This window comes from Pseudomonas taiwanensis DSM 21245 (assembly GCF_000425785.1).
Classification (GTDB): domain Bacteria; phylum Pseudomonadota; class Gammaproteobacteria; order Pseudomonadales; family Pseudomonadaceae; genus Aquipseudomonas; species Aquipseudomonas taiwanensis.
Genome location: NZ_KE384451.1, coordinates 1 through 55277 on the forward strand (window position 1 = coordinate 1; position 55277 = coordinate 55277).

At 62.5% G+C, this 55277-nt stretch carries 55 protein-coding genes (1 of these 55 running past the window's edge); 25 read left to right on the forward strand and 30 right to left on the reverse strand.

Annotation, left to right across the window (positions count from 1 at the left end; all coding sequences use genetic code 11):
• Positions 1-289: 289 nt before the first annotated feature.
• The 8 genes from H620_RS0121800 to H620_RS26080 form a co-directional block, all read right to left on the reverse strand.
• Entirely contained in the window at positions 290-634 is a 345-nt protein-coding gene (locus H620_RS0121800; RefSeq protein WP_003258412.1) for a cupin domain-containing protein, read from the reverse strand.
• A gap of 126 nt (positions 635-760) precedes the next feature.
• Positions 761-1693 carry a phosphatidate cytidylyltransferase gene (locus tag H620_RS0121805; RefSeq protein ID WP_023378676.1) on the reverse strand — a complete coding sequence of 311 codons (933 nt, stop codon included), beginning with the start codon at positions 1691-1693 and terminating at the stop codon, positions 761-763.
• 1 nt (position 1694) lies between these two features.
• Entirely contained in the window at positions 1695-2318 is a 624-nt protein-coding gene (locus tag H620_RS0121810; RefSeq protein WP_027908032.1) for a lysophospholipid acyltransferase family protein, read from the reverse strand.
• 10 nt (positions 2319-2328) lie between these two features.
• Positions 2329-2760: a hypothetical protein gene (locus H620_RS0121815; RefSeq protein ID WP_023378679.1), complete on the reverse strand. Its 432-nt coding sequence runs from the start codon at positions 2758-2760 to the stop codon at positions 2329-2331.
• Positions 2757-4070 carry a phosphatase PAP2/dual specificity phosphatase family protein gene (locus H620_RS0121820; protein WP_027908033.1) on the reverse strand — a complete coding sequence of 438 codons (1314 nt, stop codon included), beginning with the start codon at positions 4068-4070 and terminating at the stop codon, positions 2757-2759. The genes H620_RS0121815 and H620_RS0121820 overlap by 4 nt, the downstream gene beginning before the upstream one ends.
• Positions 4067-5824, reverse strand: a complete 1758-nt coding sequence (locus H620_RS0121825) for a bifunctional alpha/beta hydrolase/class I SAM-dependent methyltransferase (RefSeq protein ID WP_027908034.1) — start codon at positions 5822-5824, stop codon at positions 4067-4069. Before H620_RS0121825 ends, H620_RS0121820 begins: the two co-directional genes overlap by 4 nt.
• A 30-nt stretch (positions 5825-5854) precedes the next feature.
• Entirely contained in the window at positions 5855-6460 is a 606-nt protein-coding gene (locus tag H620_RS0121830) for a CDP-alcohol phosphatidyltransferase family protein (RefSeq protein ID WP_027908035.1), read from the reverse strand.
• A 195-nt stretch (positions 6461-6655) separates the two neighbouring features.
• Positions 6656-7573 (reverse strand): LysR family transcriptional regulator, encoded by a 918-nt coding sequence (locus H620_RS26080; protein ID WP_049818843.1) that lies wholly within the window; start codon positions 7571-7573, stop codon positions 6656-6658.
• A 77-nt stretch (positions 7574-7650) separates the two neighbouring features.
• Here H620_RS26080 and H620_RS0121840 point away from each other — a divergent pair, with 77 nt between their 5' ends.
• Entirely contained in the window at positions 7651-8415 is a 765-nt protein-coding gene (locus H620_RS0121840) for a sulfite exporter TauE/SafE family protein (protein ID WP_027908036.1), read from the forward strand.
• On the opposite strand, the gene H620_RS0121845 is transcribed toward H620_RS0121840, so the two are convergent.
• Positions 8405-8719 carry a putative quinol monooxygenase gene (locus tag H620_RS0121845; RefSeq protein WP_023378686.1) on the reverse strand — a complete coding sequence of 105 codons (315 nt, stop codon included), beginning with the start codon at positions 8717-8719 and terminating at the stop codon, positions 8405-8407. The genes H620_RS0121840 and H620_RS0121845 overlap by 11 nt on opposite strands.
• Positions 8673-8918, reverse strand: a complete 246-nt coding sequence (locus H620_RS27130) for a hypothetical protein (RefSeq protein WP_158491094.1) — start codon at positions 8916-8918, stop codon at positions 8673-8675. The genes H620_RS0121845 and H620_RS27130 overlap by 47 nt, the downstream gene beginning before the upstream one ends.
• Between H620_RS27130 and mdaB the strand changes: the two genes are divergently transcribed.
• The 3 genes from mdaB to ggt all read left to right on the forward strand — a co-directional run bounded on the left by mdaB (position 8917) and on the right by ggt (position 12400).
• Positions 8917-9507, forward strand: a complete 591-nt coding sequence (mdaB, locus tag H620_RS0121850) for an NADPH:quinone oxidoreductase MdaB (protein ID WP_023378687.1) — start codon at positions 8917-8919, stop codon at positions 9505-9507. The genes H620_RS27130 and mdaB overlap by 2 nt on opposite strands.
• 125 nt (positions 9508-9632) lie before the next feature.
• Positions 9633-10529 (forward strand): LysR family transcriptional regulator, encoded by an 897-nt coding sequence (locus tag H620_RS0121855; protein WP_023378688.1) that lies wholly within the window; start codon positions 9633-9635, stop codon positions 10527-10529.
• 203 nt (positions 10530-10732) lie between these two features.
• On the forward strand, positions 10733-12400 hold the full coding sequence (ggt, locus tag H620_RS0121860) for a gamma-glutamyltransferase (RefSeq protein WP_023378689.1): 1668 nt from the start codon (positions 10733-10735) through the stop codon (positions 12398-12400).
• A 108-nt stretch (positions 12401-12508) separates the two neighbouring features.
• Here ggt and H620_RS0121865 read toward each other — a convergent pair whose 3' ends face one another.
• Together H620_RS0121865 and ypfJ are read right to left on the reverse strand one after the other, a co-directional pair.
• Positions 12509-14428 carry a methyl-accepting chemotaxis protein gene (locus H620_RS0121865; protein ID WP_023378690.1) on the reverse strand — a complete coding sequence of 640 codons (1920 nt, stop codon included), beginning with the start codon at positions 14426-14428 and terminating at the stop codon, positions 12509-12511.
• Between the two features lie 192 nt (positions 14429-14620).
• Complete coding sequence (ypfJ, locus tag H620_RS0121870; protein ID WP_023378691.1) at positions 14621-15505, reverse strand: KPN_02809 family neutral zinc metallopeptidase; 885 nt, start codon at positions 15503-15505, stop codon at positions 14621-14623.
• Between the two features lie 201 nt (positions 15506-15706).
• On the opposite strand from ypfJ, the gene pcaH reads away from it, so the two are divergent.
• Positions 15707-16426, forward strand: coding sequence for a protocatechuate 3,4-dioxygenase subunit beta (pcaH, locus tag H620_RS0121875; protein ID WP_023378692.1), 720 nt, complete (start codon positions 15707-15709; stop codon positions 16424-16426).
• A 10-nt stretch (positions 16427-16436) separates the two neighbouring features.
• A complete protein-coding gene (gene pcaG, locus H620_RS0121880) occupies positions 16437-17042 on the forward strand; it encodes a protocatechuate 3,4-dioxygenase subunit alpha (RefSeq protein ID WP_023378693.1) in 606 nt (201 codons plus the stop codon).
• 102 nt (positions 17043-17144) lie between these two features.
• Here the strand turns inward: pcaG and trmA are convergent, their stop codons facing one another.
• The 3 genes from trmA to H620_RS0121895 all read right to left on the reverse strand — a co-directional run bounded on the left by trmA (position 17145) and on the right by H620_RS0121895 (position 20956).
• Positions 17145-18230, reverse strand: coding sequence for a tRNA (uridine(54)-C5)-methyltransferase TrmA (gene trmA / locus H620_RS0121885; protein ID WP_023378694.1), 1086 nt, complete (start codon positions 18228-18230; stop codon positions 17145-17147).
• Entirely contained in the window at positions 18227-19522 is a 1296-nt protein-coding gene (locus H620_RS0121890; RefSeq protein WP_023378695.1) for an NCS2 family permease, read from the reverse strand. Before H620_RS0121890 ends, trmA begins: the two co-directional genes overlap by 4 nt.
• Positions 19523-19735: 213 nt before the next feature.
• Positions 19736-20956, reverse strand: coding sequence for an MFS transporter (locus H620_RS0121895; protein ID WP_023378696.1), 1221 nt, complete (start codon positions 20954-20956; stop codon positions 19736-19738).
• A 358-nt stretch (positions 20957-21314) separates the two neighbouring features.
• Between H620_RS0121895 and H620_RS0121900 the strand changes: the two genes are divergently transcribed.
• Genes H620_RS0121900 through H620_RS26085 form a run of 3 tightly spaced genes read left to right on the forward strand, consistent with a single transcriptional unit; the run spans position 21315 to position 23927 of the window.
• The gene (locus H620_RS0121900; RefSeq protein WP_023378697.1) at positions 21315-22751 is read left to right on the forward strand and encodes a cytochrome ubiquinol oxidase subunit I; all 1437 of its coding nucleotides are present in this window, start codon (positions 21315-21317) and stop codon (positions 22749-22751) included.
• A 3-nt stretch (positions 22752-22754) separates the two neighbouring features.
• On the forward strand, positions 22755-23762 hold the full coding sequence (gene cydB / locus H620_RS0121905; protein ID WP_023378698.1) for a cytochrome d ubiquinol oxidase subunit II: 1008 nt from the start codon (positions 22755-22757) through the stop codon (positions 23760-23762).
• A gap of 12 nt (positions 23763-23774) precedes the next feature.
• Entirely contained in the window at positions 23775-23927 is a 153-nt protein-coding gene (locus tag H620_RS26085) for a DUF2474 domain-containing protein (RefSeq protein ID WP_023378699.1), read from the forward strand.
• A gap of 62 nt (positions 23928-23989) precedes the next feature.
• On the opposite strand, the gene H620_RS0121915 is transcribed toward H620_RS26085, so the two are convergent.
• Positions 23990-25114 (reverse strand): methyltransferase, encoded by a 1125-nt coding sequence (locus tag H620_RS0121915; RefSeq protein WP_023378700.1) that lies wholly within the window; start codon positions 25112-25114, stop codon positions 23990-23992.
• A 95-nt stretch (positions 25115-25209) separates the two neighbouring features.
• Positions 25210-25917, reverse strand: a complete 708-nt coding sequence (locus H620_RS0121920; protein ID WP_027908037.1) for an autoinducer binding domain-containing protein — start codon at positions 25915-25917, stop codon at positions 25210-25212.
• A 220-nt stretch (positions 25918-26137) separates the two neighbouring features.
• Between H620_RS0121920 and H620_RS0121925 the strand changes: the two genes are divergently transcribed.
• Complete coding sequence (locus H620_RS0121925) at positions 26138-26914, forward strand: ferredoxin--NADP reductase (RefSeq protein ID WP_023378702.1); 777 nt, start codon at positions 26138-26140, stop codon at positions 26912-26914.
• Between the two features lie 73 nt (positions 26915-26987).
• Here the strand turns inward: H620_RS0121925 and mscL are convergent, their stop codons facing one another.
• The gene (gene mscL / locus H620_RS0121930) at positions 26988-27407 is read right to left on the reverse strand and encodes a large-conductance mechanosensitive channel protein MscL (RefSeq protein WP_023378703.1); all 420 of its coding nucleotides are present in this window, start codon (positions 27405-27407) and stop codon (positions 26988-26990) included.
• A gap of 176 nt (positions 27408-27583) precedes the next feature.
• On the opposite strand from mscL, the gene radA reads away from it, so the two are divergent.
• Positions 27584-28951, forward strand: a complete 1368-nt coding sequence (gene radA / locus H620_RS0121935; protein WP_027908038.1) for a DNA repair protein RadA — start codon at positions 27584-27586, stop codon at positions 28949-28951.
• Positions 28952-29082: 131 nt separating this feature from the next.
• Here the strand turns inward: radA and H620_RS0121940 are convergent, their stop codons facing one another.
• Entirely contained in the window at positions 29083-30603 is a 1521-nt protein-coding gene (locus H620_RS0121940; protein ID WP_023378707.1) for a nucleobase:cation symporter-2 family protein, read from the reverse strand.
• Between the two features lie 260 nt (positions 30604-30863).
• Complete coding sequence (locus H620_RS0121945) at positions 30864-31229, reverse strand: PilZ domain-containing protein (protein ID WP_023378708.1); 366 nt, start codon at positions 31227-31229, stop codon at positions 30864-30866.
• 166 nt (positions 31230-31395) lie between these two features.
• Here H620_RS0121945 and H620_RS0121950 point away from each other — a divergent pair, with 166 nt between their 5' ends.
• From H620_RS0121950 to yjiA, 3 genes are all read left to right on the forward strand, one after another.
• Positions 31396-33462, forward strand: coding sequence for a carbon starvation CstA family protein (locus H620_RS0121950; protein WP_023378709.1), 2067 nt, complete (start codon positions 31396-31398; stop codon positions 33460-33462).
• An 18-nt stretch (positions 33463-33480) separates the two neighbouring features.
• Positions 33481-33678 carry a YbdD/YjiX family protein gene (locus tag H620_RS0121955; protein WP_013974210.1) on the forward strand — a complete coding sequence of 66 codons (198 nt, stop codon included), beginning with the start codon at positions 33481-33483 and terminating at the stop codon, positions 33676-33678.
• Between the two features lie 149 nt (positions 33679-33827).
• Positions 33828-34805 (forward strand): GTPase, encoded by a 978-nt coding sequence (gene yjiA, locus H620_RS0121960; RefSeq protein ID WP_027908039.1) that lies wholly within the window; start codon positions 33828-33830, stop codon positions 34803-34805.
• Here the strand turns inward: yjiA and H620_RS0121965 are convergent.
• Positions 34765-36252, reverse strand: coding sequence for a methylenetetrahydrofolate reductase C-terminal domain-containing protein (locus tag H620_RS0121965; RefSeq protein WP_027908040.1), 1488 nt, complete (start codon positions 36250-36252; stop codon positions 34765-34767). The genes yjiA and H620_RS0121965 overlap by 41 nt on opposite strands.
• 255 nt (positions 36253-36507) lie before the next feature.
• On the opposite strand from H620_RS0121965, the gene metE reads away from it, so the two are divergent.
• The gene (gene metE / locus H620_RS0121970; protein WP_027908041.1) at positions 36508-38796 is read left to right on the forward strand and encodes a 5-methyltetrahydropteroyltriglutamate--homocysteine S-methyltransferase; all 2289 of its coding nucleotides are present in this window, start codon (positions 36508-36510) and stop codon (positions 38794-38796) included.
• A gap of 73 nt (positions 38797-38869) precedes the next feature.
• Here metE and H620_RS0121975 read toward each other — a convergent pair whose 3' ends face one another.
• A complete protein-coding gene (locus H620_RS0121975; protein WP_023378713.1) occupies positions 38870-40048 on the reverse strand; it encodes an acetyl-CoA C-acetyltransferase in 1179 nt (392 codons plus the stop codon).
• Between the two features lie 314 nt (positions 40049-40362).
• Between H620_RS0121975 and fabV the strand changes: the two genes are divergently transcribed.
• Both fabV and H620_RS0121985 read left to right on the forward strand, forming a co-directional pair.
• Positions 40363-41574 (forward strand): enoyl-ACP reductase FabV, encoded by a 1212-nt coding sequence (fabV, locus tag H620_RS0121980; protein ID WP_023378714.1) that lies wholly within the window; start codon positions 40363-40365, stop codon positions 41572-41574.
• A 139-nt stretch (positions 41575-41713) separates the two neighbouring features.
• Positions 41714-42625, forward strand: coding sequence for an alpha/beta hydrolase family protein (locus H620_RS0121985; RefSeq protein WP_023378715.1), 912 nt, complete (start codon positions 41714-41716; stop codon positions 42623-42625).
• Positions 42626-42693: 68 nt separating this feature from the next.
• Here the strand turns inward: H620_RS0121985 and H620_RS0121990 are convergent, their stop codons facing one another.
• From H620_RS0121990 to H620_RS0122005, 4 genes are all read right to left on the reverse strand, one after another.
• Complete coding sequence (locus tag H620_RS0121990) at positions 42694-43035, reverse strand: HopJ type III effector protein (protein ID WP_027908042.1); 342 nt, start codon at positions 43033-43035, stop codon at positions 42694-42696.
• On the reverse strand, positions 43028-43324 hold the full coding sequence (locus H620_RS0121995) for a DUF1244 domain-containing protein (RefSeq protein ID WP_023378717.1): 297 nt from the start codon (positions 43322-43324) through the stop codon (positions 43028-43030). Before H620_RS0121995 ends, H620_RS0121990 begins: the two co-directional genes overlap by 8 nt.
• Positions 43325-43333: 9 nt before the next feature.
• A complete protein-coding gene (gene folM, locus H620_RS0122000; RefSeq protein WP_027908043.1) occupies positions 43334-44026 on the reverse strand; it encodes a dihydromonapterin reductase in 693 nt (230 codons plus the stop codon).
• Positions 44027-44103: 77 nt separating this feature from the next.
• Entirely contained in the window at positions 44104-44664 is a 561-nt protein-coding gene (locus tag H620_RS0122005) for a putative antibiotic biosynthesis monooxygenase (protein WP_023378719.1), read from the reverse strand.
• 218 nt (positions 44665-44882) lie between these two features.
• On the opposite strand from H620_RS0122005, the gene H620_RS0122010 reads away from it, so the two are divergent.
• The gene (locus tag H620_RS0122010) at positions 44883-45809 is read left to right on the forward strand and encodes a MerR family transcriptional regulator (RefSeq protein ID WP_027908044.1); all 927 of its coding nucleotides are present in this window, start codon (positions 44883-44885) and stop codon (positions 45807-45809) included.
• Here H620_RS0122010 and H620_RS0122015 read toward each other — a convergent pair.
• Both H620_RS0122015 and H620_RS0122020 read right to left on the reverse strand, forming a co-directional pair.
• Positions 45794-46411 (reverse strand): hypothetical protein, encoded by a 618-nt coding sequence (locus H620_RS0122015; protein ID WP_023378721.1) that lies wholly within the window; start codon positions 46409-46411, stop codon positions 45794-45796. The genes H620_RS0122010 and H620_RS0122015 overlap by 16 nt on opposite strands.
• A gap of 56 nt (positions 46412-46467) precedes the next feature.
• Complete coding sequence (locus tag H620_RS0122020; RefSeq protein WP_023378722.1) at positions 46468-46896, reverse strand: PAS domain S-box protein; 429 nt, start codon at positions 46894-46896, stop codon at positions 46468-46470.
• Positions 46897-47001: 105 nt separating this feature from the next.
• Here H620_RS0122020 and H620_RS0122025 point away from each other — a divergent pair, with 105 nt between their 5' ends.
• The gene (locus tag H620_RS0122025; RefSeq protein ID WP_027908045.1) at positions 47002-47457 is read left to right on the forward strand and encodes a flavodoxin; all 456 of its coding nucleotides are present in this window, start codon (positions 47002-47004) and stop codon (positions 47455-47457) included.
• Between the two features lie 75 nt (positions 47458-47532).
• Here H620_RS0122025 and H620_RS0122030 read toward each other — a convergent pair whose 3' ends face one another.
• Entirely contained in the window at positions 47533-48411 is an 879-nt protein-coding gene (locus tag H620_RS0122030) for a LysR family transcriptional regulator (protein WP_027908046.1), read from the reverse strand.
• Between the two features lie 96 nt (positions 48412-48507).
• Here H620_RS0122030 and H620_RS0122035 point away from each other — a divergent pair, with 96 nt between their 5' ends.
• The 4 genes from H620_RS0122035 to H620_RS0122050 all read left to right on the forward strand — a co-directional run bounded on the left by H620_RS0122035 (position 48508) and on the right by H620_RS0122050 (position 51682).
• Positions 48508-48894, forward strand: coding sequence for a CidA/LrgA family protein (locus H620_RS0122035; RefSeq protein WP_023378725.1), 387 nt, complete (start codon positions 48508-48510; stop codon positions 48892-48894).
• The gene (locus H620_RS0122040; protein ID WP_027908047.1) at positions 48884-49570 is read left to right on the forward strand and encodes an LrgB family protein; all 687 of its coding nucleotides are present in this window, start codon (positions 48884-48886) and stop codon (positions 49568-49570) included. The genes H620_RS0122035 and H620_RS0122040 overlap by 11 nt, the downstream gene beginning before the upstream one ends.
• A 176-nt stretch (positions 49571-49746) precedes the next feature.
• Positions 49747-50652, forward strand: coding sequence for an alpha/beta fold hydrolase (locus H620_RS0122045; protein WP_027908048.1), 906 nt, complete (start codon positions 49747-49749; stop codon positions 50650-50652).
• A 115-nt stretch (positions 50653-50767) separates the two neighbouring features.
• Complete coding sequence (locus tag H620_RS0122050) at positions 50768-51682, forward strand: SDR family oxidoreductase (protein ID WP_027908049.1); 915 nt, start codon at positions 50768-50770, stop codon at positions 51680-51682.
• A gap of 266 nt (positions 51683-51948) precedes the next feature.
• On the opposite strand, the gene H620_RS0122055 is transcribed toward H620_RS0122050, so the two are convergent.
• The gene (locus H620_RS0122055) at positions 51949-52734 is read right to left on the reverse strand and encodes an IclR family transcriptional regulator (protein ID WP_027908050.1); all 786 of its coding nucleotides are present in this window, start codon (positions 52732-52734) and stop codon (positions 51949-51951) included.
• A gap of 165 nt (positions 52735-52899) precedes the next feature.
• Here H620_RS0122055 and hmgA point away from each other — a divergent pair, with 165 nt between their 5' ends.
• Together hmgA and fahA are read left to right on the forward strand one after the other, a co-directional pair.
• Positions 52900-54201, forward strand: coding sequence for a homogentisate 1,2-dioxygenase (hmgA, locus tag H620_RS0122060; RefSeq protein WP_027908051.1), 1302 nt, complete (start codon positions 52900-52902; stop codon positions 54199-54201).
• 3 nt (positions 54202-54204) lie between these two features.
• A protein-coding gene (gene fahA, locus H620_RS0122065) for a fumarylacetoacetase (RefSeq protein ID WP_023378732.1) crosses the window boundary here: on the forward strand, positions 54205-55277 show its 5' portion. 220 nt of this gene lie beyond the right edge of the window; 1073 of the gene's 1293 nt are visible here — the first part of the coding sequence; it begins with the start codon at positions 54205-54207; its stop codon lies beyond the right edge, outside the window.

Below are 55277 nucleotides of genomic sequence, written 5' to 3' on the forward strand. Positions count from 1 at the left end.
GCGTTTGCAAGATCGAGCGCCGCCCGCGCGGCGCATCGCGAGCAAGGCTCGCTCCTACGTTTGTTTACGGCCAATAACGCCTGTGACAGACGCGCGCGACCGCCTTGTTTGTACGGCGCGATATCGAGCCATGCGCCAACGCGTTCGCGCACGAATCTCGCAGGAATAATTGGCCCGAAACAAACGTGGGAGCGAGCCTTGCTCGCGATGCGCCGCGCGGGCGGCGCTCGATATACGCATCACCGCTAAACCATGACAGCCACCTAGCATCCCCAACCCATATCAAGAATCAGGCGAAGACGAAATACTTGCGCACGGTCTCGACCACTTCCCAGGTGCCCTTCATTCCCGGTTCGATCACGAACACATCACCGGCTTTGAGGTGCTTGGGCTCTTCACCTTCCGGGGTGATGATGCAATAGCCATCGAGGAAGTGGCAGAACTCCCACTTTTCGTAATTCACCTCGAACTTGCCTGGCGTGCAGATCCAGGTACCCATGATCTTGCTGCCGTCGGCAGACAAGTAGGCGTTGAGGTTGACGGTGTGCGGATCGCCGCCGATGCGCTTCCACTTGGTGGCGTCCACGACCGGCGTCGGGCAGGTCTCGCGCAGGACGGTGATGAAATCGGACATGGCACAACTCCTGGTGACTGGCTGAATGACGTATCACCATAGGGCCATTGGCCGAGCGCCAGTTGCCTGGGCTCGACGTCCAGCTGCCTGACCGCGCTATGCCGTCGACCCGTGCAGCGCCACGGCTCACGCCCACCAGTAGCGCACAAAGTGAAAGAACACCGGCGCAGCGAAGCACACTGAATCCATCCGATCGAGCATGCCTCCGTGGCCCTCGATCATGTGCCCCCAGTCCTTGACCCCACGGTCGCGTTTGATCGCCGACATCACCAGCCCACCGAAAAAGCCCATGGCATTGACCGTCAAGGCCATCAATGCAGCCTGCCAGAAGCTGAACGGGGTGATCCAGCACAGTAGGGCGCCGACCAAGGTCGCCAGTGCCACACCGCCGGCCAGGCCTTCGATGGTCTTCGACGGTGACAGGTTGGGCGCCACCTTGTGCTTGCCGAACAACTTGCCGCACACGTACTGCAGCACGTCGCTGATCTGCACCACCAGAATCAGCCAGGCGATCAACAACAGGTTGCGGCCTTCGTAACCGGGTATATCGAGGGTCAGCAGGGCGGGTACCGAAGACAGGCAGTAAACCGCGATCATCAGGCCCCACTGTACCTTCGAGGCCCGTTCCAGAAAGCGCGTGGTGTCACCGCCGAAGCTGGCCAGAATCGGCAGCAGCAGGAACAGGTACACCGGGATGAAGATGCTGAACAACCCGTACCAGTCCATGGCAATCAGCAAATATTGCACCGGCAGCGCCACGTAGAATGCGGCCACGAGCGCCGGGTAGTCGCTGCGTCGGGTCGGGGTGAGGGTCATGAACTCGCGCAAGGCGTAGAACGAAACGCCGTAGAACAACACGATCACACCGTACTTGCCGAACAGGAAGGCGATGCCGATCACCAGTACCATCACCCACCAGGCATTGATGCGGGCGTTGAGGTTGTCGATTACCGCATGAGGGGCAGGGCCTGCACGCCATTTGAGCAAGCGACCGATCACACTGGCGAGCAATAGGAGCGCGCCAATACCGGCGAACAGCAGAAGGGTGTTGTCGTCCATGTCAGGCATCCTTTGGTGCCAGATTCAGCAGGGCCTGACTGGCCCGCTCTAGAAAGTCCTGCTTGCCCTCGTCGGCCTGCAGGTGAATGGGCTCACCAAAACTCAAGGTGCACAACAGCGGCAACGGTAGGGCCCGGCCCTTGGGCATCACACGGTTGAGGTTGGCGATCCAGACGGGCACCAATTGCATGCCGGGATTGGCGGCGGCCAAATGGAACAACCCACTTTTGAAGGGCATCAGCGGCTCATCGCCCAGGTTGCGGGTGCCCTCCGGGAAGAAGATCAGGGAGTCGCCCTGGGCCAGGGCGTCGAAGATCGGTTGCAGTGGGTTGCCCTGGCCTTCGACCCGGTGCCGGTCGATCAGCACCCCGTTGAACACTTTGCGGATCAGAAAGTCGCGCAGCCCAGGCTTGGCCCAGTAATCGGCGCCTGCCACGGGCCGGGTATGCCTGCGCAGCGGCGCAGGCAGTGAGGCCCAGATCAGCACGAAATCGCCGTGGCTGCTGTGGTTGGCGAAATACAGGCGTTGCACCGGTTGCGGTGCGCAGCCTAGCCACAGGGCGCGGGCGCCGGTGATCAGGCGCGCTGCGCTGGTGATGATGAAGGCAGTCAGGGCGGCAAGCATGGCTCGGTGATCATCCAATGAAAGGCACTGTCAGCAGGGTAGCCAACGTCAGCAGCGCCTGCAGGCCAAGGCACAGGGTCTGACGGCGCAACAGCGCCAGTGCCGCCTGGCTTCGGGCAGACCAGTCGCGGGCGTCTTCGGGCTGGGTTTTCAAATGCAGGTCGAACAGGGCATGGTCCAGAGCCTGGGTATCGGCCGCCAAATCGGTGCTGGCGCCAAGTCGGGCGAACAGGTCGGCGTCCAGCGCGACACGTACCGCCCAGTATTTGTGCAACACACCGAGGGCGAGCAGGGCAGCGCACAGCAGGCTGGCCGATGGCGTCAGCGCTGCACCCAGCAGCGGCGCCAGGCCATAGGCCAAGGCCAGCAGGCTGATGCCATCGGACAGACGCTCCAGCTGCGCGCCACGACCGAGCAGGCTGGCCACCACCATCAGCTTCATGGCGGGCTGCCCAGCCGTTGCAGCGCCAGGCGATGGGCGGGCGACAGCACCACGCCCTCGCGAGCCTTGCGGATCAGTACCTGTGCATGGGCGATGTCGCTGCATCGACCAGTCAATAGCAGCCAGGCGGCGACCGCGCTGGCACTGCGCGAGTAGCCCAACGCGCAGCAGACCAGCAAAGGGCCTTGGTGGCGCGACCGCTCGATCGCCGCGGCGGCTTGCTGCAGCAACTGGCTGTTCGGCGCGATCAGGTCGAGCGTGGCCAGCACGTGGTAATCGACCCCCTGGGTCATCGGGCAAGGCAGTTCCGCACAGAGGTCGACGATTGCGGCATAGCTCGAAGCTTCAACTTGGCCTGGAATACGCCCCAGGAAAACCCCGTCGCAGACTGCGTCGGCATTGGGGTGACGCCATGTCCACAGTCGCGAATTGATCCATGCCGCCAGCGTGTAGGGGGCAAGCAGCGCGCTGGCGGCAATCGACAAGCGTCCGTCATCACCTTTCTGAAAACCCTGTGCGCCCAGCGCCGCGTAGTTCAGCGCTACCAGCAGCAGCGCCACGGCCGGCCAAAGCAGCCATAACCCGGCACCACCCACCAGCAGCGCAATTACCACGCTGCCCATCGCCCCGGCCCCATAGCGCAGCGCCAGGCGCCAGCGATACGGTTCGCGAGCCAGGTGGGCATGCTGCCAGGGCAACTGGCCCTTAGGCGGCCAGAGCCAGAGGCAGGCGAATCCGGACAATGCTCCGGTGGGCAGGTCGATGAAGTGATGCTGCCAAGTGGTGAGCACGGACACCCCGATCAGCGCCATCCACCCATGCATGACCCAACGCCAGAGCGGGCGATGCAGATGCCGGGCGAACATCGACCAGATGATGACCAAGAGTGCGATGTGCAGCGAGGGGGCCTGGTTGAATGGCTTGTCGAACCCCATCAGCACCTCGAACAGCCAGCCGAACAGACCATCCATTGCCGGCCGTTCGAAGGTGAAACGCAGGGGCCAGAGCAGAAAGCAGCTGACACTGATCACCTGCGCGGTGAGCAGGGCCAGGGCATGGCGGTCCATTTCGCGGCGTGTACGCGGCAGCAGGAAGGACAGGCCATAAAGGAGGTCGATCGACCAGTACGGCAGGATGGTCCAGGGCCAGAGCGGTATGTGCCGTTCCCAGGCGAACACCAGGCTGCCGACATCGTCGCGGCCCTCGGTGTGACTGTTGGCCAGGCCATAGCTGAGGAAGAAGACTGGCCCGAGCAGCAACAGCCACAGCACGCCTCGCCGGATAAGCCCAGGCTCACGCATCGGCTTCACTCACGAACTCGCTGCGCCAGGCTCACGCTGAAGATGCCCCATTCATCGATGCGCTGGGCCAGCTTGCGAAAACCCGCGGCTTCCACCAGTTGGTCCATCTCTGCCTGGCTGCGTCGCCGCATCACCCAGGCCTCGCCACCACGATGGCTGGTAAGGGCGCGGGCGATCATCTCAAGCTGCGGGTGCCAGGGTTGGCCGGTGTAGACCAGGTAACCGCCATTCTCCACGGCCTCGGCAAGGCCAGCCAGCGAGTTGCCAACCAGGGTGTTGCTGGCGAACAGTTCATACAGGCCGGACACCACGGCCAGGGTCGGGCGTGGCTCCAGCGCAGCCAGGCCCTGTCGGTCGAATGCATCGGCCTGTACGAAGCGAGCGATGTTGGCCAAACCCTTTTCTTCGATCAGGGCACTGCCCTGTTGCACGTTCAGTTCGCTGTAGTCGCGCAGCAAAATCGAGTCCGGCTGCCGATCATGTGCCTGCAAAGCTTCGAGAATGTAGCGGCCATGGCCTGCCGCGATATCGACGATATGCACGGGTCGCTGTTGCTCGCGCAGGCGATCGATGGCCAGTCGCAGCAATTCCTCGACGTGCAGCTTGCGTTGGCGGATGCCTCGCCAGCCTATGGCGTTCAGGTAGTTCTGGTCGATCAGACGGCCCAGTGACCCCTTGCCCGAGGGCTGGTTGCGGTAGACGTAGTCGAGTGTGCTGCCAGAGTCGAAGCCGGTGTCGAAGCCCAGCCTCACGCCTTCGGAGAAGCCCCTGCCCAGGCGCAGCCCTGCGCGGGTGGCGCGCCAGTAAAGCTCGCGGGGCGAGTTGCGGGGTAGCGGCGCGGCGAGGCTTTCGGCTTCGGCGCAGCTGGCGCCGGTCTTGTCCGCATCGAGCAAGCTGGGCGCTGCCACGGGGTTGTCGAAGCTGTGCTCGACGAAGCGCTCGATGCGCCTGAGTACATGGCCGCGGTCGCGTTCGCCCAGGGTGTCGTGGAAGAAGCCGGGAAGCACATGCATTTCCTTGCGCAGGCACCCAAGGCGCTCGAAGAAGCGCTCCTGCGGTGCGCGCTCGACCACCAGGTCGGCCCCCGACACCAGCAGTTGGGTCGGCACCTGGATCGCCTGGGCATCGGCGACCACGCGGTCGGCTGCCTCGTACAAGCCCAGCAGCATGGTTACCGAAATGGGCCGGCTGATCAGCGGGTCGGCGATGTACGACATGACCCGCTCCGGGTCGTGGGTCAGCAGGCGCGGCTTGACATAGCTGTTGACGAAGAAGTTGCCGCGCAGGGCCTTGAGCAACTTCAGGCCTGGGCGGGCGAAGGGCACGTACAGCTTCACCTTGAAGGCCGGCGAGGCAAGCACCAGGCAGCGCACCTTGGGGGCGTAGTCATGGGCCCAGGTGGCGATCAGAACCGCGCCGACGCTCTGGGCAAGCACCACGATGTCTGGCTCGGCAATACCGTGGCGCGCCTGGATGTGCTCGATGAAGGTCTGCACATCACGCACGCTGGTGGCAAACCCTGGGCTATCGCCGCGAGCACCGGGCGACTGGCCATGGCCACGCGCATCCCAGGCGAAGAAGTCGTAGCCAGGCATGTCCAGCTCGTCGGCCAGATGAGCCATGCGCCCGCCGTGTTCATGGCCTCGGTGGAACATCACCACCGCCCGTCTTGGCTGATGTTCGTTTCGGGTGGCGGGCCAATGACGGTAATGCAGTTCGACACCATCATGGGTAGGGAAATACAGCGATTGCGCTTGGCGCATGGCGAAGGTCCTTGTCCGGCGACACTAGGCTCAGCGGGTTTCTACCAGACCCTGGCGAACCCGGTTGTAGAGGGTATAGAGCGAGAGGGCGAGGATGACCAGCAGCAGGCCGTCGATCCACGCCGGGCTCAGGAGGTGGAACGCCACGCCCGCGCCCAGCAGGCCGAAGGCGAAGGCCCGGTCGCTTTTGCCCATGGGGCCGTCATAGCGCCGCGAAGCACCCACCAGCGGCCCCATGACCCCGGCGTATTCGCTGATCAGCGCACTGATCACCACCAGTACCACCAGCAGTGGCGTCACCCCAGGCAAGCATGCGAATGGCAGGTAGAGCGCGGTGTCCGCGATCACGTCGCACAGCTCGTTCAGGTAAGCCCCCAGTTTCGATTGCTGGCCGAATTCACGGGCCAGCATGCCATCGACCGCATTGAGCGCCATGCGCAGCAACATCCATATGGGGATCAGGATGAACAGCCATGTGACAGGGCTCAACCACGCCAACAGCAAACCCAGCAATACCGACACCAGTGCCGCTGCGACCGTGACCTGGTTGGCCGTGACGCCACGGCCGTGGAGACGGTCTACCGCAGGGCGCAACAGGGCCTGGAAGTGTGGTTTCAATTGGTAGATCGATAGCACATCAGGCTCCCATTGCAGTTCGGTATTGCAGGACGACTGGAGCAAGTGGCCTCGAGCCTGAGGGCTACGGCTCGATGAGCTGCCTCAGGTATCCTCTTGCCAGAGCAATGGTAGTCAATGGTTGGAGGATCGCGGGTGGGTTCGTTGTGAAACGGCGCACTATGTGATCTTTCTGACGTATGAAGCAGACGAGTCCTACATCGGCTGCGTGAGGGGCCGCTTGTCACCTTTGGCGTGTAGCAAGCTGCTGACCAAGCCAGCCGTATAACCTGGCAGCGCGGCGAAGTCCCGCGCACAGAGCAGCAGTTGCCGCTTGGCCCAATCCTCCTGCAGTCTTCGCCAATGCAACGCGAGTGTCGCTTCCCAACGGCGTACCGAGGCCAGCGGCACGATGCCGATACCGGCGCCCCCGGCCACCATACGGATCAACCCATCGAAACCCTCCGCCCGTACCCGCACCTGCATGCGTCGCCCCTGTCGCAGCGCTTGTTCTTCAAGGTGCAGCGCCAATGCACTGCTCGCATCCAGGCCCACATGGCCATGGGCGAGGCTGGCGTTGAAACTGACATCTTCAAGGCTTGCCAGCGGGTGGTCAGGGGACATCACCAGCACCAATGGATCTTCGCGAAACGGGAGAGTCTGCAAATGATCACTGGGCACGGCGGTGGAGATGATGCCAAGGTCGGCCATGCCCTGGGTGATCGACTGGACGATGCGCAGGCTCGGCAGCTCTTGTACATCGATGCTGACGCCCGGTTGCTCGGCCAGGTAACCGGCCAGCAGCTCCGGCAGGTATTCGGTCAGTGCCGCCGTGTTGCACAGCAGGCGTACCTGGCCTTGCTGCCCCTGGGCATATTGCGCCAGGTCGAACTGCAACCGCTCGACCTGCTGCCCGATCATCCGGGCATGCTGCAACAGCGCCTGGCCAGCAGGCGTCGGCTGCACGCCCCGGCGATTACGGGCCAGCAGCGCAATCCCGAGCGAGCTCTCCATCGCACGGATACGCGCACTGGCCGCGGGCAGGGACAGGTGGCTGCGCTGGGCACCTGCCGTGATACTGCTGCACTCCAGCACATGCTGGAACAGGTTCAGGTCGATCAAGTCGAAGTGCATGTGCCTCTGTCCTGGCAAGAGTCAGGCTGAGTATATGGCAGATGTTCAAACCAGCGGATACTGCCCATCATGGGCGCATGAACACACTGATCGCTTTCTACCAAGACATAGGACCGGCGCTGTCGTTGCTGGTGGTGATGACCTTCCTGCTGGCCGGTACGGTCAAGGGTGTCATCGGCCTGGGCCTGCCGACCATCGCCATGGGGCTGTTGGGTCTGGCTATGACGCCGGCACAGGCTGCGGCGTTGTTGATCGTTCCGTCGACGTTGACCAACCTGTGGCAATTGGGTGCTGGCGGGCACCTGCTGGCGTTGTTGCGCCGTCTGGGCCCCCTGTTGCTGATGATCGTCGTTGGCACCCTGCTTGGCAGCGCCTGGTTGGGTATCGACAGCGGACCTTGGGCCGTTCATGCGCTGGGCGCGGCGTTGCTCGCCTACGCGCTGTACGGCCTGGTCGGCCGTGGTTTTCAGCTATCGCCAGCGCAGGAAAGATGGCTAGGCCCCCTGTGCGGACTGGTGACCGGCGTGGTGACGGCGGCAACCGGCGTGTTCGTGATGCCGGCGGTACCTTTTCTGCAGGGCCTTGGGCTGAACCGTGACGAAATGATCCAGGCCTTGGGCCTATCGTTCACGGTGTCTACGCTGGCCCTGGCCATTGGCCTGGCCAGGCAGGATGCCCTTGGCGGTCAAGCCTTGGGCGCATCGCTGCTGATGCTGGCGCCAGCATTGCTGGGCATGCTGGCCGGCCAGTGGTTGCGCCAACGCATCAGCGCGGTAGGGTTCAAGCGTTGCTTCTTCGTGGGCCTGGCCGCGTTGGGCGGCCACCTGCTGGTCAACGGCTAGCGGATGAAGGGCTGAGCATCTCGATGAGCTGGATATCGAAATCGCGCTCCAGGTAGTCCATGCGCTTTTCAAAGAATTCGCGCATGTGCGGCAAGGCCGAGTGCTCATCCAGGGCGGCCTTGCTGGCCCAGACTTCGTAGAACACGAACAGGGTCGGGTCTTGCTTGTCGCGCAGCATGTGGTATTCGACGCAGCCCGGTTCCTGGCGGCTCGGTTCTACGTACGCCCGGAACAGGGTTTCAAAGGCTTCGGACTTTTCAGGACGGGTTTTGGCCTTGAGGATGAAGGCGTGCTGCTCGCTCATGGGGGGTGCCTCTAAGGTTGAATGACTGAAACGATTCTAAGGCAACAATGGCCGAACCATTGATGATTTCAAGGCAAAAGTATTTTGCCCCAAGGCCGCTTTTTCTCAGCTTGCCCGCTCCGTAACCTGCCGCCATCCCATTCGGCTCGATCGGCAGGCGCAGCGCCTCGGATCGACACCCACGTTCGAGGTTACCCATGAAAAAGATCCTGTTGCTCAACGGCGGCAAGCAGTTCGCCCATTCCGACGGTCGTCTGAACCAGACCCTGCACGATGCGGCGGTTGCCTACCTGGACCGCGCCGGTTTCGATGTGCGGGAAACGTTCATCGATGGCGGCTACGACGTCGCTGAAGAAGTGCAGAAGTACCTGTGGGCCGATGTGGTCATCTACCAGATGCCAGGTTGGTGGATGGGCGCGCCGTGGACCGTGAAGAAGTACATCGACGAAGTCTTTACCGCAGGCCATGGCAGCCTCTACGCCAACGATGGTCGCACCCGGTCGGATGCCTCGCAGAAGTACGGCAGCGGCGGACTCGTGCAGGGCAAGCAGTACATGATTTCGGCGACCTGGAATGCTCCTGAGCAAGCCTTCGACGACCCGACCGACTTCTTCGAAGGTAAAGGTGTGGATGCGGTGTACTTCCCGTTCCACAAGGCCAATCAGTTCCTCGGCATGACTGGTTTGCCGACGTTCCTGGCGGTGGATGTGATGAAGCGGCCTGACGTACCGGCGGCGCTGGCAGCGTATGAGGCGCACCTGGGAGAGGTGTTCGGCAAGCAAGGGTAACGGTTTCGCGGTGCCTGTGCCGGCCTCATCGTCGGCGAGCCGGCGCCTGCAGGCACTGTGCTTGACTTGCGCAGTGCCCGGCGACCCGCTATCAATCACAGCACTTTTCGATACAGGCCTGCCACGTGAAAACCCGATCCGAAGAACTCCAGGTTTTCGTCGCCGTCATCGACAGCGGCTCCATTTCCGCCGCTGCCGAGCAACTGGGCCAGACGCCGTCTGCTGTCAGCCGCACCCTGTCGCGTCTGGAGGCCAAACTCGATACCACGCTGGTCAACCGTACCACCCGACGCATGGACCTGACCGAAGAAGGCCGCTTCTTCCTTGAGCGCTCGCGGCTCGTCCTCGAACAGATGGATGAAATGGAAGAGCGTCTGTCGATGAACCGCCAGACCCCCTCCGGCCGCCTGCGTATCAACGCCGCTGCCCCGTTCATGCTCCATGCCATCCTGCCGTGGATTGGCGAGTTCCGGCGCCTGTACCCCGGCATCGAGCTGGAGCTGAACACCGACGACCTGATCATCGACCTTCTGGAGCAAAGCACCGACGTGGCCATTCGCATCGGTGAACTGGCCGATTCGAGCCTGCATGCGCGTTCGCTGGGGTGCAGCCCCGTGCAGGTGCTGGCCAGCCCGGCCTACCTGGAGCGGCACGGCGCGCCGCAGCGAGTGGAAGACCTCGACGACCACTGCTTGCTCGGCTTCAGCCAACCCGAGGTGCTCAATCAATGGCCGCTGCGCCATGCGCACGGCGATCGCTGGACGATTCGTCCGGCACTCATCGCTTCGAGCGGCGAAACCCTGCGCCAGTTGGCCTTGGCGGGAGAGGGCATCGTCAGCCTCTCGCACTTCATGACCCACGAGGACATTCGTACCGGTCGTCTTCAGGTCGTGCTGGGCGATGCCAACAATGGCTACCGGCAGCCGATCAACGCGGTGTACTACCGCAACACGCAATTGGCCCTGCGTATCCAGTGCTTCCTGGATTTCATCCAGAACAAATTGGCGATGTACGCCTGCTGAGTTGCCTGGGGGCGACAATTGCTGTCCAAGGGCGGCGAAAGCTCCTAGGCTCTGTACGAAAAGCGTTGATACTCGGTGATGCTGCGTTGAAAACAGCCTGACCTTCGTCTCAAGACTTTTCACACAGAGCCGAAGGTTGTTTGCACGGTCGGTAAGTTCCGGTATTACTGACCGATCAACAAAAACAACACCAAGGAAGTGTTATGCGTAACGTCCTGTTCACGTCCATGGCTCTCGGAGCCGCGATTCTGAGCTGTTCTTCGGCTTACGCCGTAACCCTTGAGGGCGCAGCGGTGGCTGCACCTGATCAATATGGTGCGCAGGTGGCCGCCGATATCCTGAAGAAAGGCGGCAACGCAGTGGACGCCGCAGTGGCCACTGCCTTCACCCTGGCGGTGACCTACCCTGAGGCAGGCAACATCGGCGGTGGTGGTTTCATGACCCTGTTCGTCGACGGCAAGCCCTATTTCCTCGACTACCGCGAAGTGGCGCCCAAAGCTGCAACGCGCAACATGTACCTGGACGAAAAAGGCGAGGTGATCGAGAACCTCAGCCTGGTCGGCGCCCGCGCAGCAGGCGTGCCTGGCACTGTCATGGGCTTGTGGGAAGCGCACCAGAAGTTCGGCAAGTTGCCCTGGAGCGAACTGCTGACCCCCGCCATCGGCTATGCCAAGAATGGCTTCAAGGTCGCGCAGAAACAGTACCAGTACCGTGACGACGCCCAGGGCCTGTTCAAGGCGGGCACCAACTTCAACGACTACTTTTCCAGCATGAAGGTCGGCGAGCTGTTCAAGCAGCCGGAAATGGCGCAAACCCTCGAGCGCATCGCCGACAAAGGTGCCAGCGAGTTCTACCAGGGCAAGACCGCCGATTTGCTGGTGGCGCAGATGCAAGCCGACAAAGGCCTGATCACCAAGGAAGACCTCAAGGACTACAAGGCCATCTGGCGCCAACCGATGGCAATCGACTGGCGTGGCAATGTGGTCTACACCGCTCCGCCGCCCAGCTCGGGAGGCGTTGCCCTGGCGCAATTGCTGGGCATCAAGGCCAACCGCGAAGCTGACTTCAAGGGCGTGGAGCACAACTCGGCGCGCTACATCCACTTGTTGGCCGAAATCGAAAAGCGGGTGTTCGCCGACCGTGCCGACTACCTGGGCGACCCGGCCTTCACCCAGGTGCCGGTGGACAAGCTGATTGCCAAGGACTATCTGGCCAAGCGCGCAGCCCAGGTCAACCCGAATGCCATCTCCGATACCGATGGCGTCAAGCCGGGGCTGGAGTCGCACCAGACCACGCACTTCTCCATCGTCGACAAGCAGGGCAACGCCGTCAGTAACACCTACACCCTGAACCTCGACTACGGCAGCGGCGTAGTGGTCAAGGGGGCGGGCTTCCTGCTCAACGATGAGATGGACGACTTCAGTGCCAAGCCTGGCGCAGCCAATGCCTTCGGTGTGGTGGGAGGCGCGGCCAATGCCATCGAACCTGGCAAACGCATGCTCTCGTCCATGAGCCCGAGCCTGATGACGCGCGATGGCAAGGTGGTGCTGGTGATCGGTACGCCAGGCGGCTCGCGGATCTTCACCTCGATCTTCCAGGTGATGAACAACTTGTACGACTATGGCATGCCGCTTGAGAAGGCAGTCGCGGCCCAGCGCGTGCACCATCAGTTGTTGCCCAAGGACACCCTCTACTATGACAGTTATGCACCGCTCACCGGGCCAGTGGCGGATGAGCTGAGGAAGATGGGTTATGTGCTGGAGGACCAGGGCTGGGAGATGGGTGATATCCAGGCGATCCGGGTGACGGGAGAAAAGCTTGAGACGGCCTCTGACCCGCGTGGACGTGGGGTAGGGATGATCGTCAAGTGATACTGGACTGACCGTGCTGACGCATTCGCGGGTGAACCCGCCCCCACCGGTACGGCGCCTTGCGCCGATTCCGTGGGAGCGGTTCTACCCGCCAAGGCCATCTCTCGGTCAAACGCGGAACTGACTGACCAGCATCTGCAGGTGCCCACCCAGGCGAGCCAGCTCCACGCTGGAGGCCGCCGTCTCGTCACTGGCCGCCGCGGTCTGCTCCGACACATCCCGGACATTGAGGATGCTACGGCTGATTTCCTCGGCCACGGCGCTCTGCTGCTCGGCCGCTGCCGCGATCTGCTGGTTCATCGACTGGATGTTCGACACCGTACTGGTGATGCTTTCCAGCGATGCACCGGCCTTGCGCGCCAGCTCGACGCTGCTGTCGGTCAGGGTGCGGCTACCTTGCATGGCGTTGGCCACCTGCTGGGTGCCACTTTGTAGGCTGGCCACCAGCTCTTCGATCTCTTCGGTGGATTTCTGCGTACGCTGGGCCAAACCGCGCACCTCGTCGGCGACCACCGCGAAACCACGGCCGGCCTCGCCAGCACGGGCCGCTTCGATGGCGGCGTTCAGGGCCAGCAGGTTGGTCTGCTCGGCGACCGACTTGATCACGTCCATGACGCTGCCTATCTTCTGGCTCTCCTGCTGCAGCAGGTTCATGGCCTCGGTAGAACGGTGTACTTCCTCGGCCAGGCGCTCGATCTGGCTGATCGCTTCACCGACCACGCGATCACCGGCCCGGGCTTCGCCGTCGGCACCGGTGGCGGCATGGGAAGCGTGTTCGGCATTGCGCGCCACTTCCTGAACCGTGGCGGCCATTTCATGCATGGCCGTGGCGACCTGGTCGGTTTCGACTTTCTGGCTGTTGGCGCCGGCGCTGGTCTGCTCGGTGACGGCCGAAAGCTCCTCGGCGGCGCTGGCGATTTGGGTAACCCCGTCGCGAATGCCGGAGATCAGTTCGCGCAGGGTGGTGCCCATGCGGGCGATGCCCTGCTGCAGCACACCGATTTCGTCGCGGCGGGTCACCCGCAGATCGTGGGTGAGGTCGCCGCCAGCGATCCGTTCCACCGCGTGCAAGGTTTCGCGCAGCGGGCGGGTGATCTGGCGGGTGATGATGACCGCCGCCAGCACACCTACCAGCAGTGCCAGCAGGGTGGCGATGGTCTGCAGGCTGCGGGCCTGGGTGCTTTCCGCGTCACGACGCTCAAGTTGGATCTTGTACAGCGCATCGCTGCGCTTGACGATGTCCGCGCCCTGTACGGTCATTTCCGCGCGTGCAGTGGTGATACCGGCGACGGCATCGCGGAACTGACGCACGGCATCCCGGTAGGCCTGCACCGACTGCTCGAACTGCTGCAGGCGGTTGGCGTCGCCAGGCAGTTGGCGCTTGAGGGTTTCGACTTCAGCCAGCGCCGCGTCGAGCTGGCGCAATGCGGCTTGTTCGTTGGCAGCAGTGTTGTCGGCAATGTAGCCGCGTACATCGATGCGCACCTGCAACAATTGCTGGCGGGTCTTGCTGATCAGTTGGTACTGGGCCAGACGCACGCTGTCGGTCTCTGGGCGGGCCATGACCTCCTCGCTGAGGGTGTCCATGGCTTGGTCAGCCTTGATGGCCGAGCTGTTCATGGCTTCGCGGGCCGCCAGGGAGTTCTTGTAACCGGCGCGCATCTTGTTCAGCGACACCTTGTACTCGCTGATGGTCTGGCCCAGTTCATTGAGCAGCTTGACGTTCTCTGGGCTCTTGAAGGTATTGGCCAGGTATTGCTGCTGCTTGCTGAAGGCATCGAGCTTGGCCTGGGTATTGGCTGCCGCTGCGTCATCGCCGTTGGCGATCATGTATTGCAGGCGCGCGACCCGAAGGTCGGTCAGGTCTTTGTTGAGCTGACCGATGTCGCCCATCCAATTGCTACGGTCGATCAGGCTGCCCAGACTGGTCCAGCCAGTCAGGGCCAGCAGGCCGGTCAGGACAAGGACCAGGCCAAAGCCCAGGCCCAGCTTGAGGTTTACGCTGATGTTGGCGAACCAGCTGTTCATGCACGCTCTCCAGAAAAATGATTTCGCTCGCTTGATCTTCGATCGCTAGGCGTTGTTCTTCTGGGTGCCTGCTGATTCGTGCAGCAGTTATCGGCAAGAAAAACGGAAGCTGAAACGCTTTTTCAGCTGATTTGTAACCTTATGAAAACGTTTGCGTTTTCATAAGGCCGTGGGTGGACTTACCCGTGAATCTCAAAGATTCCGCGCACTGAAGGTATCGCAGCTGTTCACATCCCCCTGGGCGAAACCGGTCTTGAACCAACGCACCCGTTGTTGCGAAGTGCCATGGGTGAACGAATCGGGCACCACGCGCCCTTGGCCCTGCTGTTGCAGGCGGTCGTCACCGATGGCATTGGCGGCATTGAGCGCTTCTTCGACATCACCCGGCTCAAGCCAGTTGAGCCGCTGCTGCGCCTGATAAGCCCAGACGCCGGCCAGGCAGTCGGCCTGCAGTTCCTGGCGTACCAGCAGGCCATTGTCGCCCTCCATGCGCTGGCCGTTGCGCCGCGCGGCATCGACCTTGGCCGACACGCCGAGCAGGGTCTGCACGTGGTGACCGATCTCATGGGCGATGACATAGGCTTGGGCGAAGTCGCCTGCGGCAGCGAAACGGGTTTCCATTTCACGGAAGAAGGTCATGTCCAGGTACACCCGTTGGTCCGCCGGGCAGTAGAACGGGCCCACCGCCGCCGAGGCAAAGCCGCAGGCCGAGTTGACCTGGCCGCTGAACAGCACGAGCTTGGGGTCGCGGTATTGCTTGCCGGCCTGGGAGAACAGAGCCTTCCAGGTATCTTCGGTGTCGCCGAGGATCGAGGCGACGAACTCGGCCTGCTCGTCGTTGGCCGGCGGCGCCTTGCCGCCAGCCCCACTGGGGACTTGTTGCTGCTGTTCCATCTGCCCGGCGAGCTGGCCAAGGATCTGCAGAGGGTCCTGTCCGGTGAGCCAGCCAATGCCGACGATCAGTAGGATTGCACCCAGCCCCAGCCCCTTGCCGCCGCCAAAGCGCATGCCGCCGCCACCACCTTCGCCTCGGGCATCGACCACATTGTCGCTGCGTCGGCCTTTTCGCCATTCCATGAAGTGCGCTCCAGAGCGTGAAACATGAAGACATAGGTTAGTTCAGTGCAGCGCAACCTGTTAGCCCTGGGTAGAGATGCATAACCATTTGGTTATGTAATTGGCGCGTGTTTTCAATATTCATCCCGCGCGACTTATCTGAAACTGCAAGTCCGCCTGTCATCCACAGGCGTTCTGATAATTCCAAGAGAGGAAATCGGCATGCCCGCTCAGGACAACAGCCGCTTCGTGATCCGTGATCGCAACTGGCACCCCAAGGCCCTCACGCCCGACTACAAGACGTCCGTTGCCCGCTCTCCGCGCCAGGCTCTGGTCAGTATTCCGCAGTCGATCAGCGAAACCACCGGTCCGGACTTTTCCCACCTGGGCTTTGGCCCGCACGACCATGACCTGCTGCTGAACTTCAACAATGGTGGCCTGCCGATCGGCGAGCGCATCATCGTGTCCGGCCGCGTCGTCGACCAGTACGGCAAGCCTGTGCCGAACACCCTGGTCGAGATGTGGCAAGCCAACGCCGGTGGTCGCTACCGGCACAAGAACGACCGTTACCTGGCGCCGCTGGACCCGAACTTCGGTGGTGTCGGCCGCTGCCTGACCGACCGTGACGGCTACTACAGCTTCCGCACCATCAAGCCCGGTCCGTACCCATGGCGCAACGGCCCGAACGACTGGCGTCCGGCGCACATCCACTTCTCCATCAGCGGCCCGTCGATTGCCACCAAACTGATCACCCAGCTGTACTTCGAAGGTGATCCGTTGATTCCGATGTGCCCGATCGTCAAGTCGATCGCCAACCCCGAAGCCGTGCAGCAGTTGATCGCCAAGCTCGACATGAGCAACGCCAACCCCATGGACTGCCTGGCGTACCGCTTCGACATCGTGCTGCGTGGCCAGCGCAAGACCCACTTCGAGAACTGCTGAGGACCCCGACATGCCCATCGAACTGCTGCCGGAAACCCCTTCGCAAACCGCCGGCCCATACGTACACATCGGCCTGGCCCTGGAAGCGGCCGGCAACCCGACCCGTGCTCAGGAAATCTGGAACTGCCTGGCCAAGCCAGACGCCCCAGGCGAACACATCCTGTTGATCGGCCATGTATATGACGGCAACGGCCACCTGGTGCGGGATTCGTTCCTGGAAGTGTGGCAGGCGGATGCCAACGGCCAGTACCAGGATGCCTTCAACCTGGAAAATGCCTTCAACAGCTTCGGTCGCACCGCCACCACCTTCGATGCGGGTGAGTGGACCTTGCAGACGGTCAAGCCGGGTGTCGTGAAGAACGCTGCGGGCGTGCCCATGGCGCCGCACATCAACATCAGCCTGTTTGCCCGAGGCATCAACATTCATCTGCACACGCGGGTGTATTTCGATGACGAGGCAGATGCCAACGCCAAGTGCCCGGTGCTCAACCTGATCGAGCAGCCGCAGCGCCGCGAGACGCTGATTGCCAAGCGTTGCGAGGTGGATGGGAAGACGGCGTACCGTTTCGATATCCGTATTCAGGGGGAAGGGGAGACAGTCTTCTTCGACTTCTGATTCAAGCCTGGGGCTGCCTTGCAGCCCCTTCGCGACCCAAGGCCGCTGCCACGGATATTGCGATAGCGCGATATTCGTGGCAGCGGCTTCGTCGTTGAGCCGTCAGCGCCGGACCAGCAACACCCCACTCTCCATGTGGTGGGTATAGGGGAACTGGTCGAACAACGCACAGCGCTCGATCTGGTGCGTGTCCTGCAACTGGGCAATGTTGGCCGCCAATGTTTCCGGATTGCACGAGATGTACAGGATCCGCTCGAAACGCCGGGTCAGCTCGCAGGTGTCCGGGTCCATGCCGGCCCGTGGCGGGTCGACGAACACCGTGCCGAACTCATAGCGCTTGAGGTCGATGCCTTCCAGGCGGCGGAACGGGCGAACGTCGTTCAAGGCCTGGGTCAGTTCCTCGGCCGACAGGCGCACCAAGCGCACGTTATCCACCGCGTTCTCGTCGAGGTTGCTCAGTGCGGCATTGACCGAGGTCTTGCTGATTTCGGTGGCCAGCACCTTGCGCACGCGGGTGGCCAGCGGCAGGGTGAAGTTGCCGTTGCCGCAATACAGCTCCAGCAGGTCGTCGTCGCGCTCGCCAATGGCGTCGTAGGCCCAGTTCAGCATCTTCTGGTTCACCGCGCCATTGGGCTGGGTGAACGCACCTTCCGGCTGGCGGTAGCTGAACACGCGGCCCGCCACGTCGAGCTTTTCCACTGCATAGTCACGCCCGACCACCAGCCGCTTGCCCTTGGAACGACCGATGACGCTCACCCCAAGGTCGCTGGCCAGTTGGCGCGCAGCCACTTCCCACGCCTCGTCCAGCGGGCGGTGGTAGCACATCGTGACCATCGCATCGCCGGCCAGGGTGGTGAGGAACTCCACCTGGAACAGGCGGTTTCCCAGTGCCTCGCTGGCCTGCCAGGCCGCTTTCAGGCGCGGCATCAGCGCGTTGATGCGCTCGCTGGCGATGGGGAAATCGTCGATCAGGATCGCCTTGTGTTTCTCCCCGGGGGCGAACATCGCATAGTGACGCTGGCCGTCCTCGCGCCACAGGCGGAACTCGGCCCGCAGGCGGTAGTGTTCGCGGGGCGACTCGAAAACAACCGGCTCCGGCGCGCCGAAGGGCGCCAGCAGCTCTCGCAGCCGGGCTACCTTGGCGTCCAGCTGCGTGGCGTAGGAGGAGGGGTCGAAGACAGCACTCATGCGTTGAACCAGCCCAACTTGATGACGAACAGGATGGAGAGGATCACCAGTGCCGGGTTCAGGTCGCGGTGGCGGCCGGAGATCAGCTTGACGGCGGTCCAGGCGATGAAGCCGAAGGCAATGCCGTTGGCGATCGAGTAGGTCAGCGGCATGGCCAGGGCAGTGACCACCACGGGGGCCGCTTCGGTGACATCGTCCCAGTTTATTTCCGCCAGGCCCGAGGCCATCAGCACCGCGACGAACAGCAGCGCCGGGGCAGTGGCGAAGGCCGGTACGCTACCGGCCAGCGGGGCGAAGAACAGCGCCAGCAGGAACAGCACGGCAACCACGATGGCGGTCAGGCCTGTGCGGCCACCGGCACTCACGCCCGCAGCCGATTCGATGTAGCTGGTGGTGGTCGAGGTGCCCAACAGCGAGCCGGCCATGGCCGCGGTGCTGTCGGCGATCAGGGCGCGGCCCATCTTCGGCATGTGGCCGTCCTTGCCCATCAGGCCGGCGCGCTTGGCCACACCGATCAGGGTACCGGAGTTGTCGAACAGGTCGACGAACAGGAAGGCGAAGATCACGCTGACCAGGCCAATGTCCAGGGCGCCTTTGATGTCCAGCTGCAGGAAGGTCGGTGCCAGCGATGGCGGCATCGAGACCACACCACCGAACGGGGTCACACCCATCAGGATGGAGGCAAGCGTGACCGCCAGGATACCGATCAGGACCGCACCGCGGACCTTGAGCGACTCAAGGCCAACGATCAGGAAGAAGCCCAGGGTGGCGAGAATCGGAGCGGGTTGCTTGAGGTCCCCCAAACCCACCAGGGTGGCAGGGTTATCGACGACGATGCCGGCATTGTGCAAGGCGATCAGCGCCAGGAACAGGCCGATGCCGGCGGCGATCGCCGAGCGCAGCGGCAGCGGGATGCTGTTCACGATCCATTCGCGGATGCGGAAGATCGACAGCAGGAAGAAGCACACCGCCGAGATGAACACTGCACCCAGCGCCACCTGCCAGGTGTGCCCCATATGCAGGACCACGGTGTAGGTGAAGAACGCGTTCAGGCCCATGCCCGGTGCCAGGGCGATCGGGTAGTTGGCGATCAGGCCCATGGTCGTCGAGCCGATGGCCGCGGCCAGGCAGGTGGCGACGAAGATCGCCCCTTTGTCCATGCCGGTCTCGCCGAGGATACTCGGGTTGACGAACAGGATGTAGGCCATGGCCAGGAAGGTGGTGACGCCCGCGAGAATCTCGGTGCGCACATTGGTGTTGTGTGCTCTTAGTTGAAACAGCCTTTCCAGCATGCCCGCTCCCCAAGGCGCCCCCGGCGCCGTGAATGTATCGACCCCATCAGCAAAGCACACGTCGTGGCGAACGGTGGTTTATGTGGGGCGGAAAAAAGCCGCGCATCATACCAGCATGGGGGGCCGGGGAGTATGGCCGTCGGGAGGGCTGTTCGGCCCTATCGCCGGCCAAAGGTACCTCGGCGACGTGCAGGCACCGGTGCAGGCCACGCTTCAGCTGTTGTGAAGCCGATCCCGCTTGGCCAACGTCGGGAACAGTTTTATCCACACCCCAGTCACCACCAGCGTCCCCACGCCACCCAGCACGACCGCCGGCACCGTGCCGAACCAGTGCGCCGTGACTCCGGATTCGAACTCTCCGAGTTGGTTCGAGGCACCGATGAACAACCCGTTCACCGCGCTCACCCGCCCGCGCATTTCGTCCGGTGTCTCCAGCTGTACGAAGGCGCCACGGATCACCATGCTGATCATGTCGGCCGCGCCCAGCACCACCAGTACCGCCAGCGAGAACCAGAAAGAGGTGGACAAGCCAAAGGCGATGGTCGCCACGCCGAACACGCCGACAGCGGTGAACATGGTCCGGCCCACTTTGCGCTCCACCGGGAAGCGTGCAAGCCATAGCGACATGAGCAGCGCTCCCACTGCAGGCGCCGAGCGCAGCAGACCAAGGCCCCAGGGGCCGGTGAGCAGGATGTCCTTGGCGAACACTGGCAGCAGCGCGGTGGCTCCGCCCAGCAGCACCGCGAACAAGTCGAGCGATATCGCCCCGAGAATATCGGGGCGGCTGCGGATGAAGCGGATCCCAGCCATCAGCGATTCCAGGCTGGCGCGGCCACGCTGAGTCACCTGCTGGCGGGATTCGAGGCTGAGCATTAGCAGGCAGGCGGTGGCATACAGGGCCACGGTTGGGCCGTATACCCAGATGCTGCCGAAGGCGTACAGGAACCCCCCCACGGCTGGAGCGATGATGGTCGCCGCCTGAGTCGCCGAGGCCGAGGCCGCCACCGCCCGCGGGAACAGTCCAGGCGGCACGACATTGGGCAGCAGGGCCTGGGTGGCCGGCATCTCGAACGAGCGGGTCGCCCCCAGGAGGAAGGCCAGCGCGAAGATTAGCTCGCGGGTGACGTTGTCGGTCAGGCTGCCCACGGCCAAGGCCAGTGCGATCAGCCCCTGGAGGCTTTGGCAGAGCGCGGCGACCTTGCGCCGGTCATAGCGGTCGGCGACATGCCCGGTGTGCAGCATGAACAGCACGCGGGGAGCGAACTCCACCAGACCGACCAGGCCCAGGTCGAGGACATTTCCGGTGAGCTGGTAGAGGTGCCAGCCGATGGCCACGGTGAGCATCTGGAAGCCGCTGGCGGTGAACACCCGGGCGAGCCAGAAGGCCAGGAACGGACGGTGGTGACGCAACAACTGCGGTGCGGAATCGGACATCGGAAACCTGTGGGCCTCGGCGCAGTAGAGGGGGCGGCAGGTTATCATCTGTTTGTAACAAGCGGTTACTGTTTGCCCAAATCGGCACTTTTTCACACCCTGGTAAAGTGGGTGGGGCAACCGGTCACGCGGCAATCCACCACACCGCCCAACGGTCCAATCGGGACTATGCTTCCAGAAAATTGTTGACTTGGATCAATCGTTGCGGTTGCAACGATACCGTCAGCGATTTTGGCCTTTTGGCCGGATTCCCTGCAGTCGAACAGAACAATTCCAACGCGCCGCACTCGACTACCGTGGGGGCAGTGGGTGATTGGGCCACACGCCCGGTCGCCGGATTATCTGAAGAGGAAGCACCATGTTCGGCTTAGAAGCCCTTGAGCTCGCCCGAATCCAGTTTGCCTTTACCGTGTCCTTTCACATTTTGTTCCCAGCCATCACCATCGGGCTGGCGAGCTACCTCGCGGTCCTCGAAGGCCTTTGGCTCAAGACCCACAACGATGTCTACCGCGACCTCTACCACTTCTGGTCGAAGATCTTCGCCGTCAACTTCGGCATGGGTGTGGTGTCCGGCCTGGTCATGGCCTATCAGTTCGGCACCAACTGGAGTCGATTCTCCGATTTTGCCGGTGCCGTTACCGGGCCATTGCTGACCTACGAGGTGCTCACGGCGTTCTTCCTCGAAGCCGGTTTCCTGGGTGTCATGCTGTTTGGCTGGAACCGTGTCGGTCGCGGCCTGCACTTCTTCGCCACGGTCATGGTGGCGCTCGGGACCCTGGTCTCGACCTTCTGGATCCTGGCGTCCAACAGCTGGATGCAAACACCCCAGGGCCACGAAATCATCGATGGCCGGGTGGTACCGGTGGACTGGCTGGCGGTGGTGTTCAACCCATCGTTCCCCTACCGCCTGATGCACATGGCCACCGCCGCCTTCGTCGCCACCGCCTTCTTCGTTGGCGCCTCGGCGGCCTGGCACCTGCTGCGCGGCCGGGATAACCCGGCGGTGCGCAAGATGCTGTCGATGGCCATGTGGATGGCCTTGATCGTGGCACCGGTGCAGGCAGTGATCGGTGACTTCCACGGCCTGAACACCCTCAAGCACCAGCCAGTGAAGATCGCCGCCATCGAAGGGCATTGGGAGAACGTGCCCGGCGAGCCGACCCCGCTGATTCTGTTCGGCATCCCTGACATGAAAGCCGAGACCACCCGCTTCAAGATCGAGATTCCCGCACTCGGCAGCCTGATCCTGACCCATAGCCTGGACAAGCAGGTTCCGGCGATGAAAGAGTTCCCGCCTGAGGACCGCCCCAACTCGACCATCGTGTTCTGGTCGTTCCGGGTCATGGTGGGCCTGGGCTTGCTGATGATCTTCGTCGGCCTGTGGAGCCTGTGGCTGCGCAAGCGCGGCACGCTGTACAGCAACCGCCCCTTCCTTTACCTCACCTTGTGGATGGGGCCATCCGGGCTGATCGCCATCCTTGCCGGTTGGTTCACCACTGAAATCGGCCGTCAGCCGTGGGTGGTGTATGGCTTGATGCGCACCTCCGAAGGGGTTTCCAACCATAGCTACTCCCAGCTTGGCTTCACCCTGGTGGCGTTCGTGGTGGTGTACTTCGCCCTGTTCGGTACCGGTCTTGGCTACATGATGCGCCTGGTACGCAAAGGGCCTAAGACAGGTGAGGGCGACGAGCACACGCCCGGGGGGCCTGGCCAGAAACGCACACCGGCGCGGCCGTTGTCCGCCGCCGATGATGGCAAAGAAGCCAACACCGTCAGCCTGAGCAAGGGGAACTGAGCCATGGGTATCGACCTTCCGCTGATCTGGGCGGTGATCATCATCTTCGGCGTCATGATGTATGTCGTGATGGATGGTTTCGACCTGGGAATCGGCATGCTCTTCCCCTTCGTCAAGGGCGAGCGTGACCGCGATGTGATGATGAATACCGTTGCGCCCGTATGGGACGGCAACGAGACTTGGCTGGTCCTGGGCGGGGCAGGACTGTTCGGTGCCTTCCCGATGGCCTATTCGGTGGTGCTCGAAGCGCTGTACCTGCCGCTGATCCTCATGCTGATCGGCCTGATCTTCCGGGGAGTGGCGTTCGAGTTTCGCTTCAAGGCCAAGGCCGACAAGCGCCACATCTGGGACAAGGCCTTCATCTGGGGTTCGCTGGTCGCGACGTTCTTCCAGGGCGTTGCGTTGGGCGCTTTCATCGAGGGCTTCAAGGTCGTCGATCGGCATTTTGCCGGTGGCACCCTCGACTGGTTGACCCCGTTCAGCCTGTTCAGCGGTCTGGGCCTGATCGTCGCCTACACACTGCTCGGCTGCACGTGGTTGATCATGAAGACCGAAGGGGCGCTGCAGCAGCAGATGCATGACCTGGCCAAGCCCTTGGCGCTGGTGCTGCTGGTGGTGATCGGTATCGTCAGCCTGTGGACGCCGATTGCCTATCCGCAAATCGCCGACCGCTGGTTCAGCATGCCCAACCTGGTCTGGTTCATGCCGGTGCCGATCCTGGTGCTGGTGACCTTCTACGGGTTGCTCAAGGCGGTGGCGCGCAATGCCCACTACACCCCGTTCCTGTTGACCCTGGTGCTGATTTTCCTCGGCTACAGCGGATTGGGTATCAGCCTGTGGCCGAACATCATCCCGCCGTCGATCTCGATCTGGGATGCCGCGGCACCGCCGCAGAGCCAGGGCTTCATGCTGGTGGGCACCTTGTTCATCCTGCCGTTCATCCTGGGGTATACCTTCTGGAGCTACTACGTGTTCCGCGGCAAGGTGACCCCTGACGACGGCTATCACTAGGAGGGCCGCACGATGACCGGTAAACATGGCCTGGAAGAGAAAAAGCCACTGTGGCAGCGACTGGGTTGGCTGGTGTTGATCTGGGCGTTGAGTGTCGCGGCACTGGGCGTGGCGGCTTACGTGATGCGCCTGTTCATGGGGGCGGCGGGTTTGACCACCCACTGAGCCTTTTGGCCTGATCGCCGGCAAGCCGGCTTGCCGGCGATCAAGCCCTGGACCTTAGCGACTCACTTGCGGGCTTTGAGAATCACGAACTTCGGTGTCGCCGCCACTTGCTCCACACCCCGGAACAGCCGCGACAGCTTGCTGTGGTAACCCAGGTGCCGGTTACCGACGATGTACAGCGCGCCGCCCACCACCAATGCCTCACGGGCCTGCTGGAACATGCGCCAGGCAAGAAAGTCGCCTACTACTTGCTGTTGGTGGAACGGCGGGTTGCACAGCACGACGTCCAGCGATTGTCTTTCCTGTCCTGCCAGCCCGTCGCCCGGCATGACGGTCACCGCGCGGTCGCCCAGCGCGGCTTGCCAGTTTTCCCGGGCCGATTGCACGGCCATGTATGATTCATCGACCAGCGTGTAAAGGGCGTCCGGGTTTTCCAGAGCGCTGGCGATCGCCAGCACGCCATTGCCGCAACCCAGGTCCGCCACGCGGGCCTGGCCCAGATGACGCGGCAGATGTGGGAGGAAGGCGCGGGTGCCGATATCCAGCCCTTCGCGGCAGAACACGTTGGCATGGTTGACCAGTTCGAGCGTCGGGGAGTCCAGGCGGTAGCGTGTCGGGTAGGGCGAGGTGGCGACTGTGCGCTCGGCGACCGTGGCCGTCAGCAGCCGTGCTTTTTTCTGAGCCAGTGACGCCTGTACCGGGCCGATGTACTTTTCCATCAGGTCGCCCGCAGCGCGCGGCAGGTGCTTGATCATGGCGCCGGCAATCACCTGGGCCCCGGGCGTCAGGTGACCTTGCAGACGGATCAGCTGCTCTTCGAGCAGGGCCAGGGTCTTGGGTACGCGCACCAGCACACGGTCGAAGGGGCCTTGCCAGTGTTCGCTGGCCGGGACGAAGGGCACGCTGTCATAGGCCTGGCCATTACGCGCAAGGTTCTTTTCCAGGGCCAGGCGGGCCAGGTGCGAGTCGCCGCTGCTGACCACCTGGAAGTGGCCGGCCAGACTGACGGCCAGGGCGCCGAAACTGTCATTGAGCACCAGTACTCGGCAGCCTGCGTCGTTCGCCTGAGCGTGCAAGTGCTCGAGCAGATACTCATCGGCGGCATCGAAAGCCTGCAGCGGGTCGTTGGCCTGCTCCGGCTGGCGGATCAGGTCGAGTTCGGCGTAGGGGGTGTTCAACAGGGGCATGGCGTCTGGCTCGGGTACGGATCTGCCCAAGGCGGATCGCCTCGGACTTTGCTGCGGATTCTACAGGGCTTTGCCGAAGGTCGCAGGAAAGGCTGTCAGATCCACCCGCGCAATGCGGCAATGGCAATGGCGCCTGCCTTGTTGGCGGCATTGGTCTTGGTGATGACGCTGCGGATGTGAAAGTTCACCGTGCTTTGCGACAGGGACAGGATGCAGGCAACGTCGGCGGCGGTCTTGCCGGCGGCCGACCACTTCAGCACTTCCAGTTCTCGCTCGCTCATCTTCGGTTGCGGGGGGCACAGTTCACTCAGGTGGTATTCGCCAATCACCGCGTGCAACGTTTGGCACAGCCACAGGACGCTCGCGCCTTTCTCATAGAGCTCTTGAATAACTATCGGGTTGCACGGTCTGGACACACTCAACTGGCTTTCGTTGTGCTGTAAATCGTGCACCGATTGGGTCCAGCCGTGACGCAGGCCGTGCAGGCAGGCGGCTTCACGAAACTGCGGCGCTTCACGATACAGCTCGTCCGACCAGAGCACCGGCATGGTTGAGTGGTGACTCATTTGCGCGGCCGCGTCTTGCTTGTGAAAGTCATCGCACTGACAGCGTGTGATCCATTCGTTCGGGTAGTTGCTATAGAGATAAAGCTTGGGCGTCTGCGTGGCGATCTGGATGCGAAGCTTCAGGCCGACGTATTCCATGCCGAGGTCCTGGGCCAGATGCACCGCCAGGTCGAACAAGCGAGAGGGGTCGCGCTCGGTGGCAAGCTCATGTAGATGCTCGGGCTTCCAGTGAAGCATCGGGTCACACTCCCTTAAGGCTCTTGAAGAATCCAATTCATTTGCACACAGCGATTGATTGTAGGAAAAGTCCGACTATTAAGTTGGGATTTTTTTGTTATAGCGATCAAGTTTTTCTGTGAATTTGACGTGATAATCCGACTTTGGCCCTACAATCCGACGGTTTTTATCCAGGCTGCTTTGCGCGACACTGGGGGCACGCCCACCATGGAAGCCCGTCATGACCGCCAGCGCCGAGAAGTTCACCCGTCAGACCCTGCTCGATGTTCAGCCGCTGACCCCCAGCCTGTTCAGCTTGCGCGTCACCCGTGACCCGGGCTTCCGTTTCCGCGCGGGTCAGTTCGCGCGGCTGGGCGTGACCAAGGCTGATGGCAGTGTGGTATGGCGTGCCTACTCCATGGTCAGCGCACCCCATGACGAATTTCTCGACTTCTTCTCCATCGTGGTACCCGGCGGCGAATTCACCAGTGAGCTGAGCCGGCTGAAAGAGGGCGATTCACTGCTGATCGATCGCCAGGCTTTCGGCTATCTGACCCTGGACCGCTTCGTCGGTGGGCGTGATCTGTGGCTGTTGGCAACCGGCACAGGTATCGCGCCATTCATGTCGATCTTGCAGGACTTCGAGGCCTGGGAGCGCTTCGACAACATCAAGCTGGTGTATTCCGTGCGCGAGGCCAGGGAGCTGGCGTATGTGGATGAGATCGCCGGGTTGGAGCTGCGTGACTACCTGGCGGAGTACGCGGGCAAATTGCAGTTCATGCCAGTGGTCACCCGCGAAAGGCACCCAGGCGCGTTGAATGCGCGTATCACCACGCTGATCGAAAACGGCGAGCTGGAAAAAGCGGCGGGGCTGGAACTGTCGCCTGAACATTCGCGGATCATGCTGTGCGGTAACCCGCAAATGATCGACGAGACACGCAAGGTGCTCAAGGCACGGGATCTGCACTTGAGCTTGAGTAAGCGCCCGGGCCAGGTGGCGGTGGAAAACTACTGGTAAGCGTCTGAAACGGTGCCGGTTCCGTAGCGGCCGGCTGGTCGGCGATGGGGGGCGCAAGGCGCCCCCAGCCATGTCACGGCAAGCGATTCTGGTTCTGCGTCTTGAGTAGATCGCGAATCTCGGTGAGCAGCGTTTCCTCGGCGCTCGGCACTGGTGGAGCGGAGGGCGCCACGGCTTCTTCACGCTTCAGGCGGTTGATCGCCTTCACGCCCATGAAGATGGCGAAGGCAACGATCAGGAAGTCGATGACGGTCTGGATGAACTTGCCGTAGGCCAGCACCACCGCCGGGACATCGCCCTCTGCGGCCTTCAGGGTCACGGCGAGGTCGCTGAAGTCGACACCACCGATGATAAGGCCCAGTGGCGGCATGATCACATCGCCCACGAAGGACGAGACGATCTTGCCGAAGGCGGCGCCGATGATGATACCTACCGCCATATCGACGACATTTCCCTTGACCGCGAAGGCCTTGAACTCACTGAGCATGCCCATGCTGGACTCCTTGTAACAAATGGTTAGGTAAACGCAGTGTAAGCCAACAAATCGCTTTATGCGTTGCATTCAGGCTTACCGACTGCGGCTGCAACGAATAGTTTTGTCGCATCCCGGGGCGTTCGAGACACGTCCCGCTCGGCTATCATGGCGGTTTTTTCCAGGAGACCGAGTCCATGGCCAAGGCCAAGCGCTTGTATGGCTGCACCGAGTGCGGCGCGACCTTCCCCAAATGGGCCGGCCAGTGCGGTGAGTGTGGGGCCTGGAACACCCTGGTCGAAACCATGATCGAAAGCGGCGGTGCAGCTGCACCGAGTGGCCGTACGGGATGGGCTGGGCAGCAGGCTCAGATCAAGACCCTGGCCGAAGTCAGCGTCGAGGAAATCCCGCGTTTCACCACCAGCAGCGCTGAGCTTGACCGCGTACTGGGTGGCGGTCTGGTGGACGGCTCGGTGGTGCTGATCGGGGGCGATCCGGGTATCGGCAAGTCGACCATCCTGCTGCAGACCCTGTGCAACATTGCCACGTCCATGCCTGCTCTATACGTCACGGGCGAAGAGTCCCAGCAACAGGTGGCCATGCGCTCGCGACGCCTGGGCTTGCCGCAGGACCAGCTCAAGGTGATGACCGAGACGTGCATCGAGACCATCATCGCCACTGCGCGCGTGGAAAAGCCTCGGGTGATGGTGATCGACTCGATCCAGACCATTTTCACCGAGCAATTGCAGTCGGCCCCCGGTGGCGTGGCTCAGGTGCGCGAGAGTGCGGCGTTGCTGGTGCGCTATGCCAAGCAAAGTGGAACCGCGATTTTCCTGGTCGGGCACGTCACCAAGGAAGGTTCGCTGGCTGGCCCACGGGTACTGGAGCACATGGTCGACACCGTGCTGTATTTCGAGGGTGAGTCCGATGGCCGACTGCGTTTGTTGCGGGCGGTGAAGAATCGCTTCGGCGCGGTCAACGAACTGGGCGTGTTCGGCATGACCGACCGTGGCCTGAAGGAAGTCTCCAACCCGTCGGCGATTTTCCTCAACCGCGCCCAGGAAGAAGTGCCGGGCAGTGTGGTCATGGCTACCTGGGAAGGCACCCGGCCGATGCTGGTGGAAGTGCAGGCATTGGTCGACGACAGCCACCTGGCCAACCCGCGCCGGGTCACCCTGGGCCTGGACCAGAACCGCCTGGCGATGTTGCTGGCAGTGTTGCATCGTCATGGCGGTATCCCTACGCACGATCAGGATGTGTTCCTTAACGTGGTGGGTGGGGTCAAGGTGCTGGAGACAGCCTCCGACCTGGCCTTGTTGGCGGCGGTGATGTCCAGCTTGCGCAATCGCCCGCTTGCCCATGGCTTGCTGGTATTCGGTGAAATCGGCCTGTCCGGCGAGGTTCGCCCGGTGCCCAGTGGCCAGGAACGCCTGAAAGAGGCGGCCAAGCATGGCTTCAAGCGCGCCATCGTGCCCAAGGGCAATGCGCCGAAGGAGGCGCCGGCAGGATTGCAGATAATTGCAGTGACACGCCTGGAACACGCACTGGACGCACTTTTCGAGTAGCGTTTAACCCGTTGCGGCCCTTTGGCGGGTACTGCGCTGCGTTGAGCACCTACGGCGAGGGGGCCAAGGCAGGCCAATGAAAAAGGGGCCGACGATGCGCATCGGCCCCCACCTTACCGCTCAGTCAGCGGTCAATGCTCGGCAACCGGCGTTCGTCTGGGAGCTGCGTTGCCATGCTCGTCGAGCTCCATCACGGGCACTTCAGTCCCCTCGGCATCGAATAGCTTGCCGTCCTTGAAGTAGTCGCCATCACGCAACGCCGAGATATCCGAGTACTGGATGGTGCGCTCATAGGCTGCGGCAAACACCGACTGCTGGTCCGAGTTACCCGCAGTGAAGTGGTTGAAGATCAGGTTGAGCAGAATCGCCATGATCGCCGCCGAGCTGATGCCCGAGTGGAAGATGGTCTCGAACCAGTTCGGGAAGTGATGGTAGAAGGTCGGTGCCGCGATCGGGATCATGCCAAAGCCCAGCGAAGCGGCGACGATGATCAGGTTCACGTTGTTCTTGTAATTGACCTTCGACAGGGTACGAATCCCGCTGGCCGCCACGGTGCCGAACAGCACGATGCCGGCACCGCCCAGTACAGGCGTGGGTACCGCGGCAATCACGCGTCCCATGATCGGCAGCAGCCCGAGTACCACCAGGATCACGCCACCGGTGGCCACCACATAACGGCTCTTGACCCCGGTCACCGCGACCAGGCCGACGTTCTGGGCGAAGGCGCTCTGGGTGAACGAGCCGAAGATCGGTGCCAGGATGCTCGATGCCATATCGGCGCGCAGGCCGTTACCCAGGCGCTTGGAATCGACCTTGGTGTCGATGATCTCGCCGACGGCGAGGATATCGGCCGAGGTTTCCACCAGGGTCACCATGATCACGATGCACATCGACAGGATCGCGGCGATGTGGAAGGTCGGCATGCCGAAGTGGAACGGGCTTGGGAAGGCGAACAGCGGGCCTTCGGTGACCTTGCTGAAATCGGTCATGCCCAGCGCCCAGGCAATCAGGGTACCGACCACCATGGCCAGCAGGATCGACAGGCGCGAGATGGTCGCGCTGCCCAGCTTGCTCAGCAGCAGGACGATGGCGAAGGTCAGCGCCGCCAGGCCAATGTTGGCCACACTGCCGAATTCCGGTGAGGCGCTGTTGCCCCCCATTACCCAGCGTGCGGCCACGGGCATCAGGGTCAGGCCGATGGTGGTGATGACGATACCGGTGACCAGTGGTGGAAAGAACTTGGTGATGCGCGAGAACACCGGGGTGATCAGGAAGCCGATGAACGACGCCGCCATGACCGCGCCTAGCACGCCTGGCAAACCGCCGCCTCCCTCACTGCTGAGAATCGCGCCCATGGTCGCCACGCCGGCGAACGACACCCCTTGCACCAGTGGCAACTGGCAACCGAAGAACGGCAGGCCAAGGGTTTGCAATAACGTGGCCAGCCCCCCGGCGAACAGCGACGCTGCGATCAGCAGGCCGATCTCGGCGGGGTTCAGGCCGGCAGCCTGCCCGAGGATCAGGGGGACCGCGACGATCCCGCCATACATGGTCAACACATGTTGCAGACCATAGGCCAGGTTGGCACCAAGACCGAGGTTTTCGTCCTCGGGGCGCTTGGCGGGAGACGTGCTAGGGGACGACGTAGTCATGGAGCAGGCTCTCTGTTTATTGTTGTGCGACTACTGTAGACATTTCCTACAAATCATTGCCACAACAATTGTATACAATATTTTGATTAGAGCAGGAACACAGATGCCCGCAAGGGGCGTTTTGCGTGAATGCAGAATGCGTTCCAACTTGTGAAAAGCTGTATCAGAGGGGTGTGTACAAAGCGCCGGTAACCCGGAAGAAAGCTGTCTGGGTAGACAAGAAACGTGATGTGGGAACTACGTTAGCTAGCTAAGAGATTTCATTCTTCGATGAGTTGGCGCAGTTCGCGCATCATTTCGGTGCTGTCGGCCACGTTCAATTCCACAAGACGGTGCAAATGCGTCATGGACTCGATGTCGATGTATAGGCAAGTGAAGCCGAGGCGGTGAGGTTCCTCATGGCGCAGTTCCACCTGCATCTTCACGCGGTTCTGTGGGTCGAGTTCGATGATCGCGTCGAAATCCTGGGTCAGGTCGGCATCCCAGGGTTGAGGGCATTCGACCAGCAAGCCCTTGAGCGACAGATCGAGCAGTTTCACCGGCCAGCGGCGATTGCCCTGGCGCAGTTCGGTGGGGGCATCGAAGGGGATGCGCTGAAAGCGGCGGCGTTCGTCGTGTGCGCTCATGTGAAAGCCCTCGTGGGTTCTTCCTGACTATAGTTATTGCTGTAGATGAATCAGGTACTCGAATCTGGCCGCAGAGGCTCTAGGCCAAAGCAGGTATGGCAATGCGCGATGACACGCCCTAGACTCGATGGGCGGTCTTTTCCAATCCACCAGCTGGAAGCAAACCATGAACAACAATAATAGCCTGCTACGCCACATTCCGTGGTTGGCGCTGGCAGTCATAGGCGCCTGTGCGCTGGGTGTGGTCGCCCTGCGCCGCGGCGAGGCGATCAACGCCTTGTGGATCGTGGTCGCGGCAGTGGCCATCTACCTGGTCGCCTATCGTTACTACAGCCTTTTCATCGCCACCAAGGTGATGCAGCTCGACCCTCGGCGGGCAACCCCGGCGGTACTCAACAATGATGGTCTGGACTATGTCCCGACCAACAAGCACATCCTCTTCGGTCACCACTTCGCTGCCATCGCAGGCGCTGGCCCCTTGGTCGGTCCGGTTCTGGCCGCGCAGATGGGCTACCTGCCCGGCACGCTCTGGCTGATTGCCGGTGTGGTGCTGGCCGGTGCTGTGCAGGACTTCATGGTCCTGTTCCTGTCTACCCGCCGCAATGGCCGCTCGCTGGGCGACATGGTGCGCGAGGAAATGGGGCGTATCCCAGGGACCATCGCCCTGTTCGGCTGCTTCCTGATCATGATCATCATCCTGGCGGTGTTGGCGCTGATCGTGGTCAAGGCCCTGGCCGAGAGCCCATGGGGTATGTTCACGGTCATGGCGACGATCCCGATCGCGATGTTCATGGGCATCTACATGCGCTACATCCGTCCGGGCCACATCGGCGAGATTTCGGTCATCGGCGTGGTCTTGCTGCTGGCGTCGATCTGGCTGGGGGGCCAGATCGCCGCGGATCCAGTCTGGGGCCCGGCGTTCACCTTTACCGGCGTGCAGATCACCTGGATGCTGGTGGGCTACGGCTTCGTCGCTGCCGTGCTGCCGGTATGGCTGGTGCTGGCGCCGCGTGACTACCTGTCGACCTTCCTCAAGATCGGTACCATCGTTGGCCTGGCCATCGGTATCCTGATCATCGCCCCTGAGCTGAAGATGCCGGCGCTGACCCAGTTCACCGACGGCACTGGCCCGGTGTGGAAGGGCACCCTGTTCCCGTTCCTGTTCATCACCATCGCCTGCGGTGCGGTGTCCGGCTTCCACGCGCTGATCTCCTCGGGGACCACGCCCAAGCTGCTGGATAATGAAACCAATGCCCGTTACATCGGCTACGGCGGCATGCTGATGGAATCGTTCGTCGCCATCATGGCCATGGTTGCCGCGTCGGTGATCGAGCCGGGCGTGTACTTCGCCATGAACAGCCCGGCCGCAGTGGTCGGTGCCGACGTCGCTTCGGTGGCGCAAACGGTCAGCAGCTGGGGCTTCATGATTACCCCAGAGCAGTTGGAAGCCACTGCCCGCGACATTGGCGAACACACCATCCTGGCCCGTGCCGGTGGTGCGCCGACCTTGGCGGTAGGTATCGCGCAGATCCTGCACCAGGTGCTGCCGGGTGAGAACACCATGGCCTTCTGGTACCACTTCGCGATTCTGTTCGAGGCCCTGTTCATCCTGACCGCGGTGGATGCCGGTACCCGTGCTGGCCGCTTCATGCTGCAGGACCTGCTGGGCAGCTTCGTGCCCGCCCTCAAGCGCACCGAGTCGTGGACCGCCAACCTGATCGGTACCGCAGGATGCGTGGCGCTGTGGGGTTACCTGCTGTACCAGGGCGTGATCGATCCGCTGGGTGGCATCAACACCCTGTGGCCGCTGTTCGGTATCTCCAACCAGATGCTGGCCGGTATCGCCTTGATGCTCGGCACTGTGGTACTGATCAAGATGAAGCGCCAGCGCTATGTCTGGGTCACCCTGCTGCCAGCGGTGTGGCTGCTGATCTGCACCACCACGGCGGGCCTGATCAAGCTGTTCGACCCGAACCCGGCGGTCGGTTTCCTGGCCCTGGCCAAGAAATACAGCACCGCACTGGACGCCGGCCAGGTACTGGCCCCGGCCAAGGACATCGGTCAGATGCAGCATGTGATCTTCAATGCCTACACCAACGCCGGCCTGACCGTGCTGTTCTTGTTGGTGGTGTTCAGCGTGCTGTTCTTCGCCATCAAGGTTGGCTTCGCCGCCCTGGGTCGCAAGGAGCGCACCGACAAGGAAACCCCGTTCCAGGCGCTGCCTGACGCGTAACCCAAGAGGAATACCGAGATGTTCAACGACCTGGGTCGACTGGGGAAGTACCTGGGGCAGGCAGCCCGCCTGATGGTCGGCATGCCCGACTACGACAACTATGTCGAGCACATGCAGACCAAGCACCCGGACAAGCCGGTGATGACGTACGAGGAGTTCTTCCGGGAACGCCAGGAAGCGCGTTACGGTGGCAAGTCCGGACCCAAGTGCTGTTGAACATCGACCTCTGCTAGCTTGTCCCGGCCTCATCGCCGGCAAGCTGGCTGCTACAGGAACCCAACAGGCCTCAGGGCGCGTTCGGTTGTAGTAGTAGCCAGCTCGCTGGAGATGGGGCCGCTGTCTTTTCCGCCAAGGAGATTTTCTGCGTGCAGACGCCTATTCCCGTTACTGTTCTCACCGGCTTCCTCGGGGCTGGCAAGACCACGCTGCTCAAGCACATGCTCAAGGCCGAGCACGGCCTGAAAATCGCCGTGATCGAAAACGAGTTCAGCGAGGCCGGCATCGACAGCCAGTTGCTGGGTGACGAGCCGGTTCAGGTGATGACCCTGGCCAATGGCTGCGTGTGCTGCAGCATCCATGGTGACCTGACCCGCGCGCTCTACCTGCTGCTCGAACGCCTGGATGCTGGCGAAATTGCCTTCGATCGCCTGGTGATCGAGTGCACCGGCCTGGCCGATCCGGCACCCGTGGCCCAGACCTTCTTCGTCGATGAGGAGCTGCGTGATCGCTACATCCTCGACGGCATCATCACCCTGGTCGACGCCGCCCATGCCGACGTGCACCTGACCCAGACCATTGCCCAGGCACAGGTCGGTTTTGCCGACCGCCTGTTGTTGAGCAAGACCGACCTGGTCGAACCGGCAACCGTGGAGGCACTGCGCGAGCGCCTGGCGCGTATCAATGGCCGGGCGGCCATTCGTGTGGTGGAGCACGGACGTATCGATCTTGCCGAGCTTCTGGATGTTCGCGGTTTCAACCTCAATCCGGACTTGGGCACGAACCTCAAGCCATTCTTGCGCCCGGTACTCAAGCCGGCCACGCCGGACCGCATCAGCACCCTGGTGTTGCGTACCGAAACGGCGCTGGACATCGACCGCCTCAGCGCCTTCATGAACGAGCTGCTGGAAAACCACGGCAAGCAATTGCTGCGCTACAAGGGCGTGTTGAACATTGCCGGGGAGGACCGCAAGCTGGTGTTCCAGGGCGTGCTCAAGCTCTATGGCTTCGACTGGGATGCCGAATGGGCCGAGGATGAAGTGCGTGAAAGCGTGATGGTGTTCATCGCCGACGAGCTGCCCGAAGTCAAGATTCGGGCTGGGTTCGAGGCGCTGGCCGAGGGTTGAGCCGGGTGGGCGCCTGGGCCTCGAACCACTGTGGCCATGAGCTGCGGTGGCGTGTCTGGACTTCGATGCACGGGATCAGCCGCTCGCTGAGCACCGCGGTCTGCCGCACCGCCTTGGCGGTGCGATACTTGACGCTGTGGATGCATTCGCGGTCGCCGAACTCGCAGCGATTCAGCGCGGTGCCGCCGCAGGGCCCGTTGGCCAGCCCCTTGGGGCAGGTTTCCGGACAGATATAGAGCGTGTCTTCGAGGCGGCAGTGGCCGCATGTGTCGCAACCCACCAACGGGCGCTTCACGCCACGTTCCAGCGTGTGCAGCACACGGGCGCCAAGGCGTGTTGTCCACAGCGGTTGTCGCACCGCCCAGCCAAAGGCCTTGCTCAGCCAATTGCGGCGGCTGAACAGCAGTCGGTGCATCCCGTGCATCACGTGATAGCGCAGCTTCTCTCTACCCGAGGCAGCGACCCGCGACTCACCCTGGCGCCAACCGGCCTGAGGAGGATGGAACACTACCGCAGGCAGCCCCGGCATCTGCCAGCTGGCCTGCCAGGCGGGTGCCCATTGCTGCAACGAGTGGATTTGCCCTTGCCAGTGCTCGATCCGTGCCTCCAGGGCCAGCAGTTGCTTGAGCGCGTGAATACCTGACAGGTGCACGCCGGCGTAGCCCATCAACCGGGTGCCAATGATCTGCAGCGCCAGCCGATCGATGCTGCGGGCCTGGGCGAAGGCCTTGGACTGTGCGGCTTCCGCTTCAAGGATGTCGCGCATGGAGGGCGTGACGGTGACGCCGGCCACATGGTCGAGCATCGCCGCGCGCCCATGGGTGAGGCTCATCAGGCAGGCTAGCATCGGCTTGGGCGTGGCCTGGCGGCTCATCCAGCGGATGGCTTCCTGATGTTTGTCAGCGTCGAAGCCCAGTTGAAGGGTGAAGAAATCGGCGCCTGCTGCCAGTTTTTTCTCGGCCTTGAAGTACTGGGCACCGCCTTCTTCCTCGCGGTACTTGAATGGATTGAGCGCGGCACCGAGCAGCCAATGGGGGCAGGCTTGTCGCGCGATCTGCAAGGCTGCTACCGATTCCAGGTAACGTATCGAATGTTGTCCGGGTTCATGGCCTGGCAGGCGGTCGCCAGTGAGCAGCAGCAATTGATCGAGGCCGGCGGCGTCCATGCGTTGCAACTGGGCAAGCAGATGATGGCGCTCGCGGTCCTTGCCAGAAAAATGCGGCAAGGCAGGCAGCGGTTTGCCGAAAGAGGCGAGGGCGTCCAGGGGTGACATGTCCAGCGGGCTGCCGACACGGTCGCCGATGGCCACGGTCATCGGCCAGCCACACAGATGCGCACGGTCCATGATCGCTTCCATGGCGGCGAAGCGTTCCGCGGAGGGTTTGGGGACGAACTCCATGACGCAGACGAAGGTATTTTCGCGAAGCGCCGTTTTCAGCAGGCTCATGGGGGTACCTGGTTGGGGCAGGGGAGCATTGTGCGGCAGGTTGTGAAGAGGGTCATGTCTGATAGCGTATGGAATTGCTTTGAAAGAGACATTCATCCTCATGCCGCGGGTGTAATCCGCTTTGTCGGCAAAAAAGAAGCGCGAACCCAATCATGAGTAAATCTTGTGTTCATCTCAAATTTAATGAGTTTGTCTCAAGATTACCCGTGCCTGACAATTCCCTCATTCATTTTCTGCATTCTGAGGGACAAGAACATGGCACTGGCACACAACCTCGGCTTTCCGCGTATCGGCCGCGATTGCGAGCTGAAAAAGGCCCAGGAAGCGTTCTGGAAGGGCGAGCTTGACGAAGCCGGACTGCGAGAGGTCGGCCGTGCGCTGCGTGCCAGTCACTGGCAGTTGCAAAAGGACGCGGGTATCGACTTGCTGCCAGTGGGCGATTTTGCCTGGTATGACCAGGTACTGACCCACTCCCTGACGTTTGGCGTGATCCCTGAGCGATTCCGTGGCCAGGACGGCGCCAGACCTACCCTGCAGACGCTGTTCGCCATGGCACGTGGCGTCAGTGCCAACTGCTGTGGCGGTGCTCACGCTCAGGAAATGACCAAGTGGTTCGACACCAACTACCACTACCTGGTCCCGGAGTTCACCGCAGACCAGCTGTTCAGCCTGAGCTGGGAACAGCTGTTCGAGGAAGTAGACGAAGCCAAGGCCCTGGGGCATGGGGTCAAGCCGGTGGTGATCGGCCCCTTGACCTACCTGTGGCTAGGCAAGACCAAGGGATCGGACTTCGACAAGCTCGACTTGCTCGATCGCCTGCTGCCGCTCTACGACCAGATCCTCAATCGTCTGGCTATCCAAGGCGTGGAGTGGGTGCAGATCGATGAGCCGATTCTGGCCCTGGACCTGCCACAAGATTGGAAAAACGCGTTCGAGCGTGCCTACAACATCCTTCAGCGTGCACCGCTGAAGAAGCTGGTCGCCACTTATTTTGGCGGCCTTGAAGACAACCTGGGCCTGGCTGCCAACCTGCCCGTCGATGGTTTGCACATCGACCTAGTACGTGCGCCGGAACAGTACCCGACCATCCTCGACCGTCTGCCGGCCTACAAGGTGTTGTCGCTGGGGCTGGTCAACGGTCGGAACGTCTGGCGCTGCGACCTGGAAAAAGCCCTGCAAGTGGCGCGTAATGCCCATGACCGCCTGGGTGATCGCCTGTGGGTCGCACCGTCCTGCTCGCTGCTGCACAGCCCAGTGGATCTGGCCCGTGAAGACCAGCTCGATACCGAGCTCAAAAGCTGGTTGGCTTTCGCTGTACAGAAGTGCGAAGAGGTGGCGGTGCTGGCCCAGGCGCTCAATCAGCCGCAAGCGGCCGAAGTGGCGGTGGCCCTGGAGCGTAGCCGAGCGGTGCAGGCCAGCCGCGCTGCTTCGCCGCGTATCCACAAGCCCGCGGTGCAGGCGCGTCTGGCGGCCATCAGGCCCGCCGACAGCCAGCGCCAATCGGCCTTCGAACAGCGTATTGTCAAGCAACGCGCAGGCCTGGCCCTACCAGCGTTTCCGACCACCACCATTGGCTCGTTCCCGCAGACCTCGGCTATTCGCCTGGCGCGCCAGTCGTTCAAGCAGGGCAAACTGACCGAGGCCGACTATGTCGAAGCCATGCACAGCGAGATCCGTCACGCTGTCGAGATCCAGGAAAGCCTGGGCCTGGATGTGCTGGTGCACGGTGAAGCCGAGCGCAATGACATGGTCGAATACTTTGCTGAACAACTCGATGGCTATGTGTTCACCCGTTTCGGCTGGGTCCAGAGCTACGGTTCACGCTGCGTGAAGCCTGCGGTGATCTACGGTGACCTGAGCCGTCCCAAGCCCATGACCGTGGGTTGGATCAGCTACGCCCAGAGCCTCACCAGCAAGGTGATGAAGGGCATGCTGACCGGGCCGGTGACCATGCTGATGTGGTCGTTCCCACGCGAGGATGTGAGCCGGGAAACCCAGGCCCGCCAGCTGGCGCTGGCGATTCGCGACGAAGTGGTCGACCTGGAAGCCGCGGGCATCAGGATCGTACAGATCGACGAAGCAGCGTTCCGCGAGGGCTTGCCTCTGCGCCGCAGTGCATGGGCGGCGTACCTGGAATGGGCGACCGAGGCCTTCCGACTGTGTGCGTCGGGCGTGCGTGACGAAACCCAGATCCACACCCACATGTGCTACAGCGAGTTCAATGACGTGATCGAGTCGATCGCCGCCATGGACGCGGATGTGATCACCATCGAGACCTCGCGTTCGGACATGGAGTTGCTGGAAGCCTTCGAGCAGTTCGACTACCCCAACGAGATCGGTCCAGGCGTATACGACATCCACTCGCCGCGAGTGCCGAGTCGTGAAGAGATGGTCAAGTTGCTGCGCAAGGCGGCTCAGCGTATTCCAGCCGCGCGCTTGTGGGTGAATCCGGATTGCGGGCTGAAGACCCGTGGCTGGCCGGAAACCGAAGCGGCGTTGGTCAACATGGTCGCTGCGGCACGCGAGCTGCGCGCCACGGCGTGATGACCTTATCGCCGGCAAGCTGGCTCCTACAGGTGCGACGTAGGCGGCAGGCGTGCCGGCGATGAGCCACGAATCAGCGCTCGATGGCCAGGGCAACGCCCTGCCCACCACCAATGCACAGGGTAGCCAGCCCTTTCTTCGCATCGCGTTTGATCATTTCGTGCAGCAGCGTCACCAGTACGCGGCATCCGGAAGCCCCGATCGGGTGGCCCAGGGCAATGGCTCCACCATTGACATTGACCTTGTCGGTATCCCATTCCAGCGCCTTGCCCACGGCCAGGGCTTGTGCTGCGAAGGCTTCGTTCGCTTCGATCAGGTCCAGGTCGGCCAGCTGCCAGCCGGCCTTGTCCAGGCAACGCTGGCTGGCGGATACCGGGCCGATGCCCATGATCGCCGGGTCTACCCCCGCGCTGGCGTAGGCGGCAATCCTCGCCAGCACCGGCAAGCCCAGGGCTTGGGCCTTGCTGGCGCTCATCAGCAGCACGGCCGCAGCGCCGTCGTTGAGGCTGGAGGCATTGCCTGCGGTCACGCTGCCATCCTTCTTGAATGCCGGGCGCAGTTTGGCCAGGGATTGTGCAGTCGTGTCGGGGCGAGGTTGCTCGTCACGGTCGAAGACCTTGGGGTCGCCTTTTTTCTGCGCCAGCACGATCGGGGTGATCTCGTCCTTGAAGCGCCCGGACTCGATGGCAGCCACGGCCTTGCGTTGGGACTCGGCGGCAAAGGCATCCTGCTGCTCACGGCTCAGGCCGTACTTGTCCACCAGGTTCTCGGCGGTGATGCCCATGTGGTAGTCGTTGAACGCGTCCCACAGGCCGTCGGTGATCATGCTGTCGATCAGTTGGCCATGGCCCATGCGCTGGCCGGTGCGGGCCGACGGCATGACATAAGGCGACAAGCTCATGTTCTCCTGGCCGCCGGCAATCACCACCTCGGCGTCGCCGCAGCGAATAGCCTGGGCCGCCAGGTGCAGGGCCTTGAGGCCCGAACCGCAAACCTTGTTCAGGGTCAGCGCTGGCACACTGTAGGGCAGGCCGGCCTTGATCGCCGCTTGGCGCGCAGGGTTCTGGCCGGCTCCCGCGGTGAGTACCTGGCCAAGGATCACTTCGTCGACCTGGGCCGGGTCCAGTCGGGTTTGCTCCAGCAGATGCTTGATCACGGCCGCGCCGAGCTCTACGGCAGGCACGTTGGCCAAGGCACCCTGGAAGCTGCCGATGGCGGTGCGGGTTGCGGCGACGATCACCACGTCGTTCATTTTGTTGTTCTCCGGGCAAGGGGGCGCCGCGCGTGCGCATTACCGCCAGCATCGGTCGGTTGGGTTCATTTGTTAAGTTTGTTTTTCTTTGGCATTGATATGAAAAACAAATAAGTGCCCGGCCTCGCCGCTCTTCGCGCGGATACTTCAACCTGGTCTCACCGGATGGGCGCCAGAACGCCTCGCGCGGTTTGAATCCCCCCAATCACCCCGTAATATGTGTCGGATAACCGGTGGGGGTAGTCTCACCCTCTAGATCAATCGGAATCGCCCGTGGCGGCGCTTCCTGGCATAAACCTGACGAGGTACAGACATTGGCCATCATTCATCCTAAGGTCCGCGGTTTCATCTGCACCACGACCCACCCGAAGGGCTGCGAGCTCAACGTCCGTGACCAGATCGAAGCCACCCGCAAGCTGGGCGTGCGCGAGGATGGTCCGAAGAAGGTCCTGGTCATTGGTGCCTCCAGTGGCTACGGCCTGGCTGCTCGCATCACCGCAGCCTTTGGCTTCAAGGCCGATACCCTGGGTGTGTTCTTCGAAAAACCGGGCACCGAGACCAAGGCGGGTACCGCCGGCTGGTACAACGCCGCTGCCTTCGACAAGTTCGCCAAAGCCGAAGGCCTGTACAGCAAGTCGATCAACGGTGATGCCTTCTCGGACGAAGCCCGCGCCAAGGTCATCGAACTGATCAAGAACGAAATGGGCGGCCAGGTCGACTTGGTGATCTACTCGCTGGCTTCGCCTGTGCGTAAGCTGCCACAGACCGGTGAGCTGGTTCGTTCCTCGCTCAAGCCGATCGGTCAGCCGTACAAGTCGACCGCTATCGACACCAACAAGGACACCATCATCGAGGCCAGCATCGAGCCGGCCACCGAGCAGGAAATCGCCGATACCGTCACCGTCATGGGTGGCCAGGACTGGCAACTGTGGATCGACGCCCTGGCAGGCGCCAACGTGCTCGCCGAAGGCGCACGCACCGTTGCCTTCAGCTACATCGGCACCGAAATCACCTGGCCGATCTACTGGCATGGTGCCCTGGGCAAGGCCAAGCAGGACCTGGACGAAACCGCCCTGCGCCTGGACAAGAAACTGGCCGGTGAGATCAAGGGCGGCGCCAACGTGGCAGTGCTCAAATCGGTGGTCACCCAGGCCAGCTCGGCCATTCCGGTGATGCCGCTGTACCTGTCGATGGTGTTCAAGATCATGCAGGAAAAGGGCGTCCACGAGGGCACCCAGGACCAGCTGGACCGTATGTTCCGCGACCGCATGTACCGTGCCGATGGCCAGCCGGCCGACGTCGATGAAAAGGGCCGTCTGCGCCTGGACGATTGGGAGCTGCGCGACGACGTACAGGACGCCTGCAAGGCGCTGTGGCCGCAAGTGACCACCGAGAACCTGTTCGAGCTGACCGACTATGCCGGTTACAAGAAGCAGTTCCTCAACCTGTTCGGTTTCGAGCGTGCTGACGTCAACTACGACGAAGATGTGGCTACCGACGTGAAGTTCGACTGCATCGAGCTGTAATCGGGTCCGGCCCGTACTGCCCCTAATCGCCGACAAGTCGGCTCCTGCAAATCCTGTAGGGGTCGGCGTGCCGGCGATAGGGCCGGTACAGACATGCCATTTTTTGCTAGCGTTGGCGCACAACAACAGGACGCGCGCCATGAGCAGCCTTACCCAGCCCGCCACTGCTTTTCGTCACGCCACCGCCGACGGCTACAGCCTCGGAGGTTTCCTCTGGCGTCACGCCGAACCCGACGCCCAGCGTCCCCTGGTGATCATCAACGCCGCCACTTCGGTGCGTTGCCGCTACTACTCGCGTTTTGCCGACTACCTGTTCGCCCACGGCTGGGATGTGCTGACCTACGACTACCGTGGCATCGGCGAGTCACGCCCGAATTCGCTACGCGGGTTCAAGGCGTCCTGGAGTGACTGGGGGCAGTTGGATTTCGAAGCCATGCTGACCTATGCCGCACAGCAGTTTCCAGGGCAGCCCGTGGATGTGGTCGGGCACAGCTTCGGCGGTTGCGCAGTAGGACTGGCGCCGTCGGCCGGGCAGGTGCGGCGAGTGGTGATGGTAGGGGCGCAATTCGCCTATTGGCGTGACTATGCGGCGGACCAGCGTTGGCGGCTGTTGGGTAAATGGCATGTGGTGATGCCGTTGTTGACGCGGGTTTTCGGGTATTTCCCCGGCAAGCGTCTGGGCTGGATGGAAGATACACCGGCGGGGGTGGTACAGGACTGGACGGCGCGCACTCCACGTTACGAGCAGCGCCCCAGCGGGAGGCAGCTGCAAGGCTTGCCCTTTGCCCAGGTGCGCGCTGCGACGCTGGCGATCAGCCTGACCGACGACCCGTTTGGCACGGTGGCGGCGACAGAGCGCCTGCTGGGGTACTTGAAGCATGCACAGCGGTTGCACCTGCGCCTGGCGCCTGTGGATATCTCAGTCCGAGAGATCGGCCATTTCGCATTCTTCCACGACCGCTTCCGCGAGCCGCTGTGGCCGATTGCGCTTGCCTGGTTGCAGCGGGGGGAGGTTTCGGCCGAGTGGGCGGGGCAGATCTTTTCGGCCTGATTGCCGGCAAGCCGGCCCCTGCAGCGGTCTTGCAGGACCCGGCTTGCCGGCGATGAATCACGCGGGGCTCACGCCAGGCGCGAGAGTGGCTGCTCGGCGAACTTCACGCCAGCCAAACCCTGCTTGATCAGTGCACGGATATTGCCGTGGTCGCTGCCTTCAGGGGTCGCCAGCACGCTGCGGTAGTGCTCGCCGAATGCCAGCAGTGCTTCCTCATCGCTCAGGCCTTCCAGCAGGGCCAGGCCCAAGGTCTTGCACGAGCCTTCGTTCTGGCCGGCGGCGTTCTCGACACCGCCGTTGTTGAAGGCCTGCGGCTGGTAGCTGTAGTGGGCGGCAATGAACGCCAGGGTGTCGGCAAAGACGTGTTCGCCGCTGGTCAGGCTGGCGCGCAGGGAATTCAGATCAGTCACGAGGTTTTCCTTTTTCAAACGCCGCTTGCTGCTCGGCGCTGGCTTCTTTCTGGTATTGGGCTTTCCACTCGGCGTAGGGCATGCCGTACACCGCTTCGCGCGCATCATCCATGCTCAGTTCGACCTGGCGCTCGTCGGCGGCGGCCTTGTACCACTTCGACAGGCAGTTTCGGCAGAAGCCGGAGAGGTTCATCAGGTCGATGTTCTGAACATCGGTGCGTTTTTGCAGGTGTTCGACCAGGCGCCGGAATGCGGCGGCCTCGAGTTCGAGTTGCTGTTGAGGCGTCATGGGGTTCTCTCAGGTCATGCGATTCTTCAGGTGACGGCCGCCATTGATGACCACCTGGCTGCCGGTGCTGTACTGGCTGGCAAGCAGGTATTTGACCGTCTCGATCAGTGGGCCGGCGCCGGGTTCGAATTCCAGCAGGGCCTTTTTCAGCGTCTGCTGGCGGTACGCTTCATCGCCGCCTTCCTTGAGGATCAACAGGCCCGGGAGGATACCGTTGACATGCACCTTGGGCGCATATTTTTCGGCGAATGACAGCACCATGTTCTGCAATGCGGCCTTGGTGGCGGCATAGCCGATGTGGCTCTTGCTGCCGCGCGAGGAGGTCTCGTCGCAGATGTGAATGATATCGGCCTTGTCCACCTTGGACAGCAGGCCGCCCAGTGCCAGGTTCAGGTGGTAGGGCGCTTCGACGTGAAGGCGGAACATGGTCTCGAGGTTGTCGAGGCCGTCATCCAGCCACAGCGAAGCGTTGTGGATGATCGCTCGCAATCCGTCGTAATGACTGTGCAGGAAGTCGATCAATGCCTGGCGATCGGCCTGCTGGCAGAGGTCGGCCTTGAACGGGACGATATTCGGGTGCGCAGGTTGCGGCTGGAGGCTGCGGCTGGCACTGATCACCGTATGGCCGGCCTGTGCCAGTTCGAGGGCCAGAGCCAGCCCGACACGCTGGCTGGCTCCGGTAACGAGGATTGGGCTGTTCATGTTCGGGCGGTCAACTTGTCTGTCCTTTCATTGCTGACCAGCATACCCGAACTGTTTCCCTCTTGCGTGGCCTGGCCTCAACGGCTGCGTAGCGCCGCGCCGGTGTGTGGCGTGGCATTAAGCCAGTTGGCCAGCAGGCGGGTGGAGAGAGGAATGAAGACATAGACCATCACGGGGGTCAGCATCAGTGTGCTGAGCATCACCCGGGGTACCAGGTCCAAGGCCGCCAGCCAATGGCCGAACAGCAGATTGAACAGCAGCGAAACCGGGAAGAAGGCGAGCCAGATAGCAACGGCTTGCTTCCAACGCGGCGGTTTTTGCACCATATTAGTGCCGAACCAGTCGTCAATGCCGGTTACGCGCCTCTCTTTGGGGCGCTCGAACAGGCCGTTGCCCCGCTGCAACCAGGCTCGGCGCGAGGCGGAATGTTCCCAAGCGTGCAGGGTGGGTTCGTCGCTGAAGCGGAAGATGATCTGAAATTCATCGCCATCGTGGGGCGGTGCGAGGATGCCCGAACCAAGATAGCCGGGAAAATCGGTGGCCAGTTGCTCGCCTTCGTGTAGCCAGGCCAGCAAGTCCTGGTAGCGGCCATGGGCGGCGCGACGTGACACCATCAGGGTGACGGGTGGCGTAGACATCGTGTATCTCCTGACGACGGGGCTGGCGGGTAGCTGGCCCCTTGGCTGTGTCGCCCGGGGTGGTGGGCGACGCAGGCGAACATGCAAGAATCGGGCACGGATTATCGCGACTGTTGAGCGCCAGGCAAGTCTCAGGCGGCGAACGGTCACAGACCGATAATCTATTCTGTCGTAGTAGTATGCGCGTTCAATCAAAGCGCACAGGGTGCTTAGTGCAGATGAACAAAACGGCAATGGAGGCCGGCCTGGAACACCAGGACCTGTTTCCAATCCGCGAAGTTTCCCGCCTCACGGGCGTCAACCCGGTGACCCTGCGTGCCTGGGAGAGGCGCTACGGGCTGATCCAACCGACCCGAACCGACAGTGGCCATCGTCTTTATTCCCAAGCCGATATCGACGACATTCGCCTGATCCTGGGCTGGCTCGAGCGTGGTGTCGCGGTGAGCAAGGTCGGTGGCATTCTTGCCCGAGGCCAGGCCGTGGCGCGCGAAGCCCGTCCCGCCGTCACAGCCAATGCCCAGGGGCCGTGCCAGGCCCGGTTACGCGAGGCCTTGCGCACCTTCGACAGCGCGATTCTGGGGCAGTTGTTCGACCAGGCATTGGCCCATGGCACCCTACAGAACGCTTTCACGGAGCTGTTTCTGCCGGTCTGGCACGATCTGGCGGCAGGGCATGGGATGTTTGGGCAGACCAGCGAATGGCTGTTCCTTGATCAGTTCTTGCGAGGACGCGTGCTGTCGCTGCTGCAGTCTTCGCGCAAGAGCGGTACTCAGCGAGTGCTGATGGCGGCTCTGCCCGGGCCTTGCCAAGAGCTGGAGTTGCTGGTGGCCGGCCTGCTCTTGAGCAGTGATGACGTGGCGGTGACCTTGCTGGCCCCAGGGCAACCGCTTGAAGAGCTCACGCTGGTCTGCGAGCGGTTGCGTCCCGCTGCCTTGGTGATGTTCTCCAATCACCTGACGCTGGACCTTGGCAAACGTTTGGTGCGCCTGGTGGTGGGGCTGGAGTGCCCACTACTCTTGGCTGGAGAAGCCGCGGAGCTGGCCCAGGACAGTCTGGCAGGAAGCCCGGTGGCGTGTCTGGGCGCTGAGGCGGGGTTGATGCGGCGGCGCTTGCGGCAGTTTCTGGCCGGTCAGCTCGATACCTGAGCGTACAGTTCAGGGTGGGCCTGGCGATGTGCCTGGAGAATGTACTCGCGCAGCCGCTCGATTTCTTCAGCCGGGCTTTGGCTCAGGTCATAGGCAGCCAGATCTGGACCAATGCGCCGGCCCAGAGTCCCCTGCAACTCGATCGGTGTGATTCCACCTGGGGCGAAATACAGCTCGAAATGCGCTGGGGCATGCTTGAGGTCACGAACTTCCAGCAGCGCCCCTTTGAAGGAGATTTCGCGCACCCACAGTCCGCTGACCTTGTCGTGAGCATCGAGCAACGCGCTCGGCTGGTCCAGCGTCAGGCGCCAGGGACGCAGCATCGGGCCGTCCTCGTAGATTTCCGGTGAGCCCAGTTGCAGGTGCAGGGCGTGGAACTCGTCTTCGACCAGTTGCAGCGGGAAGCTGATCTGCTGGTTGTTGAATTGGGCCTGCAACGTCACCTGCTCATTGGCCACCAGGCGGGTGAGCAAGGTCTGGATGCGGCGGTCGCCATTGACCAGCAGGCTCGACATGGGGTCGGCCAGGTTCAGCTGCGGCGTGTGCTGCATGCCCTGTATGAAGTCCAGCTCGTCCTGGGTCAGGAGCGCGTTTGCTTGCATGATCGAACTCGGAGGCGATTTCTTCAACGGGATGGACAATGCTCCTGGGGCTTGGTTCAGGTACGTTCGTCGGAATTCAGGCGGGCATTGAGTTCGGCCAGCTCGCGCTCCAGCTCGACCTGCCGGCTGACATCCTTCTGGATGCCGATGAAATAGGTTCGTTGCTCGGCGTCGTTCTTGACCGGTGTGATGGACAACTCGTTCCAGAAAGCCGTGCCGTCCTTGCGGTAGTTGCGTAGCACTTCTCGGCACGGGCGGCCTTCGGCGAGGGCTTTGCGGATGCGCGCACGGCCGAGTTGATCGCGATCGTCGGCCTGCAGGAAACGGCAGTCCTGGTAGAGAATCTCGTCCCGGCTGTATCCGGTCAGGCGTTCGAACGCCGCGTTCACGTAGATCAGGATGGTGTCTTCGCCCTCCTGTTCGGCAACCACGATACCGTCGTTGGACGCATCGACCATGGATTGCAGCAATTGCGCGTTGATCATGTCCGGGCCATCAATTGAAAAGGAGGACTATGGTAGAGGCGGCCTTTTGCCAGCGCCGGATGTTAGTATCCTATGTTTTCACTCAGTTTCGGAATCCTCTCCCCGATGAAAGTCGCCATTATTTCCGGGTCGGTGTATGGCACCGCCGAAGAAGTCGCCCGTCACGCCGAGTCCTTGCTCAAGGCAGCAGGTTTCGACGCCTGGCACGCTGCGCGGGCTACGTTGCAGGATTTGCAGGGCTTCGCGCCAGAGGCCTTGCTGGCGGTCACCTCGACCACCGGCATGGGTGAGCTGCCGGACAACCTCATGCCGCTGTACTGCACCATTCGTGACACCTTGCCCGCTGCCTGGCGTGGCCTGCCGGGCGCGGTGATCGCCCTGGGCGACTCCAGCTACGGTGATACCTTCTGCGGTGGCGGCGAGCAAATGCGCGAGCTGTTCGCCGAACTGGGCGTGCGTGAAGTGCAGCCGATGCTGCGTCTGGATGCGAGCGAGACGGTAACCCCGGAGGCCGATGCCGAGCCTTGGCTGGCCGAGCTGGCCCAGGCGCTCAAAGGCTGATTCCAGCGGCTCCTGCCAGGTCCGCTGCGGACCTCGCAGGAGCCGGCTTGGCGGCGATGAGGTCGGTCAAGACGCTCAAGGCGCCTGCCGCACCATTTGCAACCATGCCTGCGCCGCCCGCGACAGATAGGCCCCGCGCCGCCAGATAAAAGCGATGTCCCAGCGCAGCTCCGTGGGCGCGCGCAGTGCCAGGCGCACCACTCCGGGGCGCTCCAGCGCTTTTGCCACCACCCGGGGCAGCAGCACCACGCCTTGGCCCGCTGCCACCAGCGCAGCCAGAAAGTCAGCCTGGCCGCTGCGTCCACCTTCCTTCGGCGTGAATCCCTGCTGCTGACAAGCCTTGAGCAAGCGGTCGTTCAGTACGAAGCTGCGCTGGTACAGCAGAAACGGTGTCTCGGCCAACTGATGTAGATCGATCTGGCCCAGGCCCGCCAATGCATGCCCAGCCGGCAACAGCACATCCAAAGGCTCGTTACAGAACGGTTGGTACGCGAAGGCCGGGTCACTGGGCGTCAGGCTGCCGCCAAGTTCCAGTTCGCCGGTTCTCACCGCTTGTTCCATGCTGTGGCTGCCGCCTTCGAGCAGTTGGATCGAGATATTCGGGTAGCGCCGTCGATACTCGGCGAACAGCCCCGCGAACAAGGCATCGCTGCCTAACAGCGGCAGGCCAAGGCGCAGTTCACCCCGGCCCATCTGGTTCAGGTCGTCGAGTTCTTCGAGTAGCGCCTGGCGTTGGCGCAGCAAGGCTTCGCCACGCTCAAGGACGATGCGCCCGGCAGCGGTCAGGTGCAGCTGCGAAGCCTGGCGCTCCAGCAGGGGCTGGCCTACATCTTGCTCAAGTTGAGCGACCTGTTTGCTGACCGCGGACTGGCTGATGTGCAGGGTGTGCGCGGCTTGCGTGAACCCCCCGCGGTTGACCACTTCGATGAAGCTACGCAGTTGTTTGAATTCCATGGCCTGAATTCCAAAATGGAATGCCGTGCAGTCTAACAATTCGCTTCTGGCCTAGGCAGGCAAATTTTAAGATGAGGGCCTGTCGAGGACTCCCCCATGAAACCCGCGTTACTGAAAAAGATCCTGCGTCTGCTTGGCGAGCTGGCGGTGCTGTTGGCGTTGTTCCTGCTCGGCGGCCAATTGGCCGCCTGGTTGGGCTGGCCCATCCCGGGCGGTGTGATGGGGCTTGCGCTGCTGTTGCTGCTGTTTGCCAGCGGCGTGATCAAACCCGCCACCTTGCAACTGGGCGCCGGCTGGCTGATGGCTGAGATGCTGCTGTTCTTCATTCCGGCACTGATGAGCCTGCTCGACTACGGCGCCTTGATGCGCCACGAAGGCTGGCGAATATTGCTGGTGATCGCCGTGAGCACACTGATGGTGATGGTGGTCACTGCCGTGACCGTCGAGTGGGTGTGTCGCTGGAGGCTGCGCCATGAGTCTTGAGCCCATGCCGCTATTCTGGTTGGCCCTGACCCTGGCCGCCTACCTGGGCAGCCGCTGGCTGTACCGGCGTAGCGGTCGCTACCTGCTGTCGCCGTTGATACTGGTGCCAACGCTGCTGTTGGCGGTCGCCATTCCGCTGCACACGGCCTACGCCGAGTACGCACGCAACACCCATTGGCTGATGAGTGTCCTTGGGCCGGTGACCGTGGCATTCGCGGTACCTATCTGGCAGCAGCGGGCCCTGTTGGCCCGGCACTGGCCAGCATTGTTGATCGGCATGGTGGCTGGCAGCGCGGCTTCCATTGCCAGCTCCTGGGGGCTGGCGCACCTGTTGGCGCTGGACAATGCGATCAGCCTGTCGCTGGTGCCTCGCTCGATCACCACGCCCTTCGCCATGCCGCTGGCCCACGACTTGGGTGGCGTCCCGGAGCTGACGGCCGTGTTCGTGATGTTCACCGGCGTGCTGGGGGCGATGTTCGGTGGTGTGCTGCTGCGTTGGTTGCCCTTGCGCACGCCTTTGGCCAGAGGGGCCCTGTTCGGGGTTGGGGCTCATGGCGCTGGGGTCAGTCGGGCGCAGGAAGTGGGCCGCGAAGAAGGTTCCGTGGCCGGCCTGGTCATGGTCCTGACGGGGCTGCTGAACCTGTTTGCGGCGCCGCTTCTGGCCATGCTGTTGTGACCGTTCGTGCCACTGACTCGCTGAGTCATCAAGCTGGCTGTCAACGCAAGTTTCTCTGCTTCGGCGGCTGGCTAGACTGAGGTTCGATGTAGAGAGCACATGTAAGTGCCGAGGTGACATGCAATGACCGCAGCCTTGCCCTATTCCACCAACCCTTATCCGACGGGACGATTCTGATGCCTTTGGCCGAGATTCCATTGTGCGTCTGGCGTACCCGGGGACAGCATTTCTCATTCCGGAGCCAGAGCATCCGCTACTGGACCGCAGGGCAAGGAGAGCCCCTGCTACTGTTGCACGGATTTCCCACCGCGAGTTGGGATTGGCACTACCTGTGGGCGCCGCTGGCTCAGCGCTTCCGGGTCATTGCCTGCGACATGCTGGGTTTTGGCGACTCTGCCAAACCGCTCAAACACACCTACAGCTTGATGGAGCAAGCCGACTTGCAGCAGGCTTTGCTTGCCCATCTGCAGGTCGACCAGCCGGTGCACCTGCTGGCGCATGGCTATGGTGGCAGCGTCGCCCAGGAGTTGCTGGCGCGACACTACGAACAGCGCGCGGACATCGCCAGTTGCGTGTTCCTCAACAGCGGATTGTTCCCCGAGCGCTGCCAGGTGTTGCTGATTCAAAAGCTCCTGCTCAGCCGGCTGGGTTGGCTGGTGGGCCGTTCGTTCGGGCGGGACGACCTGGTGCGCAGCGTCACCCAGATCTATGGCCCATGCACACATCCCAGCGAGAGCGCGCTGGACGATTGCTGGAGTCTGATCGCGGCCAACCGGGGTACACGCATTCTGCACAAGCTGGTGGGCTATGTACCCGAACGCAGGCTGCACCGCGAGCGCTGGGTCGCGGCAATGCAGCGCGCAGGGGTGCCGATGCGCTTGATCAACGGTGTGGTCGACCCGATCTCGGGCATCCGCATGGTCGAGCGCTACCGGGAACTGGTACCCGAGCCGGACACCGTGCAGCTACAAGGCATTGGCCATTACCCGCATACCGAGGCACCCGTGCAGGTGCTGCGTCACTACCTGGCGTTTCGCGAACAACCGTTGAGTGTCCTGCCGCTGAAGGTCGCCTGGTCCTAACCAGGCGATCATCGCCCTGCGTTATCGCCCGGCATTCAGCCTGAGTGAGCTTGATTGTTCGCCCTGCGGGGCTGGCGGACACTCGCTGCATCCAACCTGACCAGGAGCCACGAACATGAGCGAGCCGGTGCAACTGCAAGACCGAGTGGTGATCGTCACGGGAGCCGGCGGTGGCTTGGGCCGCGCCCATGCATTGTTGTTTGCCGAGCGTGGCGCCAAAGTCGTGGTCAACGATCTGGGCGGCTCGACCCACGGTGAAGGTGCCAGTGCTTCGGCGGCTGATCGCGTGGTGGCCGAGATCCGCGCTGCAGGGGGAACGGCGGTGGCCAACCATGACTCGGTCGCCGACGGCACCCGTATCGTCGAGCAGGCCCTGGACAGCTTTGGTCGGGTCGATGTACTGGTGAACAATGCCGGCATCCTGCGTGACAAGACGTTCCACAAGATGGAAGACAGCGACTGGGATCAGGTCTATCAGGTGCATGTCGAAGGCGCCTACAAAGTGACCCATGCAGCCTGGCCGCACCTGCGCGCGCAGAACTGGGGACGCGTGATCTTCACCGCCTCGACGTCCGGCATCTACGGCAATTTCGGCCAGGCCAACTACGGGATGGCCAAGCTCGGCCTCTACGGCCTGACCCGTACACTGGCCATCGAAGGACGCAAGCATGGCGTTCTGGTCAATGCCATAGCGCCGACGGGGGGGACCCGAATGACCGAGGGGTTGATTCCGCCGCAAGTGTTCGACCGGCTCAAACCTGAGCTGATCAGCCCGCTGGTGGTGTACCTGGGTAGCGAGCAGTGCCAGGACACAGGTCAGCTATTCGAGGTCGGCGGTGGCTGGATTGGCAAAGTGCGCTGGGAGCGTAGTCTGGGCGTCGGCTTTGACCCACGGGAAGGTTTCACCCCCGAGCAGGTGGCGCAAAGCTGGGAACAAATCGGCGATTTCCAGGGTGCGGTACACCCAGAGGACAGCCTGCAGGCATTGCAGCAGATGATGGCGAATCTGCAGAAATATCCGCTGGGTTGATTGTGGCAAGCCAAAAAAAAGACCGCTGCAAAGGCAGCGGCCAATCGAGACGTATGATCAAGGAGCTTCAAAATCAACGTCAGTGAACCCTGTTCGGCGCGAAAGGCGGGGGGGGAGAGCCCTTCGTGCCAGCCAGTGAGACAAGAATAAGCGCTTGATCCTGGGGGAAAAATAGTCGCTGGTGACATTCACCTTTACGTTTCGGGTAAAAGTGCCCCTAGCGCAATTCCTGTCTCTTTTCAGGTTTTCACCTCCGCCCTGCAGGCTCACTCAACCCTCGGCGAATAGCCCATCCGCCAACTGACCTCTTGAGCCGCCGCCAACAGCTGCCGTGCCGCCGGGCCAGATTCGTCGGCATGGAAGATCGAGGTTGGCCCCACCACGGTCATCACGGCGGCAATCTGGCCCATGGCATTGAATACGGGTGCCGACAGCGCATCGACCCCCGGCATCAGCAGGCCATGCACATGGTGCAGGCCGCGCGCGCGGATACCGGCCAGCACGGGTTCATAATCCGCAGGCGTTTGCCCCAGCGAAGCCAGCTCGCGGTCACGCAATTCTCGCGTTTCGCGTTCGGGCAGGTAGGCGGCGAAGACCAGCCCGGTCGAGGAACTCAGCAACGGCAATACCGAGCCGATCTGGGTCACCACGGTCACCGCACGCACCGCCGGCTCGATGCTCACCACGGTCGCTCCCTGGTTGCCCCACACCGCGATGAAGCAGCTTTCGTTGAGTTCGTCGCGCAACTGCGACAGCGGCAAGGCCGAGATTTTCAGCACATCGATGCTACCTAACGCGGCTAGCCCCACCCGCAAGGCCTCGCGTCCCAACCCATAGTGGTTGGTGGCTGCATCCTGCTCAGCGAAGCCGCTGGCGATCAGCGCCTGCAAATAGCGGTGCACCTTGCTTGCGGGCATCTGCACATGCTCGGCCAGACGCGACAACGACGTGGAAGGGGAGAGCTCGGCCAGGGCCTTGAGGATGTCGGTGCCGACTTCTGCCGAGCGGACCTTCTGCTTGCCGTTGTCGGCGGAGGGGCTGGCTTTGGCCATGGACTGGGGCTTCCGGAGTCTTCGAGTGGCGTCTTTATAGCTTGACGCCTTTCGGGGAGCAAATTACGTTATACGTAATCTGATTACGATAAAAACAATGCAGACGCGCTGCCTTCTCCCGCAGCCAGCTGCCAACAACGGCTCTGCACGAGCCCGGAGGCATCGATGAACAGTGACACGTCCCCCGACCTTCACTACTTGAGCGGCTTTGGCAACGAGTTTGCCAGTGAAGCGTTGCCTGGCGCATTGCCGGTGGGGCAGAACTCGCCGCAGAAAGCCCCTTACGGCCTGTACGCCGAACTGCTTTCCGGCACCGCCTTCACCATGGCCCGCAGCGAACTGCGTCGCACTTGGTTGTATCGCATTCGTCCCTCGGCACTGCACCCGCGCTTCGAGCGCCTCGAGCGCCAGCCACTGAACGGCCCGCTTGGTGCGAGCACTCCCAACCGCCTGCGTTGGAACCCACAGCCAATCCCCACCGAGGCCACCGATTTCATCGAAGGCTGGCTGCCAATGGTGGCCAACGCGTCGGCGGAAAAACCCGCTGGCGTCAGCATCTATATCTACAGCGCCAACCGTTCCATGGAACGGGTGTTCTTCAATGCCGACGGCGAACTGCTGCTGGTGCCGGAGCAGGGACGGTTGCGCATCGCCACCGAGCTTGGGGTCATGGAAGTCGAGCCGCTGGAAATCGCGGTGATCCCGCGGGGCATGAAGTTCCGTGTCGAACTTCTCGACGGCCACGCCCGTGGTTACCTGGCAGAGAACCATGGGGCGCCGCTGCGCATTCCGGAGCTGGGGCCAATCGGTAGCAATGGCCTGGCCAACCCGCGTGATTTCTTGACGCCGGTCGCCCATTACGAAGAGTCCACCGGGCCGGTACAACTGGTGCAGAAGTTCCTCGGCGAGCACTGGGCCTGCGAGCTGCAGCACTCGCCGTTGGATGTGGTCGCCTGGCACGGCAGTCATGTGCCCTACAAGTATGACCTGCGCCGTTTCAATACCTTGGGCACGGTCAGCTTCGACCACCCGGACCCATCCATTTTCACCGTGCTGACATCACCGACCAGCGTCCACGGCATGGCCAACATGGACTTCGTGATCTTCCCGCCACGCTGGATGGTGGCCGAGAACACCTTCCGACCCCCATGGTTCCACCGCAACCTGATGAATGAGTTCATGGGCCTGATCCAAGGCGCCTACGACGCCAAGGCCGAAGGTTTCCTGCCTGGCGGCGCTTCGCTGCATGGCGTGATGAGCGCCCACGGGCCGGATGCCGAAACGTGCGAGAAAGCCATCGCCGCAGACCTTGCGCCGCACAAGATCGACAACACCATGGCTTTCATGTTCGAGACCAGCCAGGTGCTGCGCCCAAGCCGCCATGCCCTCGAATGCCCCCAATTGCAGGCCGACTACGATAGTTGCTGGGCAACCCTGCCGAGCACCTTCAACCCGAACCGGAGATAACCGATGAACCAGACCGCCATTGCCCGCAGCTGGGTAGAGCACGCCAACGGGCATAGCGACTTCCCGTTGCAGAACCTGCCATTGGGAATCTTCAGTCGTCCTGGTGAGGCACAGCGATGTGGCGTCGCCATTGGCGATGCCATCCTCGACCTGGAGGCGGTACTGGCCGCCGGCCTGTTCGAAGGGCAGGCCAAGACTGCGGTCGAGGCTACTCGGGGTGGGCAACTGAATGCCTTCTTCGCGCTGGGCCGCAGCGCCCGTGTCGCCCTGCGCGAGCGCCTGTTGGTGCTGCTGGGGGAGCACAGCGAGCATCAGGCTGCCCTCAAGGCCGCGCTGTATCCGGCCGGTGACTGCCAGCTGCACCTGCCAGCCAAAGTCGGCGATTACACCGATTTCTACGTCGGTATCGAGCACGCCAAAAATGTCGGCAAACTGTTCCGTCCCGACAACCCGTTGCTGCCCAACTACAAGTATGTGCCGATCGGCTATCACGGCCGGGCATCGACCCTGCGCCCCTCCGGTACCGAGGTGCGTCGTCCCAAGGGCCAGACGCTGCCGGCCGGGCAGAGCGAGCCGACCTTCGGCCCCTGCGCGCGGTTGGACTACGAGCTGGAGCTGGGCATCTGGATTGGCCAGGGCAATGACCTGGGCCAGGCGATCCCAGTGGGGGATGCCGCCGAGCACGTGGCCGGCTACTGCCTGCTCAACGACTGGTCGGCGCGTGATATCCAGGCCTGGGAGTACCAGCCGCTGGGCCCGTTCCTGTCCAAGAGCTTCATCACCAGCATTTCGCCCTGGGTGGTGACCGCCGAGGCGTTGGAGCCTTTCCGTTGCGCCCAGCCAGCACGCCCTGAAGGCGACCCGCAACCGCTCTCGTACCTGCTGGACAAACGTGACCAGGCCAATGGCGCACTGGACATCGAGTTGGAGGTGCTGCTGCTCACCGAAGGCCTGCGCGAGCAAGGCCTGCCGGCCCACCGCCTGACCTTGAGCAACACCCGCAGCATGTACTGGACCGTGGCGCAGATGGTGGCTCATCACAGCGTCAACGGCTGCCAGCTACAACCGGGCGACTT

What these genes read in the sequence shown, in the direction of transcription:
- ggt (WP_023378689.1), top strand. Translation starts at nt 10,733, where the DNA reads ATGCGTAACGTCCTGTTCACGTCCATGGCTCTCGGAGCCGCGATTCTG.
- H620_RS0121825 (WP_027908034.1), bottom strand. Translation starts at nt 5,824, where the DNA reads ATGCGCCAAGCGCAATCGCTGTATTTCCCTACCCATGATGGTGTCGAA.
- H620_RS0121890 (WP_023378695.1), bottom strand. Translation starts at nt 19,522, where the DNA reads ATGCTGGAAAGGCTGTTTCAACTAAGAGCACACAACACCAATGTGCGC.
- trmA (WP_023378694.1), bottom strand. Translation starts at nt 18,230, where the DNA reads ATGAGTGCTGTCTTCGACCCCTCCTCCTACGCCACGCAGCTGGACGCC.
- H620_RS0121915 (WP_023378700.1), bottom strand. Translation starts at nt 25,114, where the DNA reads ATGCCCCTGTTGAACACCCCCTACGCCGAACTCGACCTGATCCGCCAG.
- cydB (WP_023378698.1), top strand. Translation starts at nt 22,755, where the DNA reads ATGGGTATCGACCTTCCGCTGATCTGGGCGGTGATCATCATCTTCGGC.
- H620_RS27130 (WP_158491094.1), bottom strand. Translation starts at nt 8,918, where the DNA reads ATGGGTAACCTCGAACGTGGGTGTCGATCCGAGGCGCTGCGCCTGCCG.
- H620_RS0121940 (WP_023378707.1), bottom strand. Translation starts at nt 30,603, where the DNA reads ATGACTACGTCGTCCCCTAGCACGTCTCCCGCCAAGCGCCCCGAGGAC.
- H620_RS0121845 (WP_023378686.1), bottom strand. Translation starts at nt 8,719, where the DNA reads ATGAGCGAGCAGCACGCCTTCATCCTCAAGGCCAAAACCCGTCCTGAA.
- H620_RS0121995 (WP_023378717.1), bottom strand. Translation starts at nt 43,324, where the DNA reads ATGACGCCTCAACAGCAACTCGAACTCGAGGCCGCCGCATTCCGGCGC.
- H620_RS0121975 (WP_023378713.1), bottom strand. Translation starts at nt 40,048, where the DNA reads ATGAACGACGTGGTGATCGTCGCCGCAACCCGCACCGCCATCGGCAGC.
- H620_RS0122055 (WP_027908050.1), bottom strand. Translation starts at nt 52,734, where the DNA reads ATGGCCAAAGCCAGCCCCTCCGCCGACAACGGCAAGCAGAAGGTCCGC.
- H620_RS0121900 (WP_023378697.1), top strand. Translation starts at nt 21,315, where the DNA reads ATGTTCGGCTTAGAAGCCCTTGAGCTCGCCCGAATCCAGTTTGCCTTT.
- H620_RS0121955 (WP_013974210.1), top strand. Translation starts at nt 33,481, where the DNA reads ATGTTCAACGACCTGGGTCGACTGGGGAAGTACCTGGGGCAGGCAGCC.
- folM (WP_027908043.1), bottom strand. Translation starts at nt 44,026, where the DNA reads ATGAACAGCCCAATCCTCGTTACCGGAGCCAGCCAGCGTGTCGGGCTG.
- H620_RS0121800 (WP_003258412.1), bottom strand. Translation starts at nt 634, where the DNA reads ATGTCCGATTTCATCACCGTCCTGCGCGAGACCTGCCCGACGCCGGTC.
- H620_RS0122020 (WP_023378722.1), bottom strand. Translation starts at nt 46,896, where the DNA reads ATGATCAACGCGCAATTGCTGCAATCCATGGTCGATGCGTCCAACGAC.
- H620_RS0121840 (WP_027908036.1), top strand. Translation starts at nt 7,651, where the DNA reads ATGAACACACTGATCGCTTTCTACCAAGACATAGGACCGGCGCTGTCG.
- H620_RS0121920 (WP_027908037.1), bottom strand. Translation starts at nt 25,917, where the DNA reads ATGCTTCACTGGAAGCCCGAGCATCTACATGAGCTTGCCACCGAGCGC.
- H620_RS0121815 (WP_023378679.1), bottom strand. Translation starts at nt 2,760, where the DNA reads ATGAAGCTGATGGTGGTGGCCAGCCTGCTCGGTCGTGGCGCGCAGCTG.
- H620_RS0121805 (WP_023378676.1), bottom strand. Translation starts at nt 1,693, where the DNA reads ATGGACGACAACACCCTTCTGCTGTTCGCCGGTATTGGCGCGCTCCTA.
- metE (WP_027908041.1), top strand. Translation starts at nt 36,508, where the DNA reads ATGGCACTGGCACACAACCTCGGCTTTCCGCGTATCGGCCGCGATTGC.
- H620_RS0122010 (WP_027908044.1), top strand. Translation starts at nt 44,883, where the DNA reads ATGAACAAAACGGCAATGGAGGCCGGCCTGGAACACCAGGACCTGTTT.
- hmgA (WP_027908051.1), top strand. Translation starts at nt 52,900, where the DNA reads ATGAACAGTGACACGTCCCCCGACCTTCACTACTTGAGCGGCTTTGGC.
- H620_RS0121945 (WP_023378708.1), bottom strand. Translation starts at nt 31,229, where the DNA reads ATGAGCGCACACGACGAACGCCGCCGCTTTCAGCGCATCCCCTTCGAT.
- H620_RS26085 (WP_023378699.1), top strand. Translation starts at nt 23,775, where the DNA reads ATGACCGGTAAACATGGCCTGGAAGAGAAAAAGCCACTGTGGCAGCGA.
- pcaG (WP_023378693.1), top strand. Translation starts at nt 16,437, where the DNA reads ATGCCCATCGAACTGCTGCCGGAAACCCCTTCGCAAACCGCCGGCCCA.
- H620_RS0122045 (WP_027908048.1), top strand. Translation starts at nt 49,747, where the DNA reads ATGCCTTTGGCCGAGATTCCATTGTGCGTCTGGCGTACCCGGGGACAG.
- H620_RS0121925 (WP_023378702.1), top strand. Translation starts at nt 26,138, where the DNA reads ATGACCGCCAGCGCCGAGAAGTTCACCCGTCAGACCCTGCTCGATGTT.
- pcaH (WP_023378692.1), top strand. Translation starts at nt 15,707, where the DNA reads ATGCCCGCTCAGGACAACAGCCGCTTCGTGATCCGTGATCGCAACTGG.
- H620_RS0122005 (WP_023378719.1), bottom strand. Translation starts at nt 44,664, where the DNA reads ATGTCTACGCCACCCGTCACCCTGATGGTGTCACGTCGCGCCGCCCAT.
- H620_RS0122025 (WP_027908045.1), top strand. Translation starts at nt 47,002, where the DNA reads ATGAAAGTCGCCATTATTTCCGGGTCGGTGTATGGCACCGCCGAAGAA.
- H620_RS0122035 (WP_023378725.1), top strand. Translation starts at nt 48,508, where the DNA reads ATGAAACCCGCGTTACTGAAAAAGATCCTGCGTCTGCTTGGCGAGCTG.
- H620_RS0121965 (WP_027908040.1), bottom strand. Translation starts at nt 36,252, where the DNA reads ATGAGCCTGCTGAAAACGGCGCTTCGCGAAAATACCTTCGTCTGCGTC.
- radA (WP_027908038.1), top strand. Translation starts at nt 27,584, where the DNA reads ATGGCCAAGGCCAAGCGCTTGTATGGCTGCACCGAGTGCGGCGCGACC.
- H620_RS0121985 (WP_023378715.1), top strand. Translation starts at nt 41,714, where the DNA reads ATGAGCAGCCTTACCCAGCCCGCCACTGCTTTTCGTCACGCCACCGCC.
- H620_RS0121865 (WP_023378690.1), bottom strand. Translation starts at nt 14,428, where the DNA reads ATGAACAGCTGGTTCGCCAACATCAGCGTAAACCTCAAGCTGGGCCTG.
- H620_RS0121895 (WP_023378696.1), bottom strand. Translation starts at nt 20,956, where the DNA reads ATGTCCGATTCCGCACCGCAGTTGTTGCGTCACCACCGTCCGTTCCTG.
- H620_RS0122015 (WP_023378721.1), bottom strand. Translation starts at nt 46,411, where the DNA reads ATGCAAGCAAACGCGCTCCTGACCCAGGACGAGCTGGACTTCATACAG.
- mdaB (WP_023378687.1), top strand. Translation starts at nt 8,917, where the DNA reads ATGAAAAAGATCCTGTTGCTCAACGGCGGCAAGCAGTTCGCCCATTCC.
- H620_RS0122030 (WP_027908046.1), bottom strand. Translation starts at nt 48,411, where the DNA reads ATGGAATTCAAACAACTGCGTAGCTTCATCGAAGTGGTCAACCGCGGG.
- mscL (WP_023378703.1), bottom strand. Translation starts at nt 27,407, where the DNA reads ATGGGCATGCTCAGTGAGTTCAAGGCCTTCGCGGTCAAGGGAAATGTC.
- H620_RS0122050 (WP_027908049.1), top strand. Translation starts at nt 50,768, where the DNA reads ATGAGCGAGCCGGTGCAACTGCAAGACCGAGTGGTGATCGTCACGGGA.
- ypfJ (WP_023378691.1), bottom strand. Translation starts at nt 15,505, where the DNA reads ATGGAATGGCGAAAAGGCCGACGCAGCGACAATGTGGTCGATGCCCGA.
- H620_RS26080 (WP_049818843.1), bottom strand. Translation starts at nt 7,573, where the DNA reads ATGCACTTCGACTTGATCGACCTGAACCTGTTCCAGCATGTGCTGGAG.
- H620_RS0121810 (WP_027908032.1), bottom strand. Translation starts at nt 2,318, where the DNA reads ATGCTTGCCGCCCTGACTGCCTTCATCATCACCAGCGCAGCGCGCCTG.
- H620_RS0121950 (WP_023378709.1), top strand. Translation starts at nt 31,396, where the DNA reads ATGAACAACAATAATAGCCTGCTACGCCACATTCCGTGGTTGGCGCTG.
- H620_RS0122040 (WP_027908047.1), top strand. Translation starts at nt 48,884, where the DNA reads ATGAGTCTTGAGCCCATGCCGCTATTCTGGTTGGCCCTGACCCTGGCC.